This window comes from Pseudomonas sp. FSL W7-0098 (genome assembly GCF_005930585.1).
Taxonomy (GTDB): Bacteria; Pseudomonadota; Gammaproteobacteria; order Pseudomonadales; family Pseudomonadaceae; genus Aquipseudomonas; species Aquipseudomonas bubulae.
Genome location: NZ_RXHW01000010.1, coordinates 1 through 57671 on the forward strand (window position 1 = coordinate 1; position 57671 = coordinate 57671).

Here is a 57671-nt window from a genome sequence, read left to right on the forward strand (position 1 = left end):
ACGGGCCATCCATGGCCCATCGCGGCTGGCGCGGCGTCCTGCCGCGCCACCCCCATAACAGCACCTGCGTTCGGCCTTCTGTGAGGGGCATTCGCGTCGCTTGATTAATCGCGTGGCAACAGCAACAGCAACAGCAACAGCAAAGGTTAAGGCTTGAAACTGCACCAAGCCCTTGTGGACGCTGGCTTACCTGCGATGCAGACGGCATGGTCTGGCAGGCTAAGCGCGCCGATGCCATCGCGAGCAAGCCCGCTCCCACAGAGGGGATGTGCGGGGCTCGCAGACCTCGCCGCCAAACAGGCCGGCCGGTCGGCCGCCTCGCGGTGCAGTGCTTTTGATCTGCCAGCCCTCCCGGGAGGCCGAGAGGAGGTTCTGTGGAGTGGGTCTCCCGGCATGGATGCCGGGAGAGCCGCGATGGGCCATGGATGGCCCGTGGCGGCGTGCCCACGGAGCAGAGCCGGAGCGAGGGAACCTGAGCGAAGCGAAGGCCGTACGATGGGGCGAGGACTTTTTGGTTCCTTTTTGGTCCTTCAAAAAGGGACTCGCCGTAAGGGCGAAACCACTATTTAAGTTAGACACAAATGCCGGATATGTACTCAACGTATCAGTTAAACAAACACGATCAAGCGGGCCGCAAGCGCCAGCCCAGCACATCGAGCAGGTCACAACCATCGCGCAGCAATTGCGCTGAAACCGTAGCCAGATGTTTGAGATCAACCGAATCGGCCTGCTGCACTTCGCGGCTGGAGAACGATTCCATCAGTTGAGTTACAGCCAGAACGCGGGCGACTGCGTTGGCATGGAGCACATCGAGGGGGACGTTGCGATCGATCAGCAAGGCGGGGATGGTGCAGTCAATGGCTGTTAACGGGATATACGGTGAATTCGTCATAAGAAAGTCTCTTAAAGTTGGATTTAGCCATCCATTTTTGTCGCCAAACAAAAAAGGTGGCCGCTGTACGTGGGTTGGCGAACCGGTAACTTTAAGAAAACCCGGCAGACCCGAAGATCTCCCACGTACAACTGCCATAAAACATTTCGAGCAAATTACACGCTCAACCGTAAATAGCAATTATGTACTTATTTAAAGTTACTGCGGATCGCCAAACCCGGTCGCCTTATCGGCGAGCACCCACTATAGGCCCCGCATCAGACCTCCAGCAATTGCCAAACCTGTGCGATAAATCCCGAAAAAGCGTGAGCTTGCAGCTTCGCGAGCAGGCTCGCTCCCACAACTGGATTGCAACCGTGACAGTTGCGAGTGATTCCGGGCTTGTATAGGCTGGCGCGCCGCCCGCCCATCGATCTGGAAGCTCCATTAATGCGATCCGTGTTCTCCTCGCTTTTACCTTTGGCACTCCTCAGTGCCACCCCCGCCTACGGCAGTGCCCTGGAACTGGGTGAGGTGCAGGTACGCAGCGAAGAAAGCAGCGAACTGGAAGCCGCCCAGAACGCACTCAATGAAGTGCCCGGCGCCAGCAACCTGATCGATATGGCCCGCGTCGAAAACGGTCGCACCGCCAGCAATGCCGATGTACTGGCCTACCAGCCAGGGGTCTACGCGCAATCGGCGGGCAATGACGGGACCAAGGTCTCGGTGCGTGGCTCGGGTATCAACCGCGCCCCCAGCGCCCACGGCTCGGGGCTGTATGTCATGTTCGACGGCCTGCCCCTGACCGGCCCCGGCGGTACGCCCTACGAACTGTTCGAGCCGCTATGGTTGAGCCGCGCCGAAGTGCTGCGCGGCGCCAATGGCTTCGACACCGGCTCGCTGGCCCTGGGCGGCTCGATCAACTACGTCACCCACACCGGCTACGACGCCGCGCCATTGCAGGTGCGTTACGAAACGGGCAGCTATGGCTATCAGAAACGCCAGATCAGCTCCGGGCAGGTGCTGGGAGATCTGGACTACTATGTCGCCCTGACCGACTCAGACACCGACGGCTATCAACACCATACCGCTGGCAGCAGCAAAGGCATCGCAGCCAATGTCGGTTATCGCTTCAGTCCACAACTGGAAACCCGCTTCTACCTGCGCTATCGCGAAACCGATAACGAACTGGCCGGGCGCGTGACCAAAGACAATATCAAGCATCACCCCCGCGCAGCCAACCCGGCCTATGTGGCAGGGGACTACAGCCGCCCGCAACCCGGCAGTACCTGGCTGGGCAACAAGACCACGATGTACCTGGATGACGATTCGCAGCTGGAAGTGGGCCTGGTCTATCACGACTACCCGATGGATCTGCGAGAAGGCCCTAACCGTTTGAAAGTTGCCTACACCGATGTCAGCGGCACGCTCAACTACAAGCGCCGCGACACTCTGTTCGGCCTTGAAAGCAACACCACCGTGGGCCTGCGCAACACCAAGCATTTGCCTAACAGCGGTGCATCGGAATATGTGCGTATCCCTGTGGGCAACACTGCAGGCTATGCCCCGGGCACCAAGATTCGCGACTTCAGTTACCAGGGTTCCGACACCGTGCTGCACGCCAGCAATGATCTGGAACTGATCCCCGACCTGTGGCTGACCACCGGCATGGCGCTGATCTACACCCGCCGCGAGAGCGACGTGAGCTACCCCGACAGCGGTGGCAAGGTCAGCCAGCATGACTGGGACTACGCGCCCCGTGTTGGCCTGCGTTACGAGTTCAATCCGCACTTGCAGGTATACGGCAACCTGAGCCGTTCGGTTGAGCCGCCGCACCCGTGGTCGATGATCTGGGGCTCGCCGTTTACCTTCCCGGTCAACAGTGGCCCGGCTACCGGTCGCCAGAGCACCCCCGTGTCGCTGGACAATCAAACTGCTACTACTCTGGAACTGGGCACCCGTGGCGATTCGTGGCTCGGGCAGTGGGATCTGGCCTGGTATTACTCGGCCGTGCGCCATGAACTGCTGAGCGTCGAAACCCAGGCCGCCACTCTCACCCAAAGCCCGATTGTCGGCGAGTCCAACGCCAGCCCCACCGTGCACCAAGGCATCGAAGCAGGACTCAACAGCCTGCTGTGGGAAAGACAAGCAGTGGGCAAGGTATCCCTGCGCCAGGCCTACACCTTCAGCGACTTCCATTACCGTGACGACGAGCGCTTTGGCGACAACAAGTTGCCGGGGATCCCGCAACACTACTACCAGGCCGAAGTACGCTATGACCATCCGCAGGGCTTCTATGCCGGGGTGAACACCCAGGTTGCCTCACGCATGGCGGTGGATTACGCCAACTCGTATTACACCTCGTCCTATATGCTTTGGGGCGCAACCCTGGGCTACAACGCCCCCAAGCAGGACTGGCAAGCCTGGCTCGACCTGCGCAACCTGAGTGGCGAGCGCTATGCCGCTACGGTTACGCCAGGGTATGACGACAAGGGACTGGACGCCGCGCGCTCCACCCCCGGTGAAGGCAGGGGCGCCTACGTGGGGGTTTCCTACAGCTTCCGTTAATCGCCGGACGGGATATCGGCTGGCAACCGCACCTTGCGCCGGGTGCCACTGAACAGGCCCCAGCTGGACAGGAACAGGGCGGCAATCAATGGCCCGATCACAAAGCCATTGAGGCCGAAGATCGCCATGCCGCCCAGGGTCGAGATCAAAATCAGGAAGTCCGGCATTTTCGTGTCCTTGCCCACCAGGATGGGGCGCAGCACGTTGTCCACCATGCCGATCACAAAGACCCCATACAGCGCCAGCACCACACCCTGCCAGACCGAGCCGGTCACTACGAAGTAAACCGCGACCGGTGCCCAGACGATGCCGGCACCCACGGCGGGCAACAGCGACAGGAACATCATCAGCACCGCCCAGAACAGCGCGCTGTGGATGCCCAACACCCAGAAAATCACCCCGCCCAATGCCCCCTGGGTAATGGCCACCGCCAGGTTGCCCTTGACCGAGGCCCGGACCACACGGCGCAATTTGAGCTGCAACAGGCGTTTTTGCTGTTCTGCAAGCGGTACCGCGTTGCGGATGGTGCGCACCATTTGCTGGCCATCACGAATAAAGAAGTACAGCAGGTACAGCATGATGAAAAAGCTCACCACCAGATCAAAGGTGCTCTGACCAAAGCTGAACACCTGGGTGGCAAAAAACTGGCTGCCTTCGAGTGCACCCTTGGATACTTTCTCGCTCAGCCCGTCGATATTGCCCATGCCGAAACGGTCAAGCCAGTCCTGGGCGGTGGCCGGCAGGATATCCTTGAACTGCATGACATAGCTGGCGACGTTGATTCTGCCGCTTTCAACATCCTTGTAGAGCGTTGCCACTTCCTGCACCAGCAAGGTCGTGGTGATGATGACCGGAATGATCGCGATCACCGTACAGGCCCCCAGCGTGGTAAAAGTTGCCAGGTTGCGTCGGCCTTTTAGCTTGAGTAGCAGCTTGCGTTGCAGGGGTGCAAACAGAATCCCCAGGGCAACAGCCCAAAAAATCGCGCCATAAAACGGCAATAAAATCCAGATGAATGCAATTGTGACCAAGGCCAGCAACAGGAGCAGGGTTTTACGTTGCAGACTTGTTTCGTTCATGAGCCATCCATGTCAGTGATGCGAGTAGGAATCTGGTGCACGCAGTGTAGCCGCTGACATTGACAACTCCCTAGACACTCTGTAAATAATCTGCCTGGTTGTACGACGACAGATAACAAAAATAATAATACTCAGGAGCTCTACGGATGATCACACCTACCTGTGCCCCCTCCCTGTTCACTTGCTCAAGAACCTCCCGTGGTACCCGCTCGCTGGTGTTGCTGGGCCTTGGCAGCATGGGTCTGGCGCTGCCCGTCAGCGGTATGGCCGAAGGCTTTATCGATGACACCAAGGCTACATTGAACCTGCGCAACGCCTACATCAACCGCAACTATACCAACCCTGACTACCCGCAAAGCAAGGCCGAAGAGTGGACGCAAAACTTCATTCTCGACGTCAAGTCCGGCTTTACCCAGGGCACTGTCGGTTTCGGAGTGGATGTACTGGGGCTTTACTCGCAAAAACTCGACGGCGGCAAGGGCACGGTCGGTACTCAACTGTTACCGACCCACAGCGATGGTGAGCCCGCCGATAACTTTGGTCGTTTGGGTGTTGCGGCCAAGGCCAAAATCTCCAATACGGAACTGAAAATCGGCGAGTGGATGCCGGTACTGCCGATCCTGCGCTCGGACGATGGCCGCTCCTTGCCGCAAACCTTCCGTGGCGGCCAGATCACTTCAAAAGAAATCGCCGGGCTGAACCTCTACGGTGGCCAGTTCCGCGCCAACAGCCCGCGTAACGACGCAAGCATGGAAGACATGTCGCTCAACGGCAAAGGTGCCTTTACCTCCGATCGCTTCAACTTTGCCGGCGGTGATTACAGCTTCAATGAAAAGCGTACCCAGGTCGGCCTGTGGTATGCCCAGCTGGAAGACATCTACCAGCAGCAATTTTTAAACGTGTTGCACAGCCAACCTGTTGGCGATGTGACGCTGGGCGCAAACCTCGGTTATTTCTGGGGCAAGGAAGACGGTAACAAACTGGCGGGGGACCTGGACAATAGAACCGCCTACGCCCTGCTGTCGGCCAAATACAAGGGCAACACTCTGTATGTGGGCCTGCAGAAAATCAGTGGCGACGATGGCTGGTTCAGGGTCAATGGCACCAGCGGCGGAACCCTGGCCAACGACAGCTACAACTCCAGCTATGACCTGGCCAAGGAGCGCTCCTGGCAAGTGCGTCATGACCTGGATTTCGCGGTGCTCGGCGTCCCCGGCCTGACCATGATGAACCGCTATATCAGTGGCGATAACATCCACACCGGCAGCATCACCGATGGCAAGGAATGGGGCCGCGAATCGGAACTGGCTTACACCGTACAGGCCGGTACGTTCAAGGACCTTAACCTGCGCTGGCGCAATGCGAGTATCCGACGCGACTACAGCACCCACGAATTCGACGAAAACCGCATCTTTATCAGCTATCCGTTGTCGTTGCTGTAAGTCATGTCTGTGCCATCGGGGGGCGCTTGCGACCCTCACCCCTGCCCTCTCCCAAAGGGAGAGGGGGCTGATGTGTGGTGTTACGCAGAACTGCTTTTGCCTTCAGTCCCCTCTCCCTTTGGGAGAGGGTGCTTTTGGTGAATAATCCAGATCACTTGTGCATTGACAACCACCGCAATGACTGTGAATAATCCAACCCAAGTCATACGACAACTGACAATAACAAGTACGACAGGGCCCTTTGATGACAACCACACACACTGTCCAAACCCCCTTCAATCGCCTTCTCCTCACCGGTGCTGCTGGCGGTCTGGGGAAGGTGCTACGCGAAACCCTCAAGCCCTACGCCAGGGTGCTGCGACTTTCAGATATCGCCGCAATGGCTCCTGCTGCCGACAGCCGCGAGGAAGTGTTCATCTGCGACCTTGCCGACAAACAGGCCGTCCACCAGCTGGTTGAAGGGGTAGACGCCATCCTGCACTTTGGCGGTGTCTCGGTGGAGCGCCCGTTCGAAGAGATCCTCGGCCCCAATATCAGCGGCATTTTCCATATCTACGAAGCGGCACGCCGACATGGCGTCAAACGGGTGATTTTCGCCAGTTCCAATCATGTCATCGGGTTCTACAAACAGGACCAGACCCTGGATGCCCACTCCCCGCGCCGGCCTGACAGTTACTACGGGCTGTCCAAGTCTTATGGCGAAGACATGGCCACCTTCTACTTCGATCGCTATGGCATCGAAACCGTCAGCATCCGCATCGGTTCCTCGTTCCCCGAGCCGCAAAACCGCCGGATGATGAGCACCTGGCTGAGCTTTGCTGACCTTACACAGCTGCTCGAGCGCTCGCTGTACACGCCGGATGTCGGCCACACCGTGGTCTATGGCGCCTCCAACAACCTCAATGTGTGGTGGGACAACCGCTATGCCGCCCACCTGGGTTTTGAGCCCAGAGACACCTCTGAAGTGTTTCGCGACAAGATCGAAGCTCAGCCGATGCCTGCGGCCAATGACCCGAGCATGGTTTACCAGGGCGGTGCCTTCGTGGCTGCCGGCCCGTTTGGCGACGAATAAATACGCCCCTGCCACCAAAACAAGATCACAGAGGTCGAGGCATCATGACAGCTGAACTGATTCTCGATGCACGTAATGCCACCGGCGAAAGCCCGGTCTGGAGCATCGCGGAGCAGGCACTTTACTGGGTGGATATCCCGGCAAAACGCTTGCATCGCTGGAGCCCCGCCGATGGTAAAGAGCACAGTTGGCAAGCCTCGCAAATGCTCGCCTGCATTGCTCAGACAGGTCATGGCAGTTGGATCGCCGCGATGGAAAACGGTCTGTTCGCTATCACCCCTCACGCCGATGGCAGCCTCGACAGTCGTTTGCTGGCCAGCGTGACCCATGCCCTGCCAGGCATGCGCTTCAATGATGGCCGCTGCGACCGCCAGGGCCGCTTCTGGGCGGGCACCATGGTGATGGACATGGCCGCCGGCGCCCCGGTGGGCGCCATGTACTGCTACAACGCAGGCCAGACCGAGCCGCTCACGGCGCAACTGCAGGGCTTGATCGTGCCCAACGGCCTGGCGTTCAGCCCCGATGGCAAAACCCTGTACCTGTCGGACTCACACCCGGACGTGCAAAAAATCTGGGCTTTTGACTACGACACCGACACGGGTACCCCTCACAACCGTCGCCTGTTTGTGGACATGGGCGAGCACCCGGGTCGCCCCGATGGCGCCGCCGTGGATGCCGAGGGCTGCTACTGGATTTGCGGCAACGATGCCGGGCTGATCCATCGCTTTACCCCGCAAGGCAAGCTCGACCGCTCCCTGACCGTACCCGTGAAAAAACCGGCGATGTGCGCTTTTGGCGGCGCTGATCTGGACACCCTGTTTGTGACCTCGATCCGCCCTGCAGGCGATCTCGCCGACCAGCCGTTGGCAGGAGGCGTGTTTGCCCTCCGCCCCGGGGTCAAGGGCTTGCCGGAGCCACTACTGAATAACTGACAACCGATCCAACACCTTGAAATAACAAAAACAATATTTGGAGTGACCCATGGATTTCAAACGCACCCTGCTGATTGCTGCTCTCCCCCTGGCCTTCTGCCTCTCAGGCGTGGCCCAGGCCGAAATCAAGATCAAGTTCGCCGAGGTTCATCCCACTGGCTATCCGCCAGTGCTGGCCGAACAGGAAATGGGCAAAAAGCTTCAGGAACAGAGCAACGGCGATATTTCCTTCAAGATGTTTGCCGGTGGCGTACTGGGTTCAGAGAAAGAAGTGGTCGAACAATTGCAGTCCGGCGCGGTGCAGATGACCCGGGTCAGCCTCGGCATCCTTGGTCCGGTAGTACCGGAAACCAATGCCTTCAACCTGCCGTTCGTGTTCCGCGACCAAGCCCATATGCGCAAGATCATCGACGGCGAAATCGGCCAGGAGATGCTGGATAAAATCACCAACTCCGACTTCAATATGGTCGCGCTGGCCTGGATGGACGGCGGCACACGCAACCTGTACACAAAAAAACCGGTACGTGAGATTGCCGACCTCAAAGGCATGAAAATCCGCGTACAAGGCAACCCGGTGTTTATCGACACCATCAACGACATGGGCGGTAATGGCATCGCCATGGCCACCGGCGAGATTTTCAGCGCCCTGCAGACCGGCGTGATCGATGGCGCAGAGAACAACCCGCCGACCTTCCTTGAGCACAACCACTACCAGAACGCCAAGTACTTCACCTGGACCGACCACCTGATCCTCCCCGAGCCGATCGTGATCGCCAAGACCACCTGGGCCAAACTCAGCCCCGAGCAACAAGCCCTGGTGCAAAAACTGGCCCGTGAAGCGCAAATGGAAGAACGAGTGATCTGGGACAAAAAATCCGCAGAGAGCGAAACCAAACTCAAAACTGCCGGCGTGGAATTCATCACCCTCACCCCGGAGCAGAAAAAAGCCTTCTACGACGCCACCCAGCCCGTTCGCGACAAGTACGGTGCCAACTACAAAGATCTGATCTCGCGCATCGAAGCCGTCCAATAAGCCAGTCCGATAACGCCGCCGCAACGGGCGCAAGCCCGTTTGCCGCGTAGTGGTGAGCCCCATGAAAAATACCGTACTGCGCTTTAATGACTTGCTGTACAGGGCCTGCATCGGGATCGCCGGTTTGTCGGTGCTGACCATGACCTTGATCATCCCCTGGGGCATTTTTGCCCGCTACGTGCTGGGCAGCGGCTCCAGCTGGCCCGAGCCCACCGCCATTCTGCTGATGGTGGTGTTTACCTTCTTTGGCGCTGCCGCCAGCTACCGTGCCGGTGCCCATATGGCAGTGGCGATGGCGGTCGAGCGCATGCCGGCCCATGTCCGCAAACTGGCCGCGGTGCTGGTGCAAATCCTGATGGTCATCGTCTGCCTGTTCATGACGGTCAAGGGCTTCAAACTGTGCGCGACCACCTGGAACCAGTTTCTTGGCGAAATGCCGGGTTTGCGCGTAGGCATCTCCTATCTGCCTATCCCGCTGGGCGGCATCGTGACCCTGATCTTCGTCCTGGAAAAACTCTTCCTGGGTGACCAAAGCCACCGCCGTGCCGTGCGGTTCGACATTGTAGAAGCCAGCGAAGAGGCCGTATAAATGGACGCTTTCGTACTGTTGGGCAGTTTTATCGCCCTGATCCTTATCGGCATGCCGGTCGCCTACGCGCTGGGTCTGTCGGCACTGGTCGGCGCCTGGTGGATCGATATCCCGTTCGATGCCCTGATGATTCAAGTCGCTGGCGGGGTTAACAAGTTCTCGCTGCTGGCCATCCCGTTTTTTGTCCTGGCCGGGGCGATCATGGCCGAAGGCGGCATGTCACGTCGGCTGGTGGCCTTTGCCGGGGTACTGGTAGGGTTTGTGCGCGGCGGTCTGTCGCTGGTCAATATCGTCGCCTCGACCTTCTTTGGCGCGATTTCCGGCTCTTCCGTCGCCGACACCGCTTCCGTGGGCTCGGTACTGATTCCGGAAATGGAGCGCGCCGGTTACCCCCGTGAGTTCTCCACGGCGGTAACGGTCAGCGGCTCGGTACAGGCTTTGCTCACCCCGCCCAGCCACAACTCGGTGCTGTACTCGCTGGCAGCGGGCGGCACGGTATCGATCGCTTCGCTGTTTATGGCCGGGATCATGCCGGGGTTGTTGCTCAGCGCAGTGATGATGGGCCTGTGCATGATCTTTGCGCGCAGACGCAACTACCCCAAGGGTGAAGTGATCCCGCTGCGCACCGCGCTGAAAATCGCCGGTGAAGCGATGTGGGGCCTGATGGCCATGGTCATCATCCTTGGCGGCATCCTCACTGGCGTCTTCACTGCCACCGAGTCGGCGGCGGTCGCGGTGGTGTGGTCGTTCTTCGTCACCATGTTCATTTACCGCGACTACAAGTGGCGTGATCTGCCCAAGCTGATGCATCGGGCGGTGCGTACCATTTCCATCGTGATGATCCTGATCGGCTTTGCTGCCAGCTTCGGTTACATCCTGACGCTGATGGAAATCCCGATGAAGATCACCACCGCGTTCCTGACCCTGTCGGATAACCGCTACGTGATCCTGATGTGCATCAACGTCATGTTGTTGTTGCTGGGCACGGTGATGGACATGGCGCCGCTGATCCTGATCCTCACCCCGATCCTGCTGCCGGTGATTATCGGTATCGGTGTCGACCCGGTACATTTTGGCATGATCATGCTGGTCAACCTGGGCATCGGCCTGATCACACCGCCGGTGGGCGCGGTGCTGTTCGTGGGTGCAGCCGTGGGCAAGGTCACCATCGAAAACACCGTTAAAGCGCTGCTGCCATTCTACCTGGCACTGTTTATGGTGCTGATGCTGGTGACCTACGTTCCGGCCATCTCGCTGTGGTTGCCAAACCTGGTGCTGTAACCCCGCCTTACCCCTGTGGGAGCTCGCTCCCACAGGGATATTGAAGCGGCTCTATTTCCAGCCAAGGAGGCTGGTTGCTTATGTCTGCTCCTGCGTTGTTCCCGCGCCATATCGCAGTATTGATTCTGGTACTGCTGGCCTGCGCTTTTGCGGGCAATCATATCGCCGCCCGGATTGCCTTCGACCACGACACCGGTTTGCTGCTGGCGATTCTATGTCGTGCTGGCGTGACCTTGCTGGTATTGACCGGCCTGGTGCTATGGCAACGCGAGCGCCCTCGGCTAACCCCCGCCAACTGGCGTTGGCAATTGCTGTTGGGATTGCTGATCGCAGCACAAAGCTTCTGCATTTATTCAGCCGTGGCCCGTATCCCCGTGGCCCTGGCATTGTTGATCGGCAATATGGCGCCGATCCTGCTGGTACTGCTGACCTGGGCCCTGGGCGGTGCGGCACCCACCCTGCGGGCGGCACTGCTGATGGGGCTGATCATGTGCGGCCTGGTGTTTGCCCTCGACGTGCCCGAACGTTTGTCCAGCCAGCACAGTACCGAGGCACAGTGGCTCGAAGGCATCCTCTTCGGCTTTGCTGCCGCTTGCGTGTTTGCCTGTGCGCTATGGATCACCGATCACAAACTCTCGAGCCTGCGCGGTACGGTGCGTAGCATGCTGACCATGCTTATCGTATTTTGTGCGGCAGCCCTGGCCGGAGTCAGCGGGGTGCTGCCGGGCGGGGTGTCGCTGCCCTCCTCGTCTACCGGCTGGACAGCCCTGGCCTTTCTGGTTGCGCTTTACGGGCTGGGCTTCTGCCTGTTGTTTATCTGCATGACGCGGCTGAACATGGCCCGCAACGCACCGGTAATGAACGTCGAACCGGTGGCGAGCCTGCTGTTTGGCTGGCTGATTCTTGACCAGTTGCTCAGCAGCGGCCAGATCATCGGCGGCCTGATTGTGGTCGCGGGCATTGTGATGCTGACCTGGCCGCGCAAAGCATAGATCCAGATCAATAGCCGGGAGCAAGGGCTCGACTACCATCGCGCCTTTTTTGCGAACGAACTGACTATGCGCCTTGCTCCGCCCGAACTCCTCGCCCCTGCCGGCACCCTGAAAAATATGCGCTATGCCTTCGCGTATGGCGCCGACGCGGTGTATGCGGGCCAACCACGCTACAGCTTGCGCGTGCGCAACAACGAATTCGACCACACTAACCTGGCCATTGGCATCGCCGAAGCCCAGGCCCAGGGCAAACGTTTTTACGTGGTGGTCAATATCGCCCCGCACAACGCCAAGCTGCGTACCTTTCTCAAGGATCTGGAACCGGTGATTGCCATGGCACCGGATGCGCTGATCATGTCCGACCCGGGCCTGATCATGCTGGTGCGCAAAAACTTCCCCCATGTGCCGATTCACTTGTCGGTTCAGGCCAATACCGTGAACTGGGCCAGTGTTGAATTCTGGCGCCAGCAAGGCCTGAGCCGCATCATCCTGTCCCGGGAGTTGTCGCTGGAAGAGATCGAAGAAATCCGCCAGCAAGTACCCGATATGGAGCTGGAGATTTTCGTACATGGCGCGCTATGCATGGCCTACTCCGGGCGCTGCCTGTTATCTGGCTACATGAACAAGCGTGATGCCAACCAGGGCAGCTGCACCAATGCCTGCCGCTGGAAATACGACGCCAAACCGGCCACGGAAAACGAACTGGGCAATATCGTCAATGTGGTCGAGCCAACCCTGGGCGTGGGTGCGCCGACTGACGAAGTGTTTGTGCTGAACGAAGCCAACCGTGCCGATGAACCGATGACCGCGTTCGAGGACGAACACGGTACTTACATCATGAACTCCAAGGATCTGCGTGCTGTACAGCATGTGGCGCGGCTGGCGGAAATGGGCGTGCATTCGCTGAAGATCGAGGGCCGCACCAAGTCGCACTTTTACTGCGCGCGCGCCACTCAGGTATATCGCAAGGCGATTGATGATGCAGTGGCGGGTCGTGAATTTGATCGCAGCCTGATGACCGATCTGGAGTCACTGGCCCAGCGTGGTTATACCGAAGGGTTCTTGCGCCGCCATGTACACGATGAATACCAGAACTACCTGCATGGCAGCTCACTGTCCCATCGTCAGCAGTTTGTCGGGGAATTGACCGGCGAACGACGCAATGGCCTGGCCGAAGTCAAAGTGAAAAACCGATTTGCTTTGGGCGATCATCTGGAGCTGATGACACCCCATGGCAACTATCACTTTGATCTGGAGCGGCTGCTTAACAGTGCAGGCTTGCCGACCCAGGTGGCGCCGGGTGATGGCCACACCGTGTACCTGCCGATCCCCGAGCAGGTGGACTTGAACTACGGGTTGTTGATGCGGGATTTGACGGTGAGCGAGGTGATGGAACGTTCGGCGTGACCACTGTGGGAGCGGGCTTGCTCGCGATAGCATCGCCCGGTGTTGTCTGACAGACCGAGCCGTCAGCATCGCGAGCAAGCCCGCTCCCACAGACTGTCTGTGATTGCGATTAATCGCGAAACACTTCATCCAGCAAGTTATGCATGGCGGTGAACGCCCGACCCGCAGTTTTGGCGTCGTACATCATCTTGCCCGGCACATTGGCGTGGGGGTCAGTGAACGAATGCACTGCGCCGCCATAGCTGGTCAGTTGCCAGTCCACACCCGCCGCGTTCATCTCCGCCTCAAACGCTGGTAGCTGCTCGCTTGGCACCAATGGGTCCAGCGCGCCGTGCAACACCAGCACCGAGCCCTTGATGCTCTGGGCATCGATCGGGTTAGGTGTGTCCAGCGTGCCGTGGAATGACACCGCAGCTTGCAACGGTGCACCACTGCGTGCCAGTTCCAGTGAACAGCACCCGCCAAAACAGAAACCAAAGGTTGCCAGCTTGTTGCTGTCGACCTGGGCCAGGCCCTGATTTTTCAGCATGTCATACGCTGCCCACATACGCTTGCGCAGCAAGGCACGGTCATTCTTGAGCGGCATCATCGCCGCACCGGCCTCGTCGGCGTTGCCGGGCCGGGTGCCCTGGCCATACAAATCGGCGATCAGTACCACATAACCCTGTTCTGCCACCGACTTGGCAATCTCTTCGGCGCCTGCGCTGATGCCCATCCAGTTGGGCGCCATCAGCAAACCCGGCAACGGGTCTTCACGGCTCGGATCAAAGGCCAAACGGCCTTCGTAAGGTTGGCCGTCGATTTGATAAGCCACAGAGCTGACCGAAATGGATTTCATCAAAAACTCCTGAATTTGAAACAAAAAAAACCCGCCGAAGCGGGTTTTTATAGCGCGGTTAGACCGACAACTCTACTAACAATTTGTTTAGCCGACGGACATAGGCCGCAGGGTCTTTCAAACTGTCACCGGCTGCCAGGGCTGCCTGATCGAAGAGGATGTGCGACAGGTCGCCAAAACGCTCTTCACTCTGCTCTGCATCGAGTTTCTCGATCAGCGGGTGAGCCGGGTTGAACTCGAAGATAGGCTTGGACTCAGGCACTTTTTGACCGCTGGCTTCGAGGATCTGACGCATTTGCATGCCCAGATCCTGCTCACCAATGGCAAGAATCGCCGGGGAATCAGTCAGACGATGCGACACGCGCACTTCGCTGACGCTCTCGCCCAAGGCAGCCTTGATGCGCTCAACCAGACCTTCTTTGGCCTTGGCCACTTCTTCTGCCGCTTTCTTGTCCTCTTCCGAGTCCAGATTGCCCAGGTCGAGGTCACCACGGGCCACGTCGACAAAGCTCTTGCCGTCGAAGTCGCTGAGGTAGCTCATCAGCCACTCGTCGATGCGGTCGGTCAGCAGCAGGACTTCGATGCCTTTTTTGCGGAAGACTTCGAGGTGCGGGCTGTTTTTAACCTGCGCGTAGGTTTCGCCGGTCAGGTAGTAAATCTTGTCCTGACCTTCCTTGGCGCGGGCCAGGTAGTCGGTCAAGGAAACATTCTGTTCGCCGTCGTCGCCGTGGGTCGAAGCAAAACGCAGCAGACCGGCGATTTTTTCCTTGTTGGCGAAATCTTCGGCCGGACCTTCTTTCATCACCTGCCCGAAGTTTTTCCAGAAGCCCTGATATTTCTCAGGCTCGTTCTTCGCCAGTTTTTCCAGCATGTCGAGTACACGCTTGGTCAGCGCCGTCTTCATCGAGTCGATGATCGGGTCTTTTTGCAGGATTTCCCGCGACACGTTCAGCGACAGGTCGTTGGAGTCGATCACGCCCTTGATAAAGCGCAGGTACAGCGGCAGGAACGACTCGGCCTGATCCATCACGAAGACACGCTGCACATACAGCTTCAGGCCTTTAGGCGCTTCACGCTGGTACAGATCAAACGGTGCACGGGCCGGAACGTAGAGCAGCGAGCTGTATTCAAGCTTGCCCTCAACCTTGTTGTGGCTCCAGGCCAGCGGGTTCTCGTAGTCATGGGCAATGTGCTTGTAGAACTCCTGATATTCCTCGTCCTTTACTTCAGTACGAGGACGGGTCCACAGAGCACTTGCCCGGTTGACGGTTTCCCATTCCAGTGCAGGCGCTTCTTCGCCTTCGGCAACGGTCTGCTCTTTAGGCAGTTCGATAGGCAGGGCGATATGGTCGGAGTACTTCTTGATGATGTTGCGCAGGCGCCAGCCGTCAGCGAATTCGGATTCGCCAGGCTTGAGGTGCAGCACGATTTTGGTGCCGCGGTCGGCCTTCTCGACGGTGGCCACTTCAAACTCGCCTTCGCCCTTCGAAGACCAGTGCACGCCCTCGCTTGCCGGGGTACCGGCACGGCGGCTGTACACGTCAACCTTGTCGGCAACGATAAAGGCCGAGTAGAAACCCACGCCGAACTGACCGATCAGGTGCGAATCTTTTTTCTGGTCGCCGGTGAGGTTTTTCATGAAGTCGGCAGTGCCGGACTTGGCGATCGTACCCAGGTGGGTGATCACGTCATCGCGGTTCATGCCGATACCGTTGTCTTCGAGGGTGACGGTGTTGGCGTCTTTGTCGAAGCTCACACGGATTTTAAGCTCGGCACCGCCCTCCAGCAGATCTGGCTTGGACAGTGCTTCAAAACGTAATTTGTCGACAGCATCAGAGGCGTTCGAGATCAGTTCGCGAAGGAAGATTTCCTTGTTGGAGTACAGCGAATGGATCATGAGGTGCAGCAGTTGCTTGACCTCGGTCTGGAAGCCCAGGGTTTCTTTTTGAGTTTCCACGCTCATTGTTATCAAACTCCGATTGGATGGCAGTGGCCACGCCCGTAAGGGTTAGCGGCGGGATGTGATGAAAGTTGGGGCCAATGATGCAAATTTCAAGGGCCGAACCAGTGGCTCAAGTTTTTTACCAATAGTTTCCGCCCGCGCTGCTTTACTTATATATGTGTTCGAGCATGGAACTTAAGCCATCAGCCCATGCTCAAACGCCCCGTAGATCTACTCATAAGGAGAAACACCCCATGCGTAATACTTTTGCTGTTGCCTTGATGCTGGCTGCTTCGCTTGGCCTGGCTGCCTGCGACAAAAAATCCGAAGACAAAGCCCAGGACGCTGCCCAGCACTCTGAGCAAGCGCAAGAAAAAATGTCTGAAGCACAAGACAAAGTAAACGACGCGGCCAAAGAAAACGCCGAAGCTGCAAAAGCACAAGCCGAGTCCAATAAAGCCGCTGCTGAAGAAGCCGGCCAGACTGCTCCGGTTGCACCTGCGGCAACTCCAGAAAGCAAGTAACACGACTTTCTGCGATATAAAACCAAGCCCGCCAAGTGCGGGCTTTGTTGTATCTGAACGTTAATGGCTAGTGTTTGCATGCTTGAACACACGCCCATTAAAAAAGCCCTGCATCCATTAAGATGCAGGGCTTTTTTATTGACTCGGCAACGCTTTTGGCGAACCGGGTAATTACGCCATTGCTTCAACTCGTTTGCCCAGCAGACGGTCGCAGATTACTGCGCCCAGCAGGGTCACAAGACTAGGCACCAGCCACGCCAGGCCCTGCTCGCTAAATGGCATATTGGCCAATTGGGCCGGAATCCACTCACCGAGGCCAGCACCTTTAAGCGCGTCGATCGAGCCAAAGAAGAACGACACCAGCATGACCGGACCAACGATCCGGCTCTGGGCATTCCACAGGCCTTTGCAGAAACTCAGCGCCACCAGCACGATGCAAGGCGGGTAGATCGCCGTCAGCAACGGGATGGAAAACGCAATCAACTGGGTCAAGCCAAGGTTCGACACGGCCAGCGAAAACAGTGCAAGGATGATCACCAGCGTCTTGTAAGACAGTGGCAGCACAGTACTGAAGTATTCAGCGCAGGCACAGGTCAGGCCAACGGCCGTTACCAGGCAAGCCAGTGCAATCAGTACGGCAAGGAAACCGCTGCCCAGCGAACCGAAGGTGTGTTGTACATAGGCGTGCAGTACCGCCGCCCCATTGGTTGCACCCGCCGCCACTTCATGGCTGCCCGCACCCAGGCGGAACAGGCTGATGTAGACCAGCGCCAGGCCGACACCGGCGATCAGGCCGGCAATGATGGCGTAGCGGGTAATCAGCTTGGGTGATTCAACACCACGGGAACGGATGGCATTCACGATCACGATACCGAACACCAGCGCACCCAGGGTATCCATGGTCAAGTAGCCATTGATAAAACCCTGGGAGAACGGTGCGGCCACGTACTCGGGGGTCGCGACGCCAACATCACCTGCAGGCAAGGCAACGGCAGCAATGCCGAGAATGGCCAGGGCGATGATCTTCAACGGAGCAAGGAAGCGCCCTACCGTGTCCAGCAGGCGACCCGGGTACAACGACACGAAAAACACGATCAGGAAGTACACCGAGCTGTACAGAAACAGCGCCAGTGGGCTTTCACCGGTCAAAGGTGCCAGGCCGACTTCAAAGGATACGGTGGCGGTACGCGGGGTCGCGAACAACGGGCCAACAGCCAGATAGGCCACGGCTGCCAACAAGCCCCCGGCGATCTTGCCGATCGGGCTGCTCAGTGCGTCCATGCCGCCACCGACCTTGGCCAGGGCAATAACGGTGACTACCGGCAGACCGACTGCGGTGATCAGGAAGCCCAATGCAGCCATCCAGACGTTAGGTCCGGCCTGCAGGCCAACGATTGGCGGGAAAATGATGTTGCCTGCCCCAACGAACAGGGCAAAAGTCATAAACCCAAGTGCCAGGATGTCCTGGCCTTTCAATACTTTCATTACGGAAATACCACACTACTGAATCGGAATTTAGAGGGGAATTTCCCGTGCGGATGTGGGAAATGCTGTCGATCCGTATAAGACCAACCCTTCTAGCGCGTGGCTTCCTTTTGGGATGCACACGCAGAACTGCGGAATGCTGGCAAGATTACCGAGTTTTTTCCTACAGCGCACTGTTAGAGGGCGGACTGTCCGATGAACGAACGCAGTTGTCGCCTGGACGACATCGAAAAATGCTTTGGTGTGGTTTTGCCTGCCCTGGATAGCTCAAAACCGCACGTTGTGGGAGCGGGCTTGCCCGCGATGGTAACGACGCGATTTATCTGAATGACCGCGGCGCCTGCATCGCGAGCAAGCCCGCTCCCACAAGGGTTTTGCTTGACCCCAAACGCACAAAGGCCACCCGAAGGTGGCCTTTGCCTGGTAGAGCAGTCAGTTAAGCGCGAGGCTTACTTCATTGCCCAGCCAGTCAGCTCGGACAGAGCCTTGCCGATGTCTGCCAGCGAACGCACGGTTTTTACGCCTGCGTCTTCCAGGGCAGCAAACTTCTCGTCTGCAGTACCCTTGCCGCCAGAGATGATTGCGCCTGCGTGGCCCATGCGCTTGCCTGGAGGGGCAGTCACACCAGCGATGTAGGAAACAACCGGCTTGGTCACGTTTGCCTTGATGTAGGCAGCCGCTTCTTCTTCAGCCGAACCGCCGATCTCACCGATCATAACGATCGCTTCGGTCTTCGGGTCTTCCTGGAACAGCTTCAGGATGTCGATGAAGTTGGAACCAGGGATCGGGTCACCACCGATGCCTACGCAAGTCGACTGGCCGAAACCGGCGTCAGTGGTTTGCTTTACAGCTTCGTAAGTCAGGGTGCCGGAACGCGACACGATGCCTACTTTGCCTGGCAAGTGAATGTGACCTGGCATGATGCCGATCTTGCATTCGCCTGGCGTGATAACGCCCGGGCAGTTAGGGCCGATCAGGGTAACACCCAGTTCGTCGCACTTAACTTTGCAGTCCAGCATGTCCAGGGTAGGAATGCCTTCAGTGATGCACACGATCAGCTTGATGCCGCCGAACGCTGCTTCAAGGATGGAGTCCTTGCAGAAAGGAGCCGGTACGTAGATAACGCTGGCGGTTGCGCCAGTTGCTTCTACGGCTTCTTTCACGGTGTTGAAAACAGGCAGGTCCAGGTGAGTGGTGCCGCCTTTGCCCGGAGTAACGCCACCAACCATCTTGGTGCCGTATTCGATGGCTTGCTGGGTGTGGAAGCTGCCCTGCGAACCGGTGATGCCCTGGCAGATAACTTTGGTGTCTTTATTGATCAGGACGCTCATTACTTGCCCTCCGCAGCTTTAACAACTTGTTGAGCAGCGTCGGTCAAGCTGGTAGCAGCGATGATGTTCAAACCGCTTTCTGCCAGTACTTTAGCGCCCAGATCAGCGTTGTTGCCTTCAAGGCGCACAACTACCGGGATTTTCACGCCGACTTCTTTCACTGCACCGATGATGCCTTCGGCAATCATGTCGCAACGAACGATGCCGCCGAAGATGTTAACCAGCACTGCTGCGACATTGCTGTCGGACAGGATGATTTTGAACGCTTCGGTAACGCGTTCTTTGGTAGCACCACCGCCAACGTCGAGGAAGTTGGCTGGCTTGCCGCCATGCAGGTTAACGATGTCCATGGTGCCCATGGCCAGACCAGCGCCGTTAACCATGCAGCCGATGTTGCCTTCCAGCGCTACGTAGTTCAGTTCGAACTTGGCAGCGTGCGCTTCGCGCGGATCGTCTTGCGACGGATCGTGGAAAGTTTTCAGCTTAGGCTGACGGTACATGGCGTTTGCGTCGATGTTGATTTTGGCATCGAGGCAGTGCAGATCGCCGTCAGTCTTGATAACCAGCGGGTTCACTTCCAGCAGGGCCAGATCGTGATCCTTGAACAGTTTGGCCAGACCTACGAAGATCTTGGCGAACTGAGCAACTTGCTTGCCTTCCAGACCCAGCTGGAAAGCCAACTCGCGACCCTGGAATGGCTGTGCGCCAACCAGTGGATCGATAGTTGCTTTCAGAATTTTTTCTGGAGTGTCGTGAGCGATTTTCTCGATGTCCACGCCACCTTCGGTGGAAGCCATGAACACGATACGACGGCTCGAACGGTCAACGACAGCGCCCAGGTACAGCTCTTTAGCGATATCAGTGCACGACTCAACCAGGATCTTGGTGACCGGCTGACCATTGGCGTCAGTCTGGTAAGTCACCAGACGCTTGCCCAACCACTGTTGTGCGAATGCTTTAGCGTCTTCTTTGCTGCGAACCAGCTTAACGCCGCCCGCTTTACCGCGACCACCTGCGTGAACCTGGGCTTTTACAACCCATTCGGTCCCACCGATTTTGTCGCAAGCTTCTGCGGCTGCTTCCGGGGTGTCTACTGCATAACCCTTGGATACTGGCAGGCCGTATTCAGCGAACAGCTGCTTACCCTGATACTCGTGAAGATTCATGCTTTTTACCGTCTTCGTTAGGTACTGCGCATTCGGCGCTGCACTACTATTAGTGCCGCACCACCTGTGACTGCTGCTTGTGCTGTTTCAACAAACCCGACATCCGCTTGAGCGGAGCCGGGCCCGGTTAAAACAAGACAAGACTGCGTCCGGCGGAAGTTCCGCGGTGAGGCTTGCTAGCAAGGCTCACGACGGGCAAACCGCCGTGGTTTCTTATTGTCTGGTCTTAACGTTTCTTACGGTTGGCAATGTGGATGGCGCCGCCATTCACAGCCAGTGCTGCTTCGTGCAAGGCTTCGGACAGGGTCGGATGGGAGAAAACCATCATGCCCAGATCTTCAGCGCTGGTGCCGAATTCCATACCGATCGCGCCCTGCTGTACCAGCTCTGCAGCGCTCGGGCCAATCACGTGGACGCCCAGTACGCGGTCAGTTTTGGCATCAGCAATGACTTTGACAAAGCCACCGGTGTCGTTTGCTGCCATGGCACGGCCACTGGCGGCGAACGGGAAGGTGCCGACGTTAACCTCAACGCCTTCAGCTTTCAAGGCCTGCTCGGTTTTACCAACCCACGCGATCTCCGGGTGAGTGTAAATAACCGATGGAATCAGGTCGTAGTTCATCTCGGTCTTGTGACCTTTGATGCGCTCGACAACCATGATGCCTTCTTCGGAAGCCTTGTGTGCCAGCATCATGCCGCGAACCACGTCACCAATGGCGAATACGCCCGGTACGCTGGTTGCGCAATGATCGTCAACAAACACGAAACCGCGCTCGTCGATGGTCACGCCGCTGTCAGCTGCCAGCAACTCGGTAGTCACCGGACGGCGACCCACGGCTACGATCAGCTTGTCGAAGGTGATGGTCTGTTCGCCGTTGGCGTCGGTGTAGGTCACAACGACTTCTTCGCCGTTGACCTTGGAACCGGTGACGCGAGCGCCCAGCTTGATGTCCAGACCTTGTTTGGTCAGGGTTTTGTAGGCTTCTTTCGAAACGGCAGCGTCAGCAGCCATCAAGAAGGTGTCCAGGGCTTCCAGAACAGTCACTTCAGCGCCCAGACGGGACCATACCGAACCCAGTTCCAGACCGATCACGCCAGCGCCGATAACGCCCAGACGTTTTGGCACGGACTGGAATTCCAGGGCGCCGGTCGAATCAACGATCACGTTGTTGTCGACTGGAGCAGGTGGAATGTCGATCGGACGCGAGCCCGAAGCCAGAATCACGTTCTCGGCTTCGATGATTTCAACGCTGCCGTCTGGCTTGGTCAGCTCAACACGCTTGCCGGCCAGCAGTTTGCCGTGGCCTTGCAGGGAAGTAACGCCGTTGGCCTTGAACAGGGTCGCAACGCCGGAAGTCAGACCTTTAACGATGTTGGCTTTACGGCCAACCATCGCAGCAACGTCCATCTTCACTTCACCGGTGGTGATGCCGTGGATGGCGAATGCATCCTTGGCTTCGTGGTACTTCCAGGAGCTGTCCAGCAGCGCCTTGGATGGAATGCAGCCAACGTTCAGGCAAGTACCGCCCAGCGCCAGTTTGCCTTCCTTGTCGGTGTATTTTTCGATGCAAGCAGTCGAAAGGCCCAGTTGCGCGGCCTTGATGGCTGCAACATAGCCGCCAGGGCCCGCACCAATCACTACAACGTCAAATTTCTGAGACATGAAAATAGATCCTCTATTAGCTACAAGCTGTCAGCAGCAAGCTGCAAGCCAAAGCCAGACTGCTTTTTCCCGCAGCCTGGCACCTGAAACTTGCAGCAGCTTCTATTAGATATCCAGCAGCAGACGAGCCGGGTCTTCCAGCAGGTTTTTGATTGCTACCAGGAAACTTACAGCTTCTTTGCCATCGATCAAGCGGTGATCGTAAGACAGAGCCAAATACATCATCGGACGGATAACTACCTGACCGTTGACTGCCATTGGACGCTGAAGGATGTTGTGCATGCCCAGGATCGCGGCTTGCGGCGGGTTAACGATCGGGGTCGACATCATCGAACCGAAAGTACCACCGTTGGTGATAGTGAAAGTACCACCGGTCATTTCGTCGATCGACAGTTTGCCGTCACGGGCTTTTTTACCGTAAGCAGCGATGCCGCCTTCGATTTCAGCCAGGCTCATCAGTTCGGCGTTACGCAGAACCGGAACCACCAGACCACGGTCGCTGGAAACAGCTACACCGATGTCGGCGAAGCCGTGGTAAACGATGTCGGAACCGTCGATCGAGGCGTTAACGGCCGGGAAGCGTTTCAGTGCTTCGGTAGCTGCTTTCACGAAGAACGACATGAAGCCCAGGCGTACGCCGTTGTGGGACTTCTCGAACAGATCCTTGTACTTCGAACGCAGTGCCATGATTTCAGTCATGTCCACTTCGTTGAAAGTGGTCAGCATCGCCATGTTCGACTGAGCTTCAACCAGACGCTTGGCCACGGTGGCACGAACGCGGGTCATCGGAACGCGTTTTTCTACGCGGTCGCCAGCAGCGAATACCGGAGCGGCAGCGGCAGGTGCAGCGGCCTTGGCCGGCGCAGCAGCAGGAGCGGCTTTTTTGGCAGCTACCGCAGCAACTACGTCTTCCTTGGTCACACGACCGCCTTTGCCAGTACCGGCAACGGAAGCGATGTTGATACCGTTTTCTTCAGCGATCTTGCGTGCAGCCGGAGCAGCAACAGGATCGTCTTCGCCATCGGCAGCCGGAGCAGCAGCCTGGGCGGCCGGTGCAGCGGCAGCAGCAGGAGCGGCAGCAGCAGCGCCGCCTTCAACGATGGAGCCCAGCACTTCGTCGGACAGAACGGTGTCGCCTTCGTTCTTGACGATAGCGCCCAGCACGCCGTCAGCAGTGGCCAGTACTTCCAGCACTACCTTGTCGGTTTCGATGTCGACAATCAGGTCGTCGCGCTTTACAGCGTCGCCCGGTTGCTTGTGCCAGGTGGCAACGGTGCCATCGGCAACCGATTCCGGAAATGTTGGGGCTTTGATCTCGATAGCCATGTTCTTTGGTTCCTTAAATTCGGTTTCAGTGCGCGAAGGCGTTAAACAGTGAACGCGTCTTGCAACAGTTTTGCCTGTTGCTCAGCGTGCATCGATGCGTAACCACAAGCAGGTGCAGCAGAAGCGTCACGGCCCGCGTACTCGAGTACGAGCGACTTGTCGTGACCGCTGATGATGCGGCGCATGTGATGCTGGCTGCAGTACCAGGCACCCTGGTTCATCGGCTCTTCCTGACACCAGACAATATGCTTGGCGTTTTTGTACGGAGCCAGGACTTCAATCAAGTCGTCCTCAGGGAACGGGTACAGCTGCTCAAGACGCACGATAGCGATGTCATCACGACCTTCGGCACGGCGTTTTTCCAACAGGTCGTAGTAGACCTTGCCGCTACACAGCACGATACGACCGACGTTCGCCGGATCCTGCGCATCGATTTCCGGAATAACGGTCTGGAACGAACCTTCGGCCAGATCTTCCAGGGTCGAGATTGCCAGTTTGTGACGCAGCAACGACTTCGGTGTCAGGACGATCAGCGGCTTGCGCAGCGGACGGATAACCTGACGGCGCAACAGATGGTAGATCTGTGCCGGAGTGGTCGGTACGCACACCTGAATGTTGTGCTCGGCACACAATTGCAGGTAACGCTCAAGACGTGCAGAGGAGTGCTCCGGGCCCTGACCTTCATAACCGTGTGGCAGCAGCATGGTCAGACCGCACAGACGGCCCCACTTGTGCTCACCGCTGGTGATGAACTGGTCGATTACAACCTGGGCGCCGTTGGCGAAGTCGCCGAACTGGGCTTCCCAGATCACCAGCGCGTTAGGCGTGGTGGTGGAATAGCCGTATTCGAACGCCAGGACCGCTTCCTCGGACAGCAGCGAGTCGTACAGGTCAAAGCGAGGCTGACCTTCGAACAGGTGCTTCAGGGGAATATAGGTGCCAGCATCTTTCTGGTTGTGCAACACGGCGTGACGGTGCGAGAACGTACCGCGACCAATGTCCTGACCGGTCATGCGAATCGGGTGACCTTCGAACTGCAGGGTTGCATATGCCATGGTTTCGGCATAACCCCAGTTGATCGGCAGGCCGCCGGCTTGCATTTTTTGACGATCTTCGTAGATCTTCGCAACCTGGCGCTGAACCACAAAGCCTTCTGGAATTTCCAGCAGCTTGGCAGACAGTTCTTGCAGGGTTTTCAGATCGAAACGGGTGTCGTGACGCGCAGTCCAGGCGTGGCCCAGATACGGACGCCAGTCCACGAACAGCTCTTTGTTCGGTTCCTTGACCAGACTTTTCACAACATGCAGGCCGTTGTCCAGCGCGTTGCGGTATTCGTCGATCTTGGCCTGAACGCGTTCTGCGTCCACCACTTTCTCTTGTGTCAGGCGCTCGGCATACAGCTCACGGGTGGTGCGCTGCTTGGCGATCTGCTGATACATCAGCGGCTGGGTACCGTTTGGTTCATCGGCCTCGTTGTGACCGCGACGGCGGTAGCAGAACAGGTCGATCACGACGTCACGCTTGAACTGCATGCGGTAGTCGATAGCCAGCTGAGTCACGAACAATACGGCTTCCGGATCATCACCATTGACATGGAGGATCGGCGCCTGAATCATTTTCGCGACGTCAGTGCAGTACTCGGTAGAACGGGAGTCTTCCGGATTGCTGATGGTGAAACCGACCTGGTTGTTGATCACCAGGTGAACCGTACCGCCAGTCTTGAAGCCGCGAGTCTGCGACATCTGGAAGGTTTCCATGACCACGCCCTGACCTGCGAAGGCAGCATCACCGTGGATGGAAATTGGCAGTACCTTTTCGCCGGTGCTGTCGTTACGACGGTCCTGGCGAGCGCGTACAGACCCTTCAACCACTGGAGAAACGATTTCCAGGTGGGAGGGGTTAAACGCCATTGCCAGGTGAACTTCACCACCGGCAGTCATGACGTTGGAGGAGAAGCCCTGGTGGTATTTAACGTCACCGGAACCCAACTCGATCTTTTTCTTGCCTTCGAACTCGTCGAACAGCTCGCGCGGGTTCTTGCCGAAGGTGTTCACCAATACGTTCAGGCGACCACGGTGGGCCATGCCGATAACGATTTCCTTGGTGCCGTAGTTGCCCGAACGCTGGATCAGCTCGTCCAGCAAAGGAATCAGGCTTTCGCCGCCTTCCAGGCCGAAACGCTTGGTGCCCGGGTATTTGGTCCCCAGGTACTTTTCCAGACCTTCAGCAGCAGTCACGCGCTCAAGCAGATGGCTTTTGACTTCAGCCGAGTAAGTCGGGCGGCCGCGTACGCTTTCGAGGCGCTGTTCAAACCAGTGGCGCTGCTCGGAATCGACGATGTGCGTGAACTCTGCGCCAATGGTGCGGCAATATGTCTGCTGCAACGCTTCGAGAATTTCGCGTAGGCTCGCTTCCTCTTTGCCGATATACAGGTCGCCGGCACGGAAGGTCGTATCAAGATCGGCATTGGTCAAGCCGTAATGATTGATCGACAGGTCTGCAGGTGCAGGACGCTGCCACAGCCCCAGCGGATCAAGCTGGGCTGCCTGGTGGCCGCGCATCCGATAGGCCTGGATCAATCGCAGCACTTCAACCTGCTTCTTCTCGTGCTCACTGCTCACGCTCCCGGCAGAAACCGGTTGAGCGCGGCGCTGGTTCTTTGCCAGCAGCACGAAATGGTCGCGGATTGTGGAGTGCGAAACATCGTTGGCAGAGTTGCCTTCAACAGGCAACGTCTGAAATTTGGTGCGCCATTCTTCTGGCACAGCGTTAGGGTCGTGCAGGTAGAGCTCATAGAGCTCTTCCACATAGGCAGCGTTACCACCTGAAAGATAGCCGCTGTTCCACATGCGCTGCATCACGCTTTCTTGCATGCTTGGTCACCCTCGGTTAGGGGACACCATCGACGAGAACACCAGAGCATGCTTGAGAAAGTCCGAATACAGCGACTAAAACAAGCCACTTAGGATCACGCTGATAGTCCGGGTACCAGCCCGGATGCCCCTGCTGGTCTCATTTCTTCAAAATAAGAGCCGCAGCTTTATGAGCTGTTGCTCAGGTTAAAACTACGGCGCCGGTTGAAGCCTGCGCCGTAGCATCTACGGTTACAGCGGTGCTGCGGTACTGCTTTGGATCACACGCCGCTTTGCAGCAGCATGCTACGCACGTGACCGATGGCCTTAGTCGGGTTCAGGCCCTTCGGACACACGTTTACGCAGTTCATGATCCCGCGGCAGCGGAATACGCTGAACGGGTCATCCAGCGAAGCCAGGCGCTCACTGGTCTTGGTGTCACGGCTGTCAGCCAGGAAACGATAGGCTTGCAGCAGTGCAGCAGGGCCCAGGAACTTGTCCGGGTTCCACCAGAAGGACGGGCACGAGGTCGAGCAGCAAGCGCACAGGATGCACTCGTACAGACCGTCGAGCTTTTCACGCTCTTCTGGTGATTGCAGACGTTCGATGGCCGGAGCCGGCGTGTCGTTCTGCAGGAACGGCTTAACTTTCTCGTATTGCTTGTAGAAGATGCTCATATCGACGACCAGGTCACGGATAACCGGCAAACCTGGCAGTGGACGAACGATCAGCTTGTTGCCTTTAACTACAGCGGACAGCGGCGTTACACACGCCAGGCCGTTCTTGCCGTTGATGTTCATGCCGTCGGAGCCGCAAACGCCCTCACGGCAAGAGCGACGATAGGAGAAACCCTCGTCCTGCTCTTTGATCAGGGCCAGTACGTCCAGCACCATCAGGTCTTTACCGTTGGTATTGACCTCGAATTCCTGCATGAACGGAGCGGCGTCCTGATCAGGGTTGTAACGATAAACACTGACTTTCAACATATCGGCCACCCTTAGTAAGTACGAACCATTGGCTCGAAGGTCGGAACGGTTTTCGGCGAGAAGTTCACCGCACGCTTGGCTACGCGCTTGTCACCCGGGAAGTACAGGGTGTGGCACAGCCAGTTAACGTCGTCACGATCTTCGAAGTCTTCACGGGCGTGAGCACCGCGCGATTCCTTACGAACTTCAGCAGCGATTGCAGTCGCTTCAGCCACTTCGAGCAGGTTTTGCAGCTCAAGGGCTTCGATACGGGCCGTGTTGAACGCCTGGCTCTTATCGTTGATTTTCACGTTGGCGATGCGCTTGCGCAGATCAGCCAGCTGGGCAATACCCTTCTGCATGTATTCGCCGGTACGGAATACACCGAAGTAGTTCTGCATGCAGCTTTGCAGCTCTTTACGCAGGGTTGCCACGTCTTCGCCGTCGGTACGCGAGTTCAGGCCGTCCAGACGTGCCAGGGCAGCGTCGATGTCGGACTGGCGTGGACGAGCGTAATCAACGCCTTCTTTAAGGGTCTGCTCAAGGAACAGGCCGGCAGCACGACCGAATACCACCAGGTCGAGCAGCGAGTTGCCGCCCAGACGGTTGGCACCGTGTACGGATACGCAAGCCACTTCACCTACTGCAAACAGGCCAGGGATGATCTGGTCGTTGCCGTCGGCGTCCTGAGTGATCGCCTGACCATGAATGTTGGTGGCAACGCCGCCCATCATATAGTGGCAAGTCGGAACCACTGGAACCGGAGCCAATACCGGGTCAACGTGTGCGAACGTTTTCGACAGTTCGCAGATACCTGGCAGACGGCTGTGCAGCACTTCTTCACCGAGGTGATCGAGCTTCAGCATTACGTGGTCGCCATCAGGACCGCAACCGTTGCCCGCGATGATTTCCTTAACCATCGAGCGAGCAACAACGTCACGACCAGCAAGGTCTTTGGCGTTCGGAGCATAACGCTCCATGAAACGCTCGCCATGCTTGTTGATCAGGTAGCCACCTTCACCACGGCAACCTTCGGTAACCAGTACACCGGCGCCGGCAATACCGGTCGGGTGGAACTGCCACATTTCGATGTCCTGTACCGGCACGCCAGCACGCAGCGCCATGCCAATACCGTCGCCGGTGTTGATCAGGGCGTTGGTGGTGGACGAGTAGATACGGCCTGCACCGCCAGTCGCCAGTACGGTCGCGTTAGCGCGAACGTAAGAGGTTTCACCGGTTTCGATGCAGATAACGATCATGCCGACGAAATCGCCAGCCTCGTTCTTAACCAGATCGACACCGTAGTATTCGTTCAGGAATACAGTGCCGGCCTTGAGGTTGGCCTGGTACAGGGTGTGCAACAGCGCGTGACCGGTACGGTCGGCTGCAGCGCAAGTACGGGCAGCCTGGCCGCCTTTGCCGAAGTCCTTGGACTGACCGCCGAAAGGACGCTGGTAGATACGACCCTGTTCGGTACGGGAGAACGGCAGACCCATGTGCTCGAGCTCGAACACGGCTTCCGGACCTACGGAACACATGTATTCGATAGCGTCCTGGTCACCGATATAGTCGGAACCCTTGACGGTATCGTACATGTGCCAGCGCCAGTCATCGTTTGGATCTGCAGACGCGATCGCGCAGGTGATGCCACCCTGGGCCGATACGGTGTGCGAACGAGTCGGGAAAACCTTGGTGATTACAGCAGTCTTGTGACCGCCTTGAGCCAGCTGCAGAGCAGCGCGCATGCCGGCACCGCCGCCGCCAATGATGATGGCGTCGAACGAAAGTGTATTAACTGTGTTAGCCATGAATCAGATACCCCAAAGAATCTGCACACCCCAGACGAAGTAAGCGAACATTGCAACGCCGCAGACTGCCTGGAAGAGGAAACGTACTGCTGTTGCGGACTTGCCCAGCGCCATTGGCGTCAGGTAGTCGGTCGCGATGGTCCACATGCCGACCCAGGCGTGTGCGCCCAGAGCAACAAGGGCCAGCAGGCTGAAAATACGCATCCAGTTGCTTGCGAACAGCTCATGCCATTGGGCGTAGCCAATGCCAGGGTTCGCAACGAGGTACCCGATCAGGAAGATGAAATAAGCCGCTAGAACAACCGCAGACACACGTTGTGCCATCCAGTCATAGAGGCCCGAACGCGACAGGTTCGTAACGCTGGTTACCATATCCAAACTCCCGCCAGAACAATCATCACCACGGAAATGACGATTACGATTTTCGAGCCCAGTCGGCCGCCTTCAAGCGTCTCACCGATGCCCATGTCCATGATCAAGTGGCGCACACCGGCAACCAGGTGATACAGCAAGGCAGAGAGCAGGCCCCACGCAACGAATTTGGCCAGCGGACTGGTCAAGCATGCCTTCACCTCGGCATAACCTTCTTCGGAACCCAGGGATTTGCTCAATGCATAAAGCATGATGCCCAGGCCGAGAAAAAGAATGATGCCCGATACACGGTGCAGAAATGACGTAACGCCGGTGATGGGGAGTTTGATGGTCCTTAGGTCTAGGTTTACAGGTCGTTGGCTATTCACGGCTTTTTTCACACTGAAGAGCCCCTAACAATCAGGGCAAGTTTGTTGGGATGCGCACTGGTCAGGTACCCACCACCCGGGAGTGACGACCCCCATCTAAACAGGCCCAAAAGCCTCTGGCGGTCGGCTGCCGAGTATAGACAGTTAGGTTACTAATGACAACGCAAACACCCACCCCCTAATAGCGCATTGCGCTCTTGGCATAAAAGGCGTAAACGGCTGGGATATTCGCGAAAAAACGCTTCTCAAAGCCTTGTACAGCAAGACTTTAGGCAAATTGACATTCGAATTTATCTCACTATAGTGGTGCGGGCCCTGCGTGGGGGGTCTGTCTGATGATTTCAAGCATAAATAGGAGGCCACATGGCTGACAAAAAAGCGCAGTTGATCATCGAGGGCGCAGCCCCCGTCGAGCTGCCCATTTTAACTGGCACCGTGGGTCCCGATGTAATCGATGTGCGAGGCCTGACGGCCACGGGCCGATTCACATTTGACCCTGGCTTCATGTCGACCGCATCTTGCGAGTCGAAGATCACCTATATTGATGGTGACAACGGTATCCTGCTGCACCGTGGCTACCCGATCGAACAGCTGGCTGAACACTCTGACTACCTTGAGACCGCTTACCTGCTGCTGAACGGCGAACTGCCGACCGCAGAGCAGAAGGCTCAATTTGTCAGCACCGTGAAGAACCACACCATGGTTCACGAGCAGTTGAAGACTTTCTTCAACGGCTTCCGTCGTGACGCCCACCCGATGGCGGTCATGTGCGGTGTAGTCGGCGCCCTCTCGGCCTTCTACCACGACTCCCTGGACATCAATAACCCGCAGCATCGCGAAATTTCCGCGATCCGCCTGGTTGCCAAGATGCCGACGCTTGCAGCGATGGTTTACAAGTACTCCATGGGTCAACCCATGATGTACCCGCGTAACGACCTGACCTACGCCGAAAACTTCCTGCACATGATGTTCAACACGCCGTGCGAGATCAAACCGATCAGCCCGGTACTGGCCAAGGCAATGGACAAGATCTTTATCCTGCATGCCGACCACGAACAGAATGCGTCGACCTCTACCGTGCGCCTGGCGGGTTCTTCGGGTGCCAACCCGTTCGCCTGTATTGCTGCCGGTATCGCTGCACTGTGGGGCCCTGCCCACGGCGGCGCCAACGAAGCCGTGCTGACCATGCTCGACGAAATTGGCGATGTGTCCAACATCGACAAGTTCATCGCCAAGGCCAAGGACAAAAACGATCCGTTCAAGCTGATGGGCTTCGGTCACCGGGTTTACAAAAACCGTGACCCACGCGCCACTGTCATGAAAAAGACCTGCGACGAAGTTCTCAAGGAACTGGGCATCACCAACGATCCGCAACTCGAACTGGCCATGCGCCTGGAAGAGATCGCCCTGACCGACCCGTACTTCATCGAACGTTCGCTGTACCCGAACGTCGACTTCTACTCGGGGATCATCCTCAAGGCGATCGGCATTCCGACCAGCATGTTCACCGTGATCTTCGCCCTGTCCCGTACAGTGGGCTGGATCTCGCACTGGAAAGAAATGCTCTCCAGCCCGTACAAGATTGGCCGTCCGCGCCAGCTGTACACCGGCTACGAGCAGCGTGACATCACCAAGCTGGAAGACCGCAAGTAAGGCATATCCCACGATAGTGCCCTGACTGCAGACAATACGGCCTCTATTTATAGAGGCCGTATTTTTTTGTGTGTGCGTCTTGTAGCAGCTGCTACGGAACTTCGCACTTGCACAGCGAGAATAGGCACAAAAAAATCCCCCCTGCCTTGCGACAGGGGGATTCGATTAAACATACTGTCTATTACGGATTAATGATCCACCGCACCGCTCGCCCCCAACCCCGTCTGCGAACGCACAAACTGCGGGAAGAACAACGCACGCTCCTTCTCTGCCGATTTGGACTTGTCCGTAATGGAGAAGAACCAGATACCCGCAAACGCGATGATCATGGAGAACAGCGCCGGGTACTCGTAAGGGAAGATGGCCTTTTCATGATGCAGGATCTGCACCCAGATGGTCGGGCCCAGGATCATCAGGCCAACCGCGCTTACCAGCCCCATCCAGCCGCCTATCATGGCGCCACGGGTGGTCAGGTTTTTCCAGTACATGGATAGCAGCAAGACCGGGAAGTTGCAGCTCGCAGCAATGGAGAACGCCAGGCCCACCATAAACGCGATGTTCTGGCTTTCAAACAAGATACCCAAGCCAATTGCCAGTACCGCCAATGCAATAGTGGTGATCTTCGAGACCCGAATCTCTTCCTTGTCGTTGGCCTTGCCCTTTTTGATCACGCTGGCATACAGGTCATGGGACACCGCAGAAGCGCCCGCCAGGGTCAGCCCCGCAACAACCGCCAGAATGGTGGCGAAAGCCACTGCCGAAATAAAGCCCAGGAACATGCTGCCGCCAACCGCGTCCGCAAGGTGCACAGCCGCCATGTTGTTACCACCCAGCAAGGCGCCAGCCGCGTCCTTGAAGTCCGGGTTGGTACTGACCAGGATGATTGCGCCAAAACCGATGATAAAGGTCAGGATATAGAAGTAGCCAATAAAGCCCGTTGCGTAGAACACGCTCTTGCGCGCTTCCTTGGCATCGCTCACGGTAAAGAAGCGCATCAGGATATGTGGCAGGCCAGCAGTACCGAACATCAGGGCCAAACCGAGGGAGAATGCAGAGATAGGATCTTTGACCAACCCGCCCGGGCTCATGATTGCTTCACCTTTAGGGTGAATCTTCACTGCTTCGGCGAACAGTGCGTTGAAGTCAAAGTTCACATGCTTCATGACCATCACGGCCATGAACGTGGCACCCGACAGCAACATGACCGCCTTGATGATCTGCACCCAGGTAGTTGCCAGCATGCCGCCGAACAACACATACATGCACATCAGGATACCTACCAGGATCACCGCAACGTGGTAATCCAGACCAAACAACAACTGGATCAGCTTGCCGGCACCGACCATTTGCGCAATCAGGTAGAACGCTACCACCACCAGCGAACCACAGGCTGACAACGAGCGAATCTGGGTTTGCCCCAAACGGTACGAGGCCACGTCGGCAAAGGTGTATTTGCCCAGGTTGCGCAGACGCTCTGCAATCAGGAACAGAATGATGGGCCAGCCCACCAGAAAGCCGATCGAATAGATCAGGCCGTCATAGCCGGACGTGTACACCAGCGCGGAAATACCCAGAAAGGAGGCTGCCGACATATAGTCGCCCGCAATCGCCAGACCGTTCTGGAAACCGGTAATCTTGCCGCCAGCTGCATAGTAGTCGGCTGCCGACTTGTTGCGTTTCGATGCCCAGTAAGTAATGCACAGGGTCGCACCCACAAAGACGACGAACATGATGATCGCCGAAATATTGAGCGGTTGTTTTTGCACTTCTCCAGTCAGGGCCTCCCCCGCCCAAACTGCCGGTGCAAGGGCTGTAGCGCCCAGCGTTGCCAATAAGCGCCCGATCATTGCCCAGCCTCCTTGAGAATTGCATTGTTCAGCTCATCAAACTCGCCATTGGCCCTGCGTACATAGATACCGGTCAGGATAAAGGCCGAAACAATCAGCCCCACACCAATCGGAATACCCCAGGTAATGGACGAATCGGGACTCAGTTTGGTCCCCATGATGTGTGACCCATAAGCAATTAACAGGATAAAAGCGGCATATAACCCGAGCATGATTGCCGAAAGAAGCCAGGCAAAACGCTCTCTCTTTTTTACCAGCTCCTTGAAGCGCGGGCTGTTTTGAATCGAGATATAAATGCTGTCGTTCATTATTTTTGTCCTCGCAGCACAGATGAGATGGAACGTTTTCACTATTAGGGCGGCGCAAATTCTATTCCAGACGACTTTAGTAGTAGAGCCTCTGATTTGCTGCAGCCCCCGGTTTACCTAGTCTGCAAGGACGATGACAACCATTGCCCCGCCCGAAAATGCAAAAACCGCCTGGCGAAAACACCAGGCGGTCTTGTGTACTGCGAGCTAGACGCTTCGCGATTATTTATCGGTCCACTGGGCAACACGCTCCGGGTGTTTGGCAACCCACTCTTTGGCCGCCACTTCAGGCTTGGCACCTTCTTGAATGGCCAGCATCACCTCACCAATTTCGTCTTTTGAATTCCAGGAAAACTTCTCCAGAAATGCCGCAACTTCCGGCGCTTTTTTATTCAGCTCCTTGCTGCCGATGCTGTTAACGGTTTCTGCGGCACCATAAACGCCTTTGGGATCTTCAAGAAAACGCAGTTTCCACTTGGCAAACATCCAGTGCGGCACCCAGCCGGTGACGGCAATCGGTTCGTTCTTGGCATAGGCACGCCCAAGCTCCGAGGTCATGGCCGCCCCGGAACTTGCCTGCAACTTGTAACCCTTGAGGTCGTAATCCTTGATGGCCTCATCGGTTTTAAGCATCACACCCGACCCGGCATCGATACCGACAATTTTGTTTTTAAACTCATCGCTGCCCTTCAAGTCAGCAATCGACTGTGCCTTTACATATTCAGGCACGATCAGGCCAATTTTTGCATCTTTGAAGTTGGGCCCGTAATCGACCACCTTGTCCTTGTTCTTGGTCCAATATTCGCCGTGGGTCACCGGCAACCAGGCGGACAACATGGCATCGAGTTTGCCCGTGGCCACCCCCTGCCACATGATGCCGGTGGCTACCGGCATCAATTTCACGTCATAACCCAACTTCTGTTTAATCACCTCTGCTGCGACATGGGTGGTGGCCACGCTGTCGGACCAGCCATCCACATAACCTATATTCAGGGTCGGTTTGTTCTGCGCGCTCGCCAAACCCGCACTCATCGCCAGCACCAAGACTGCTCCTGCGCTCAAAATTCGTCGCATCTTCATCTTTGATTCCCCACAGTGCCGGGCCCGACGAGTGCCGGGCCACTTCAAGATTCCTGCAAGGCTTTACAGCCTCGTATCACTTGCTCCGGATAATCAACCGCGCCTGTTTAGCGTCCTGCTCTGACGACGACCCCCATACAACCAGCAGCGACATGGCGATCACAGCCAAATTGATGCGTGCGGACGCTGGACGGCCTGACTGACAAACATTAGATGTCAAAATCATACACAGGCGCTGCGCCTGCTCAATTGCAGGTAAGATGCGCGGCTTTGCTCCCATACGGCCCGACCATGTCTGCGACTGTCCGCTTCCCCGTGCTGCCTTATCTCCTTGCCTGCCTGCTGGGCGCATTTGCCATTGCCGGCTTCTGGTACGGCCTGGGCCAACCGGTGATATTGCCCGATGCAGCAACACCGACCCATAAACTGCAATGTGCATCCTATACGCCGTTCGATAAGGACCAGTCGCCGTTCGACCAGCCTTTTGTGCCACGGGCAGAGCGTCTGGATGCCGATCTGGCGTTGCTGGCCACGCGCTTTCAATGCATCCGCACCTATTCCCAGGCGGGCCTTGAAACTCTGCCCGAGCTGGCACGCAAACACGGGCTCAAGCTGATGGCAGGCGCCTGGGTCAGCCGCGACCCCGTGGCCACGGAGCAGGAAGTGCAAGCCCTGATCGCTTCAGCCAATGCCAACCCGGATGTGGTCAGCGCAGTGATAGTCGGTAACGAAGCCTTGCTGCGCAAGGAGGTCACTGCCCCGCAGCTGGTCCGGCTGATCGACAAGGTGAAAAGCCAGGTCAAGCAACCGGTGACGTATGCAGACGTTTGGGAGTTCTGGCTGCAACACCCGGAAATTGCCCCGGCCGTGGACTTTCTGACCATCCACCTGCTGCCTTACTGGGAAGATGACCCTGCCGGCATTGACCAGGCGGTACAACATGTAGCGCAGGTTCGCCAGGTATTCGGCAACAAGTTCGCCCCCAAAGATATCCTGATCGGCGAGACCGGCTGGCCGAGCGAAGGTCGCCAGCGGGAAACTGCCCAGCCAAGCCGGGTGAACGAAGCAAAATTCATTCGTGGATTTGTCACTATGGCCGAACAAAACGGCTGGAAGTACAACCTGATCGAAGCCTTCGACCAACCCTGGAAGCGTGGCAGCGAGGGGGCGGTAGGCGGTTACTGGGGTTTGTTTGATGCCGATCGCCAGGACAAGGGTATCCTCGCCGGCCCGGTATCCAACCTGCCGCACTGGCCGGTCTGGCTGGGCTTTGGCGCCGTCCTGTTTGCGGGCACACTGCTGACTGGCGGCCGGGTCCGTACAAAACGCGCCGCTCTGACACTGCCAGCACTGGGTGCGATGGCGGGATGCAGCATCGTGGCATGGGCCGAGCTGGCGTCAGTCACCAGCCGCTTTGCTGGCGAGTGGCTATGGGCTGGCTTGCTGGTTGGCCTGAACCTGATCGTACTGACCCATGGTGCATTGGCCCTGGGCCAGAAAGACGGCTGGCGAGAACGCCTGTTCAACGCACTGGAGCGCCGTGCGGGCTGGTGGCTGGCAGCCGCCGGGTTTGCCGCAGCGGTGATGATGCTTGGGCTGGTGTTTGAACCGCGCTATCGAAGTTTCCCGAGTGCCGCCCTGCTCCTGCCTGCACTGGTTTATCTGCTACGCCCGGTGGGCGGCCCGCGCCGTGAGTTCGGCCTGCTGGCCTTGATCATCGGGGCAGGCATACCGGTGCAGCTGTACCGCGAAGGCCTGCACAATGAACAGGCCTGGATGTGGGCATTGGTCAGCGTACTGATGGTGATGGCGCTGTGGCGCAGTGTGCGCAAGCGCGCATGACACCTTTCTAGTGCAATCCCCCTGTGGGAGCGAGCCTGCTCGCGAAGGCCTCAAAGACCTTTCGCGAGCAGGCTCGCTCCCACAAATGTTTCAAACTCTTACTTCGCGGCCCGCACCAGGCGCAACCCGGCGATCACCACGGCAAACACTGCGAGGCTGGCGTTATACAACGCCAGTGCGGGCAGGCCGAACAGCAGGGCCAGCACCGCCAGTGCGCAGCCGACACGACCACGCACGCAAAAAGCAATAATCGACAGCACCAGCGCGACCCAGCCCAATACCCGGAAATGAATCAACAAGCCCAGGTTTGCCCGCAACTGGCATTCCCAGCGCGCAGCCTCTGCCACACAGGTCCCCACCCACTGCGAGTCCTCCATCAAGCCGTATCGCAGCCCATAACTGGCGAGCAACCATACAGGCAGAGCGATAAGCAGCAAGATCCACGGCAAACGAGGTCGCATAACAAACTCCGATAGGCAAAAACGGCGCCCAGCTTAATCCCCATCTACAGCTATACAAGCCTTGCAATCAGATATCTGTTAACTAAAGTCATTCAGCGTGTATCTTGAGTGACTTTTTGCCTGTTCGGGACTGTTTGGGGAATTATTTAGTGCCATTGAATGGCACTTCAGTACGAGCCCTGTGGTCATAGCCTGCGAAACTTTTGCGCATCTTATTTAGGGATAGCCTCCATGCTCCGTTCTCTGCCCTTCGCTGCCTTACTGGGCGGCCTTATCTTGAGTGCGTCCGCGCAGGCGGTCGATGTCGACCCCGCAACGTATGGCTACCCGATAACCAATCCGTTTGAAGCTACGATCGCCACCACTCCGCCGCAAATGCGCCCGCTGCTGCCCGACGAAGATGATATCAACCAGTCGGACTACACCCTCAACCTGCGCCCTGAACGTGAGCACATACTGCCGGCCAATTTCTGGGCGGTGAAAAAGCTCACTTACCGCATGGCCAAACAGGATCACCCGGCGCCCTTGATGTTCCTGATTGCCGGCACCGGTGCTGCGTACGACAGCAGCCTCAACGAATACCTTAAAAAGCTCTTCTATCAGGAAGGCTATCACGTCGTTCAGCTGTCCTCGCCCACCAGCTATGACTTCATGAGTTCGGCCTCGCGCCTGGCCACGCCCGGCATCAGCCAGTACGACGCCGAGGATTTGTATCATGTGATGCAGGCTGTACGCGCCCAACAGGCCAAATTGCCCGTTACCGACTACTACCTCGCGGGTTATAGTCTGGGTGCGCTGGATGCTGCCTTTGTCAGCCACCTGGATGAAACACGCAAAAGCTTCAACTTCAAAAAAGTGTTGATGCTCAACCCGCCGGTCAATCTCTTTACCTCCATCAGCAACCTCGACAAGCTGGTGCAGACCGAGGTCAAAGGCATCAACAACTCCACCACGTTCTACGAACTGGTGCTGGGCAAGCTGACCCGCTACTTCCAGGATAAAGGCCGGGTCGACCTCAATGCGGCACTGGTGTATGACCTGCAAAACTCCAAGGAGCGCCTGACCAACGAGCAAATGGCCATGCTGATCGGCACGGTGTTTCGTTTCTCGTCAGCCGATATCGTGTTCACCTCGGACCTGATCAACCGCCGTGGCCTGATCACCCCGCCGAACTACCCGATCACCGAAGGCACCAGCCTGACACCTTTCCTCAAGCGTTCGCTGCAGTGTGACTTTGACTGCTACCTGACCGAGCAAGTGATCCCCATGTGGCGCGCCAAGACCGATGGCGGCAGCCTGCTGCAGTTGATCGATCAGGTCAGCCTGTACGCCCTGCAGGATTACCTGAAAAACAGCCCGAAGATTGCCGTCATGCATAACGCCGACGACATCATCCTGGGCCCTGGCGACCTCGGATTCCTGCGTAAAACCTTCGGTAATCGCCTGACGGTTTACCCCTATGGCGGCCATTGCGGCAACATCAATTACCGAGTCAACGCTGACGATATGCTGGAGTTCTTCCGTGGCTAAACAATTATTGCTTCTCGCCGCCCTGCTCGGCGCCGGCTTCGCCCAAGCCGACAACAGCAAAGCTCACACGGAACTGACCCCCGATGTCGACGGGTTTACCCAGCCGTTGAAACTGTTGAAGTTCAATCCGGGCCTGGATCAGCGTGAGTTCGAGCGCGCCACCATGAACGCTCTGAGCATCTATGACCCGCTGGAGCCGATCAACCGCAGGATCTACCATTTCAACTACCGCTTCGACCAGTGGGTGTTCCTCCCGGTGGTCAATGGCTATCGCTATGTCACGCCCAGTTTTTTGCGCACGGGTGTGAGCAACTTCTTCAACAACCTGGGGGATGTACCCAACCTGTTCAACAGCCTGCTGCAGCTCAAGGGCCATCGCTCGATGGAAACCACAGGGCGCTTGTTGCTGAATACGACCATCGGCATCGGCGGGCTGTGGGATCCGGCCACAGCCATGGGCCTGCCCCGTCAAAGTGAAGACTTCGGCCAGACCCTGGGCTTTTATGGCGTACCCGGCGGTGCATACCTGATGCTGCCGATCCTTGGCCCGTCGAACCTGCGCGACACCACGGGCCTGGTGGTCGACTATGGCGTCAACCAGGAGATCAACTTCCTGAACGTGCCGCACGAGAGCACTCGCCATCCCGAGATCTGGGTGCTGGGCGCTGTCGACAAACGCTATACCACCAGCTTCCGTTATGGTCAGTTCGACTCGCCATTCGAATACGACAAGCTGCGTTACATCTACACTGAAGCGCGCAAATTGCAGATTGCCGAGTAAACCTGTAGCCGCTGCAACAGATTGCGATGGGTTGCGCAGCGACCCCGAGGAAGGGCCGGCGGCCCTTATCGCAGCCTGCGGCAGCGGCTACAAAAGCGAGTAGTTCAAACCCGCAAAAACTGGCACAGCGCATCGCGCTTGGCCATCGCATCGCGTCGCCCCAACTCGATCAACTCCCGACAATAACCCGCCTCGAACAGCAGGTAGCTGAGCACCCCTGCACCACTGGTTTTGGTCGCACCGGGGCCACGCAGGAACATGCGCAGCGCGGCCGGCAGCTCATGCCGATGGCGGGCCGCGATTTCGTCTATAGGCTGGCTCGGCGCAATCACCAGCACCTCCACGGGGGACAAACCGAGGTTGTCGGATTGCCTGGGCAGCAGGCGACTGAAGTGATTGAGCCGCTCAAGCAGCTCGATATCGCTTTCCAGGCTGTCGATAAACGTACTGTTGAGCATATGCCCGCCAATTTGCGCCAGCGTCGGTTGTTGAGCGTTGTAGTAGTGCGACTGGTCGGCCTGAAGGTCCGGCCCGCGCGGGTTGCCGCTCACCCCCACCACCAGCACCCGGTTGGCTCCCAGATGCAGCGCCGGACTGATTGGCGCCGACTGCCGCACTGCGCCATCGCCAAAATACTCTTCGCCGATTTTGACCGGGGCAAACAGAAGAGGGATGGCCGAACTGGCCAGCAGATGTTCAACCGTCAAAGCGGTGGGCATGCCGATGCGCCGATGGCGCAACCAGCCATTGATGGTGCCCTTGCCTTGATAAAAGGTCACCGCCTGACTGGAAGAATAGCCAAATGCAGTAACCGCGACAGCCCGTAGGTGATGCCCGGCAATCGCCTGTTCAACACCGGGGAAGTTGATCCGGTCCTGGAGCAGATCGCGCAAGGGCGAACTGTCGAGCAGCGCCACCGGCACATGCGAGCCTAGCCCGAGCAGACTGTGAGCAAAAAAACGCGTGGCCTGGTGCAAAACCCCCGACCAGTCGCTGCGTAGCACGCGCCTGCTTTCAAAGCCCTGCCAGAACAGGGTCAGGTGCTCGACCGCGCGGGTGAAATCCATCGCCCCGCTAGCCAGGCTGACCGCATTGATCGCGCCCGCTGACGTCCCGACAATCACCGGGAACGGGTTGATGGCACCGGCAGGCAGCAACTCGGCAATCGCCGCCAGCACGCCGACTTGATAGGCCGCCCGCGCACCACCACCAGACAGTATCAGGCCCGTCACCGGCGCAACCGCAGTCACGCCAGTGCGGCCGCCTCAGCCGCGTTTGTCGTACAGTTTCGGCTCGCCGGGCGGGCGGGTCTTGAAGCGGCGATGGGCCCACAGATACTGCTCGGGGCATTCACGCACCGCCCGCTCAACCCATTGATTGATTCGCAGGCAATCAGCCTCATCGCTTTCTCCGGGGAAATCCCTCAGTGGCGGATGAATGACCAGCTTGTAACCACTGCCGTCGGCCAGTCTTTGTTGAGTAAAGGGCACAACCTGCGCTTTGCCCAGTTTGGCGAACTTGCTGGTGGCGGTAACGGTGGCCGCCTGGATGCCGAACAAAGGCACAAAGATGCTCTGCTTGGCGCCGTAGTCCTGGTCGGGCGCATACCAGATCGCCCGCCCTGAGCGCAGCAGCTTGAGCATGCCGCGCACGTCATCACGTTCGACAGCCAGCGAATCTACATTGTGCCGCTCACGGCCACGACGCTGGATAAAGTCGAACAGCGGGTTTTTATGTTCGCGGTACATGCCGTCGATGGTGTGTTGCTGACCCAGCAAGGCAGCGCCGATTTCCAGGGTGGTAAAGTGAAATGCCATCAGGATTACCCCCTTGCCTTCAAGCTGAGCCTGCTTCAAGTGCTCCAGCCCCTCGACATGGGCCAGCTTGGCCAGACGCGGTTTTGACCACCACCAGCTCATGGCCATTTCAAAGAAGGCGATACCGGTCGAGGCGAAGTTGTCCTTGAGCAACTGCTTGCGCTCGGCGCGGGTCTTTTCAGGGAAACACAATTCAAGGTTGCGCGTGGCAATACGTCGGCGATCACCGGCCACCCGATACATCAGGGCGCCGAGACCACGGCCGATACACAGTTGTACTTTATAAGGCAGTTGCACGACCAGCCACAGCACGCCGAGACCCAGCCATAGCAGCCAGAAACGCGGATGAAAAAAAGCGGCACGAAAACGCGGGCGATCCATTAATGATTCCGGACAGACACAAGGGTCGGCCATTCTACATCGTTAGACCCGGCTTGCGGCCTGCCGGCGTTCTCGTTATAAGTCTCAGCACTTTAAGTGACAAGTCGCGTTAAGCAACCATGAGCCAAACCGAATCGCTAGACCAAGCCCCCGTGTTCCAGCTTAAGGGCAGTATGCTCGCCATCACGGTGCTGGAACTTGCGCACAACAACCTTGAAGCCCTGGACCGCCAACTGGCCGCCAAAGTGGCCCAGGCCCCGAATTTTTTCAGCAATACCCCGCTGGTACTGGCGCTGGACAAGCTGCCCGCCAGTGAAGGCGCCATCGATTTGCCGGGGCTGATGCGCGTCTGCCGCCAACATGGCCTGCGCACCCTGGCCATTCGCGCCAACCGCATCGAGGACATCGCTGCCGCCATTGCCATCGACCTGCCTGTACTGCCACCCTCCGGCGCCCGTGAGCGGCCGATTGATCCGGTTGAAGTGGTGGTCGAGGCAAAAAAACCGGAAAAACCGCCAGAGCCGGCGATCAAGCCGACCAGGATCATCACCAGCCCGGTACGCGGCGGCCAGACGGTGTATGCCGAAGGCTGTGACCTGGTGGTGATCGCTTCAGTCAGCCCCGGTGCGGAACTTATGGCCGATGGCAACATCCATGTGTACGGGCCTATGCGGGGCCGCGCACTGGCCGGGCACAAGGGCAACACCAAGGCACGGATTTTTTGCCAGCAGCTGAGCGCCGAGCTAGTGTCAATTGCGGGCAAGTACAAGGTATCCGAAGACCTGCGTCGGGATCCTCTGTGGGGAACAGGTGTTCAGATCAGTCTGTCAAGTGACATGTTGAACATCACCCGGCTTTAACGGATACTCTCGCCATTTTCCAAGCATCTCAAAATCGTAGTGAAAACAGACTTTTCCTTGTAGGGACAAGCAATCAGGCAGCGTTTACACAGCGTAAACGCGACTTGAACAATGACCCGCCAAGGCTGTTCACCTGCAGTCGTTCATAGAGATGTTATTCAGGGGCTAAAAAGTCCTTTTTCCTTAGGGGTGAAACACCTTGGCCAAGATTCTAGTGGTTACATCCGGCAAGGGTGGTGTGGGTAAGACCACCACCAGCGCCGCTATCGGTACCGGCCTCGCTCTGCGCGGCCACAAAACAGTGATCGTCGACTTTGACGTCGGTTTGCGTAACCTCGACCTGATCATGGGTTGCGAGCGCCGCGTGGTGTATGACTTCGTCAACGTGGTCAACGGTGAAGCCAACCTGCAGCAGGCGCTGATCAAAGACAAGCGCCTGGAAAACCTCTACGTGCTGGCCGCCAGCCAGACCCGTGACAAGGACGCGCTGACCAAGGAAGGCGTCGAAAAAGTTCTTATGGAGCTTAAGGAAACCTTCGAATACGTGGTCTGCGACTCCCCGGCCGGTATCGAAACCGGTGCCCACCTGGCCATGTACTTCGCTGACGAAGCGGTAGTCGTGACCAACCCGGAAGTGTCCTCGGTACGTGACTCGGACCGCATGCTGGGCCTGCTGGCCAGCAAGTCGCGCCGCGCCGAACTGGGCCAGGATCCGATCAAGGAACACCTGCTGCTGACCCGCTACAACCCTGATCGCGTTTCCAAAGGCGAAATGCTCGGCGTTGAAGACGTCAAAGAGATTCTGGCCGTGGCCCTGCTGGGCGTGATCCCGGAGTCCCAGGCTGTTCTCAAGGCATCCAACCAGGGCGTGCCAGTGATCCTTGACGATCAAAGCGACGCCGGTCAGGCCTACAGCGATGCCGTTGATCGCCTGCTGGGCAAAACCGTGGAGCACCGGTTCCTTGATGTACAGAAGAAGGGATTCTTCGAGCGCCTGTTTGGAGGCAACTAAACAATGAACATTTTTGACTTCTTTCGTACCCGCAAAACGCCAACAACCGCGTCGGTGGCGAAAGAGCGTCTACAGATCATCGTGGCGCACGAGCGTGGCCAACGCAGCACCCCGGACTACCTGCCTGCCCTGCAAAAAGAGCTGGTCGAGGTGATCCGCAAATACGTCAACATCGGCGACGATTCGGTACAGATCGCCCTTGAAAACGAAGGTAGCTGCTCGATTCTGGAACTCAACATCACACTGCCAGATCGTTAATCGATCCGGCGGGCACCACGGCGACCTCGGTGCCTTCCCTGCAGGGGAGGCTCCTTTGTCGCCGTTGGCGTTTTTCAAGAGGCTGTTTTAATGCCGTTGTCCAATATTCACATTATCCATGAGGACGCTGGCGTTCTGGTGGTCAACAAGCCGACCTTGCTGCTTTCGGTGCCGGGCCGGGCCGATGACAACAAGGACTGTTTGATTACCCGCCTGCAAGAAAACGGCTACCCCGAGGCGCGCATTGTCCACCGTCTGGATTGGGAAACGTCCGGTATTATTTTGCTGGCGCGGGACGCTGACACTCACCGTGAGCTTTCCCGCCAGTTTCACGACCGCGAAACCGAAAAGGCCTACACCGCACTAGCCTGGGGCCAGCCCGAGCTGGACAGCGGCAGCATCGATCTGCCCCTGCGCTACGACCCGCCGACCAAACCCCGGCACGTGGTTGACCATGAATTCGGTAAAAACGCACTGACCTTCTGGAAGATCCTGGAGCGGTGTGGCGATTACTGCCGCGTTGAGCTGACACCGATTACCGGCCGTTCGCACCAGTTGCGCGTGCACATGCTGTCAATCGGCCACCCGCTGCTCGGTGATGGCCTGTATGCGCACCCGCAAGCCCTGGCCGCATGGCCGCGTTTGTGCCTGCACGCGAGCATGCTGAGCTTCACCCACCCGCAAACCGGTGAACGCCTGCGCTTTGAGTGCCCGGCACCGTTCTAAATACCTACCACCCCTTGTGGGAGCGGGCTTGCTCGCGATACAGGCGACGCGGTTTTGCAGGAACATCGCACTGATGCCATCGCGAGCAAGCCCGCTCCCACAAGAGCTGCATTAGAGAGCCAAATCTTGCGATCAATGCGCTAAACTCGCGGCCTTGCTGTCTGGAGTAACTTATGCGCGAAGAGTTGAACCAAGGCCTGATCGACTTCCTCAAGGCCTCCCCTACCCCCTTTCATGCCACTGCCAGTCTTGTTCAGCGCCTTGAGGCCGCCGGCTACCAGCGCCTCGACGAGCGCGAAACCTGGTTCACCGAAGCCAATGGCCGCTATTACGTCACCCGTAATGACTCTTCCATCGTCGCCTTCAAGCTGGGTCGCCATTCGCCCCTGCACGGCGGTATCCGCATGGTTGGCGCCCACACAGACAGCCCCTGCCTGCGGGTTAAGCCACAACCCGAACTGCAACGCCAGGGCTTCTGGCAATTGGGCGTCGAGGTCTACGGCGGTGCATTGCTCGCGCCCTGGTTCGACCGTGACTTGTCCCTGGCCGGGCGCGTCACTTTCCGCCGCGATGGCCAGGTCGAAAGCCAGCTGATCGATTTCAAGGCGCCGATTGCGACGATCCCCAACCTGGCGATCCACCTCAACCGTACTGCCAACGAAGGTTGGGCGATCAACCCGCAGACCGAACTGCCGCCGATCCTGGCCCAGGTGGCCGGTGATGAGCGCGTTGACTTCCGCGCGTTGCTCACCGACCAGTTGGCCCGCGAGCACGGCCTCAATGCCGACGTGGTGCTGGACTACGAGCTGAGTTTCTACGACACCCAAAGCGCTGCGGTGATCGGCCTCAACGGCGACTTTATCGCCGGTGCGCGCCTGGATAACCTGCTGTCCTGCTACGCAGGCCTGCAAGCCCTGCTCACCACCGAGACCGAAGAAACCTGTCTGTTCGTGGCCAACGACCACGAAGAAGTCGGCTCGTGCTCGGCCTGCGGCGCCGATGGCCCGATGCTGGAGCAAATCCTGCAGCGCCTGTTGCCTGAGGGCGACGAGTACGTACGCACGATCCAGAAATCTCTGCTGGTCTCGGCAGACAACGCCCACGGCGTTCACCCCAACTATGCTGACAAGCACGATGCCAATCACGGGCCCAAGCTCAATGCCGGGCCGGTGATCAAGGTCAATAGCAACCAGCGCTACGCCACCAACAGCGAAACCGCCGGATTCTTCCGCCACCTGTGCATGGCCGTGGAAGTCCCGGTGCAAAGTTTTGTGGTGCGCAGCGACATGGGTTGCGGTTCGACCATTGGCCCGATCACTGCCAGCCACCTGGGCGTGCGCACCGTGGATATCGGCCTGCCGACCTTCGCCATGCACTCGATCCGCGAACTGGCCGGCAGCCATGACCTGGCTCACCTGGTCAAAGTGCTGAGCGCGTTCTACGCCAGCAACCAGTTGCCGTAAGGCATATTCCTTGAAGCCGCTGCCGCAGGCTGCGATAAGGGCCGCAGGACCTTCGATAAAGCAGGGTCGCTGCGCAACCCGTCGCAGACTGCGGCAGCGGCTTCAAGGTTCTGCGTCTGGCTGATTCATTTTTGATACACATCACCACACATCTGCGCAAACCGACCTAGACTTGGGGCACTCACTTGCACAGGTCCCTCTCACCATGTTTGAAACCACTGCCTTCCACTCCATGATGATTCCAATTATCTGCGGCATGCTGCTGCTGACCATTGGCTTCAACTTTCGCGAACGCAGTAGTGGCATCGGCGTGCTGATGATCTGGGCTGGCATGCTGCTGATATTCGGCACCATCATCTTCAAAATCCTCGCCAAACTGAATGAATAGCCCCGACATTTTCCCGCCCCGGGCCCGCGATCATTTATTTATGTGACAAGAAATGAATGATCACGGGGCCTAGCGTACACTCGGCCAATTCGCTCCCCCTCGAGGTTGATCGCCCAGTGTTTTCCCGTCTTGTCGCCCTGCCCTGTTTCCTGCTGGTTTGCCTGCTGACGCTCTTGCCCATGACCTCTGCGCAGGCCGTCGGTTTGCCGGGCATGCTGGGCAGTTCGGACAAAACCCAGGCACAACCTACCGAGCCACTGGGCCAATCGCTGGACGAGGTGATCAAGAACCTCGAAAACGATCAGCAGCGCAGCAAGCTGTTGGCCGACCTGAAAAAACTTCGCGATGCCACCAAAAAAGCCCAGCCCGAAGCCGAGATAGGCGTTCTGGGGTTGATCGGCAGCACCCTGGCTGATCTCGAAAAGCAGTTTTCCGGCGATGACAGTCCAACCTATCGCTGGACCAAGGAAATCTCCCAAGCCAAGGAAGAACTTTCTGCATTGATGCTGCCAGCCAATGAATGGCTGCCGATCATTTTTGGCTTTGCCCTGGTCATCATGATCTGGAGCCTGCTGGCCGCCCTGCTGATCTGGGTCAGCCACCGGGTGCGATTGCGATTTGGCCTGAGCGAGGAATTGCCGCAACACCCCAAGGCCGTCGACATGCTGCGCTTTGCCTTGCGCAAGCTGGGGCCGTGGATGGTCGCGCTGATGATCACGGTGTACATGAGTTACTCCCTGCCGTCTTCGCTGGGCAAGGACCTGGCAATGGTGCTGGCGTACGCGCTGGTTATCGGCACCTGTTTCTCTGCCATCTGCGTGATCCTTTTCTCGCTCCTCGATGGCCCCCACCGGCACCGCGCCTTGCATATCCTGCGGCACCAGGCATTTCGCCCGCTGTGGTGGATCGGCAGCTTCGCAGCCTTTGGCGAAGCCCTGAGCGATCCGCGACTGGTGGCCACCCTGGGCGTGCACTTGGCGCATACCGCGGCGACCTTTGCCAATGTGATGGCGGCGCTGTCCACCGGCCTGTTTATCATCCGTTTCCGCCGCCCTATCGCCCACTTGATCCGCAATCAACCCCTGTCGCGCCGCCTGACCCGTCGCGCCCTGAGCGACAGCATCGAGATCCTCGGCACTTACTGGTATGTCGCGGCGCTGATTCTGGTGGGCATCTCGCTGGCGGCCACGTTTATCTCGGCAGGCGACACCAGCACCGCGCTGCGCCAGTCGCTGATCTGTACCGTGCTGGTGGTGTTGTGCATGGTGATCAACGGGCTGGTGCGCCGACATGCGCAAAAGCCGCAACGTGGCCACAAGCGCCATGCGCTGTATTCCGAGCGCCTGAAAAGTTTCGTCTACACCCTGGCCCACCTGATTGTGTGGCTGGTGTTTATCGAGCTGGGGCTGCGGGTGTGGGGTATGTCGCTGATCGGCTTTACCGAGGGTGAGGGTCACGAGATCAGCGTCAAGCTGTTCGGCCTTGGCGGTACGCTGCTGTTTGCCTGGCTGATCTGGATTCTCGCCGACACCGCCATCCACCATGCCCTGACCCGCTCGCGCAAGGGGCTGGCCAATGCCCGCGCGCAAACCATGATGCCGCTGATTCGCAACATCCTGTTTGCCGCGATCTTCATCATTGCGCTGATCGTCGCCCTGGCCAATATGGGCATGAACGTCACCCCCCTGCTTGCGGGTGCCGGCGTAATCGGTCTGGCCATCGGTTTTGGTGCTCAGTCACTGGTTGCCGACCTGATCACGGGCCTGTTTATCATCATCGAAGATTCCCTGGCCATCGACGACTACGTCGATGTCGGCGGGCATCTGGGCACGGTTGAAGGGCTGACCATTCGTACCGTGCGCCTGCGCGATATCGACGGCATCGTGCATACCATCCCGTTCAGTGAAATCAAAAGCATCAAGAACTACTCCCGGGAATTTGGCTACGCCATCTTCCGCGTCGCCATCCCCTACAACATGGAAATCGACGACGCCATCAAGCTGATGCGTGAAGTCGGGCAAAAGATGCGTACCGACCCGCTGCAGCGGCGCAATATCTGGTCGCCGCTGGAGATTCAGGGGGTCGAGAGTTTCGAGTCCGGCAGCGCCATTTTGCGTGCCCGTTTCAAGACAGCACCGATCAAGCAATGGGAAGTGTCGCGGGCGTTCAATCTGTCGCTCAAACGTCATCTGGACGAAGCCGGGCTTGACCTCGCCACCCCGCGCTTGAGCGTGCAAGTGGTGACGGCGGGCAGCGGTATCCTGCAAAAGGATTGAGCCAATAACTTGTGGGAGCGAGCCTGCTCGCGATGATATCGGCCAGGTTCTCCTGACAGACCGCGCAGTATGCATCGCGAGCAGGCTCGCTCCCACAAAAGCAGGTTTGTTCAACGCTCCTGCACATCCACCCCGACATGAATCGCATCATGTCGCCAATACTCCAGATCACAGTCGATCAGCCGTTCGTGCTGGTCGTAATTGACCCGCGCAATGCGCAAACCCGGGCTGCCGGTTGATACCTTGAGCGTCGCTGCAGCCTCTACCGGCAGCGCCGTAGGCACAATCTCAAAACGCACCCGGCCGTAATGCAAATCGTAATGCCGGGCGTACAGTTCGGTAATCGACTGCGTCAGATCAAGGTCAAGGATCTGCGGGAAGTACTGCGGGTTCAGGTAGTGCTCCACATACAGCACCAGCCGCCCGTCAATCCGCCGGCCCCGGCAGATCTGGATCACGCTGGATAACGCCGGCAACTGCAAGCGCTCACACACCGCAGCCGTGGCCGGCAGCAGGCGCGCCGATATCACCTCGGTGGTTGGCACTCGCCCCTGGGCCGTGACCATGGCATGAAAGTGGCTGCGCTGCATCAGGTTGTACGCCAGACGCGGCGGCGAAATAAACCAGCCGCGCCGCTCCTCCCGATACACCAGCCCCAGGGATTCAAGCTGTAACAACGCTTCGCGCACGGTGACGCGGGTGGTGGCGAATAACTCGCTGAGTTTGCGCTCGGCCGGCAGCTGACTGCCTCCCGCCAGTAGACCGTGCTCAATCTGCTCTTGCAGCGTGCGACTTATCGCTGTTACCGCCTTGGGTGCACCTTCTCGCATCAACGTTACCTGGCTGGACTAGTCCAGCACCAAAAGTGGGCAAACATGGCCGTCAAACGGTCACTCCCTGAACCTGTCAGCCTAGGCAGAACATATGACTGTTCGATGACAAGAGGGCGTTCATATACCCGTCAAAATGCGCCAAACCCCTTGCCAGCCGGGGCCTTCCCGATGGTCTACGCTTAGCCGGAACACACACGCTGGCTGGCGATATGCCTTGCACAACCAATGCCGACATTAAAGTGTCATCTGCCGGGCTTAAATTGGCTCAGGTATTGCTGACCTAGACCAACCCACCGCAAAAGAGCAATAAAACCCAGCGTTGAAAACGCCCAAGGAGCTTCGGATGAAACAGTTTTTCCTCGCATCACTGTTAGGTTCAAGCATTGCCCTGTGCACATCGGCCATGGCCGCCGATGTCGATTTAAAAGCCCTGGAAGCCGCAGCAAAGGCTGAAGGCACGGTCAACAGCGTCGGCATGCCCGATGACTGGGCCAACTGGAAAGGCACTTGGGCCGATCTGAACAAGCTCTACGGCCTCAAGCACATCGACACTGATATGAGTTCGGCCCAGGAAGTGGCCAAGTTTGCCGCGGAAAAAGACAACGCCAGTGCCGACATCGGTGACGTGGGCGCCGCCTTTGGCCCCATTGCCGTGGCCAAAGGCGTAACCCAGCCGTACAAGCCAACCACCTGGGAACAGATCCCGGACTGGGCCAAGGATAAAGACGGCAACTGGGCCCTGGCCTACACCGGCACCATTGCGTTTATCGTCAACAAGAAACTGCTGCACGGCTCTGAAGTGCCGACCAAATGGGCTGACCTGAAGTCGGGTAAATACAAGGTCTCGATCGGTGATGTCAGCACCGCGGCCCAGGCCACCAATGGCGTGCTGGCTGCAGCCATTGCCAATGGCGGCGATGAAAAGAACGTGCAACCGGCCCTGTTGATGTTTGCCGACATCGCCAAGCAAGGTCGCCTGTCACTGGCCAACCCGACCATCGCCACGATGGAGAAAGGTGAAGTGGAAGTCGGCGTGGTCTGGGATTTCAACGGCTTGAGCTACAAAGCCAAAATGGCCAACCCGGATGACTATGTGGTGCTGATCCCGTCCGACGGTTCGGTGATCTCGGGCTACACCACCATCATCAACAAATACGCCAAACACCCGAACGCCGCCAAGCTGACTCGCGAATTCATCTTCAGCGATGCCGGGCAAACCAACCTGGCGCGGGGCAATGCACGGCCGATTCGTGCCGAGCACCTGAAGCTGCCGGCTGACGTGCAGGCCAAGCTGCTGTCCAACGACCAGTACAAAAATGTCACCCCGATCAAAGACGCCGACGCCTGGGAAAAGACCTCCAAGGCCTTGCCGCAGCTGTGGCAGGAAGAAGTCATCATCAATATGCAGTAACCCTGCGCCTTGATCTGCGTGGGAGCGGGCTTGCTCGCGATGCCATCGACTCGATCCATCTGATGTGCCGGGTTGTACCCATCGCGAGCAAGCCCGCTCCAACAACAGCTTTTGCGCTGCGCCAGCGGAGTCTTACATGAAACACAACGTCATTCTGGTAGTGCTCGACGGCTTGAACTTTGAGGTCGCCCGCCTTGCCATGGGCCATTTGCAGGCCTATGTCAGTGCAGAACGGGCCGCACTGTACAAACTCACCTGCGAGTTGCCAGCCCTGTCGCGCCCGCTCTACGAGTGCATCCTCACCGGCGTGCCGCCGATTGAAAGCGGCATTGTCCACAATAATGTCTCGCGCCTGTCCAACCAGCGCAGCGTGTTCCATTACGCTCGTGATGCCGGATTGATCACAGCGGCAGCGGCCTATCACTGGGTCAGTGAGCTCTATAACCGCTCGCCATTCGTGATTGCCCGGGATCGCCATACCCTGGCTGGGGACTTGCCAATCCAATACGGGCATTTCTACTGGAGTGATCATTACCCTGACTCCCACCTGTTCGCCGACGCAGAAAGCCTGCGGTTGGCGCACAAGCCGAATTTTTTACTGGTCCACCCCATGAATATCGACGATGCCGGACACAAACACGGCCTCGATACCGCGCAATACCGCAACAGTGCGCGTTCGGCCGACATTATCCTGGCCGACTATCTGCAAGGCTGGCTGCAGGCCGGCTACCAAGTACTGGTCACTGCTGACCACGGCATGAACAACGATCGCTCCCATAACGGCTTGCTGCCCGAAGAGCGTGAAGTGCCACTGTTTGTGCTGGGCGATGCGTTCAGCCTGAACCCGGATGTCATGCCAAAACAGCTCGAGTTGTGCGGCACGATCTGCGAGTTGCTTGGCGTAGCTCACGACAAACCGCTGTGCCGCGAGCTGCTGAGGCCCGCGCCATGACCCGGGGCAAATGGCTTGCAGTTCTGTGCCTGGTGCCCTTCGCGGTATTTTTTATCGTGTTTCAGATCGCCCCGCTGGTGTGGGTGCTGATCCACAGTGTGCAATCGGAAGAAAGTGGCTGGGGCCTGGCCAACTTCATCAAGATCTTCAACTCCAAATTCTATCTGCAGGCCATCCAACACAGCCTGGAGATCAGTTTCTGGTCCAGCCTGTTCGGCATCATCATTGCCATACTGGGCAGCTATTCGCTGCGCAAGGTGGATTCGCGGCTGCGCAATTTCGTCAACGCATTCGCCAACATGACCAGCAACTTCTCCGGTGTGCCGCTGGCCTTCGCATTCATCATTTTGCTGGGCTTTAACGGCAGTATCACGATCATGCTCAAACAGGCAGGGATCATCGAGGATTTCAACCTCTACTCGAAAACCGGCCTGATCATCCTGTACACCTACTTCCAGATCCCCCTCGGCGTGCTGCTGCTTTACCCTGCCTTCGATGCCCTGCGCGAGGACTGGCGCGAATCGGCCTCCCTGCTGGGCGCCAACAGCTGGCAGTTCTGGCGGTTTATCGGCCTGCCGGTACTGACCCCGGCACTGCTCGGCACCTTCGTTATCCTGCTGGCCAACGCCCTGGGGGCCTATGCCACGGTGTATGCCTTGACCACCGGCAACTTCAACGTGCTGCCCATTCGCATTGCCGCGATGGTGTCAGGAGATATCAGCCTGGATCCGAACATGGCCAGCGCCCTGGCGGTGATCCTGGTGGGGCTGATGACCCTGGTAACCCTGGTGCATCAGTGGCTGTTAAAGAGGAGCTACCATGTCGCGCGCTGAAACCACTTCCGCCAGCCTGTACCACCGCAGTGTGGTCTGGCTGCTGTTTCTGATTTTGTTGCTACCGCTGCTGGGCACGTTTATCTACTCCATCGCCAGCAGTTGGTCAGCCACGGTGTTGCCCAGCGGCTTTACCTTCAAGTGGTATGACCAGCTGTGGAGCGACCCGCGCTTCCTCAAGGCCTTCGGCCAGTCGCTGCTGGTCTGCGTCGCGGCGCTGGTGCTGTCCGTAGTGCTGATCCTGCCGCTGCTGTTTGTGGTGCATTACCACTTCCCCAAGCTGGATGCGCTGATGAACATCCTGATCCTGCTGCCCTTCGCCGTGCCGCCGGTGGTGTCATCGGTAGGCTTGCTGCAACTTTATGGTTCCGGCCCGCTGCAAATGGTCGGTACGCCGTGGATCCTGATCGGCTGTTATTTCACCGTCGCACTGCCGTTCATGTACCGCGCGATCACCAACAACTTGCAGGCGATCAACCTGCGCGACTTGATGGACGCGGCCCAACTGCTGGGTGCCAGCACCTGGCAGGCGGCATTTTTGGTGGTGCTGCCCAATTTGCGTAAAGGCCTGATGGTAGCCCTGCTGCTGTCATTCTCGTTCCTGTTTGGCGAGTTTGTGTTCGCCAATATCCTGGTCGGCACCCGCTACGAGACCTTGCAGGTATTCCTGAACAATATGCGCAACAGCAGCGGCCACTTCACCAGCGCGCTGGTCATATCCTATTTCCTCTTTGTACTGGTGCTGACCTGGGTTGCCACCTTCCTGAACAAGGACAAAAGCCAATGAGCTTCGTCAGCGTTGAACACCTGCAAAAATCCTATTCCGGCACCCCGGTATTCAGTGATATCAACTGCAGCATCGCCAAGGGTGAATTCGTCACCCTGCTCGGCCCGTCCGGTTGCGGCAAGTCCACGCTGCTGCGTTGTATCGCCGGGTTGACGCCGGTAGATGGCGGCAAGATCCTGCTCGATGGCCAGGACATCGTGCCAGTGAGCCCGCAAAAGCGTGGCATCGGTATGGTGTTTCAGAGTTATGCGCTGTTCCCCAACATGACTGTCGAACAGAACGTGGCCTTCGGCCTGCGCATGCAGAAGGTCAAGGCCGATGACAGCCACAAACGCGTGGCCGAAGCCTTGCAACTGGTGGAGTTGAATGACTTCGCCAAGCGCTATCCGCACCAGTTGTCCGGTGGTCAGTGCCAACGTGTGGCCCTGGCCCGCTCACTGGTGACGCGTCCGCGCCTGCTGCTGCTGGATGAGCCGCTGTCGGCGCTGGATGCGCGAATTCGCAAGCACTTGCGCGAGCAGATCCGCACCATCCAGCGCGAGCTGGGCCTGACCACTATCTTCGTGACCCACGATCAGGAAGAAGCACTGGTGATGAGCGACCGCATTTTCCTGATGAACAAGGGTCATATCGTGCAGAGCGGCAATGCTCAGACCCTCTATGCAGCCCCGGCAGATGCCTTCGCCGCAGGTTTTATCGGCAACTACAACCTGCTGGACGCGCAAACTGCCAGCCGCCTGTTGCAGCGCCCGGTCAGCAGCCGCATCGCCATTCGCCCGGAAACCCTGGGGTTGAGTGTGCAGGGTAAACCCGACGGGGTCATTCTGAGTCATAGCCTGCTGGGAAACGTGATCCGCTATCGCGTCGAGGTGCGTGGCGTGCAATTGATCGTCGACGTACTCAACCGTGCGCCGGGCGATTTGTACCCGGACGGCCAAGCCGTTGCGCTATCCATCGATTCGAGCACCCTTTGTGAGGTAGCCTGATGTTCCTGAATTCACTGAAGAGAGAGTTGCGCTGATGGCCCTGGCAATTTTTGATCTGGACGAAACCCTGATTCATGGCGACTGCGCCACCCTCTGGAGCGAGCAGATGGGCCGCCTGGGCTGGGTCGACCCGGTGTCGTTCATGCAGCGCAACAACGAACTGATGGCCGCCTACAGCCGGGGCGAGCTGGCCATGGAAGACTATATGGCTTTCAGCCTGGAGCCGCTGATCGGCCGCAGCCCCGAAGAAGTCGCGCACCTGGTCGAGCCCTGGGTTGAGGACTATATCGAACCGATCATCTTCAGTGACGCAACCAGAACCATTGCCGCGCACCGCAAGGCGGGCGACCGGATCCTGGTCATTTCGGCCTCGGGCACCCACCTGGTCAAACCCATTGCCGAGCGCCTGGGTATCGATGAAGTGCTGGGCATTGAGCTGGAAGTGGCTCACGGCTTTTATACCGGGCACACGGTGGGCACTTTGACTTACCGCGAAGGCAAGATTACGCGCCTGCTGGAGTGGCTGGATGAGCAGGAAGAAAACCTGGAAGGCGCGAGCTTTTACTCCGATTCGCGCAACGACTTGCCGCTGCTGCTCAAGGTCGATCACCCCCATGTGGTAAACCCGGACCCGGTGCTGCGCGAACAGGCTGAAAAGGCCGGGTGGCCGATTCATCACTGGAAATGACCCCCTGAAACTGTGGGAGCGGGCTTGCTCGCGATGGCATCACCGCGATTTGCCTGCCAGACCCTATCGCCTGTATCGCAGGCAAGCCAGCTCCCACAGAGGATCAGGTTAAGCTGCTGTCGATCACCAGCACCAGCTTGCCCGACACCTGGTTGCTGGCCAGTTCGGCAAACGCTGCCTGCGCGTCCTCAATCGGGAAGGTCTTGGCCAGTTGCGGACTCAGGCGGCCTTCGGTAAACAATGGCCATACCTGCTGCCCCAGATCACTGAGCAAATCCGCCTTGAACTGATCGCTGCGGCTGCGCAGGGTCGAGCCCAGCAACTGAATACGCTTGCCCAGGACCAGCGCCAGATCCAGCTCGGCCTTGCGCCCGCCCATCAGGCCAATCAACACCCAGCGCCCGTCCTGGGCCAGCAGTTTGAGGTTGGATTCGGCATAGTTGGCCCCCACAGGGTCCAGCACCACGTCGAAAGGCCCCAGCGCCTTGAGACTGTCCAGCCCCTCGGTACGCACCACGCCACCCTGGACACCCAGCGCCTGGCAGTAAGCCAGGCGCTCGGCCGAGCCCACGCTCACCCAGCACGGGCTACCAAAGGCTTTGCACAGCTGAATGGCCGCTGAACCAACACCACTTGCCCCCGCGTGCAGCAATACTTTTTCGCCCGGCTTGAGCGCGGCCAGTTGAAACAGGTTCAGCCATGCCGTGCTGTACACCTCGGGCAATGCCGCAGCCTCCAGCAGCGACAAACCTTCAGGCACCGGCAGTGCATGACGGGCATCAACCACCACTTCCTCGGCCATGCCACCCCCGGCCAGCAAGGCACAGACGCGATCACCCACTTGCCAGGACGACCCTGGCCCTACTTCGCTGACCACACCTGAACACTCCAGGCCCAATACCTCACTGGCCCCCGGCGGCGGCGGATACAAGCCGGCGCTTTGCAACAGGTCTGCCCGATTGAGCCCGGCGGCGGCTACACGAATACGGATTTGCCCTACATCACAGGTGGGGCTTGGCTCTTCAACCCACTTCACTTGACCTTCAACGCCTTGCAATGCTTTCACAGTGCCTCCATAGTGAGTCTGGACTGAGCCCGGAGCTGTTGCACCGGGCTTTTTGCATTATGCGACCGGTCCTTGATGGAACCGGCGACTTCAAAGACGGCCTAATATGCGTTATCAATTGCCCCCGCGTCGAATCAGCATGAAGCATTTATTCCCTAGCACCGCACTTGCCCTATTCATTGGCCTAGGCGTTTTGCCGTTTTCGGCCAATACGTTCGCCGCTAACAGTTGGGATAACCTTCAGCCCGATCGTGATGAGGTAATTGCCAGTCTTAACGTTGTTGAGCTGCTCAAGCGCCATCATTACAGCAAGCCGCCACTGGATGATGCCCGCTCGGCAATCATCTATGACAGCTATCTGAAGCTGCTCGACCCTTCGCGCAGTTACTTTCTGGCCAGCGATATTGCCGAATTCGACAAATGGAAATTCCAGTTTGACGACTTCCTCAAAAGCGGCGATCTGAACCCCGGTTTCATTATCTACAAACGCTATCTGGATCGCGTCAAATCGCGCCTGGACTTTGCGCTTGCCGAGTTGAACAAGGGCGTTGACTCGCTGGACTTCAATGCCAAGGAAACCCTGGAGATCGACCGCAAGGACGCTCCATGGCTCAAGACCGAAGCCGAACTCAACAACCTGTGGCGCAAACGCATCAAGGATGAAGTCCTGCGTCTGAAAATCGCCGGCAAAGAGCCTGCGAAAATCCAGGAACTGTTGACCAAGCGCTACAAGAATCAATTGTCGCGCCTTGACCAGACCCGCAGCGAAGACATCTTCCAGGCGTATATCAACACCTTCGCCATGTCTTACGATCCGCACACCAACTATCTGTCGCCAGATAACGCGGAAAACTTCGATATCAATATGAGCCTGTCGCTGGAAGGCATTGGCGCCGTGTTGCAGAGCGATAACGACCAGGTAAAAATTGTCCGTCTGGTGCCGGCAGGCCCGGCCGATAAAACCAAGCAGGTCGCACCGGCCGACAAGATCATCGGCGTTGCCCAGGGCGACAAAGAGATGGTCGACGTGATCGGCTGGCGTCTGGATGAAGTGGTCAAGCTGATTCGTGGCCCTAAAGGCTCCGTGGTGCGCCTGGAAGTGATTCCGGCGAGCAACGCGCCCAATGACCAGACCAGCAAGATCGTGTCCATCACCCGTGAAGCGGTGAAGCTTGAAGAGCAGGCGGCGAAAAAGTCGATCCTCAACCTCAAGCAGGATGGCAAGAACTACAAGCTGGGCGTGATTGAAATTCCGGCGTTCTACCTGGACTTCAAGGCGTTCCGTGCTGGCGACCCGAACTACAAGAGCACCACCCGTGACGTTAAAAAACTGCTGACCGAGTTGCAGAAAGAAAAAGTCGATGGCGTGATTATCGACCTGCGCAACAACGGTGGCGGCTCGTTGCAGGAAGCCACCGAACTGACCAGCCTGTTTATCGACAAGGGCCCGACCGTGCTGGTGCGTAATGCAGACGGCAAGGTCGACGTGCTTGAAGACGAAAACCCCGGGGCGTTCTACAAAGGCC

At 57.9% G+C, this 57671-nt stretch carries 50 protein-coding genes (1 of these 50 running past the window's edge); 28 read left to right on the forward strand and 22 right to left on the reverse strand.

Going from position 1 to position 57671, the window contains the following annotated elements; translation table 11 throughout:
• Nucleotides 1–622: 622 nt before the first annotated feature.
• Nucleotides 623–892: a short-chain dehydrogenase gene (locus FHL07_RS18020; RefSeq protein WP_095019118.1), complete on the reverse strand. Its 270-nt coding sequence runs from the start codon at nt 890–892 to the stop codon at nt 623–625.
• A 429-nt stretch (nt 893–1321) separates the two neighbouring features.
• On the opposite strand from FHL07_RS18020, the gene FHL07_RS18025 reads away from it, so the two are divergent.
• A complete protein-coding gene (locus FHL07_RS18025; RefSeq protein WP_095020256.1) occupies nt 1322–3439 on the forward strand; it encodes a TonB-dependent receptor family protein in 2118 nt (705 codons plus the stop codon).
• Here FHL07_RS18025 and FHL07_RS18030 read toward each other — a convergent pair.
• Nucleotides 3436–4518, reverse strand: a complete 1083-nt coding sequence (locus FHL07_RS18030; protein WP_095002103.1) for an AI-2E family transporter — start codon at nt 4516–4518, stop codon at nt 3436–3438. The genes FHL07_RS18025 and FHL07_RS18030 overlap by 4 nt on opposite strands.
• A gap of 146 nt (nt 4519–4664) precedes the next feature.
• Between FHL07_RS18030 and FHL07_RS18035 the strand changes: the two genes are divergently transcribed.
• The 8 genes from FHL07_RS18035 (at nt 4665) to trhP (ending at nt 13266) form a co-directional block, all read left to right on the forward strand.
• Nucleotides 4665–5960: an OprD family porin gene (locus FHL07_RS18035; RefSeq protein WP_095002104.1), complete on the forward strand. Its 1296-nt coding sequence runs from the start codon at nt 4665–4667 to the stop codon at nt 5958–5960.
• 244 nt (nt 5961–6204) lie between these two features.
• On the forward strand, nt 6205–7032 hold the full coding sequence (locus FHL07_RS18040; RefSeq protein WP_095002105.1) for an NAD-dependent epimerase/dehydratase family protein: 828 nt from the start codon (nt 6205–6207) through the stop codon (nt 7030–7032).
• Between the two features lie 44 nt (nt 7033–7076).
• Entirely contained in the window at nt 7077–7964 is an 888-nt protein-coding gene (locus FHL07_RS18045) for a glucurono-1,5-lactonase (protein ID WP_138738756.1), read from the forward strand.
• A 49-nt stretch (nt 7965–8013) separates the two neighbouring features.
• Nucleotides 8014–8997, forward strand: coding sequence for a TRAP transporter substrate-binding protein (locus tag FHL07_RS18050; protein ID WP_095002107.1), 984 nt, complete (start codon nt 8014–8016; stop codon nt 8995–8997).
• Between the two features lie 61 nt (nt 8998–9058).
• Entirely contained in the window at nt 9059–9586 is a 528-nt protein-coding gene (locus tag FHL07_RS18055) for a TRAP transporter small permease (RefSeq protein ID WP_095002108.1), read from the forward strand.
• Complete coding sequence (locus FHL07_RS18060) at nt 9587–10867, forward strand: TRAP transporter large permease (RefSeq protein WP_095002109.1); 1281 nt, start codon at nt 9587–9589, stop codon at nt 10865–10867.
• A gap of 80 nt (nt 10868–10947) precedes the next feature.
• Nucleotides 10948–11859, forward strand: coding sequence for an EamA family transporter (locus FHL07_RS18065; RefSeq protein ID WP_095019115.1), 912 nt, complete (start codon nt 10948–10950; stop codon nt 11857–11859).
• A 66-nt stretch (nt 11860–11925) separates the two neighbouring features.
• Complete coding sequence (gene trhP, locus FHL07_RS18070) at nt 11926–13266, forward strand: prephenate-dependent tRNA uridine(34) hydroxylase TrhP (protein ID WP_095031726.1); 1341 nt, start codon at nt 11926–11928, stop codon at nt 13264–13266.
• A 109-nt stretch (nt 13267–13375) separates the two neighbouring features.
• Here the strand turns inward: trhP and FHL07_RS18075 are convergent, their stop codons facing one another.
• Both FHL07_RS18075 and htpG read right to left on the reverse strand, forming a co-directional pair.
• Nucleotides 13376–14104 (reverse strand): dienelactone hydrolase family protein, encoded by a 729-nt coding sequence (locus FHL07_RS18075; protein ID WP_095002112.1) that lies wholly within the window; start codon nt 14102–14104, stop codon nt 13376–13378.
• 58 nt (nt 14105–14162) lie between these two features.
• Nucleotides 14163–16067, reverse strand: coding sequence for a molecular chaperone HtpG (htpG, locus tag FHL07_RS18080; protein ID WP_016780177.1), 1905 nt, complete (start codon nt 16065–16067; stop codon nt 14163–14165).
• A 233-nt stretch (nt 16068–16300) separates the two neighbouring features.
• Here htpG and FHL07_RS18085 point away from each other — a divergent pair, with 233 nt between their 5' ends.
• Nucleotides 16301–16570 carry a hypothetical protein gene (locus tag FHL07_RS18085; RefSeq protein WP_016780176.1) on the forward strand — a complete coding sequence of 90 codons (270 nt, stop codon included), beginning with the start codon at nt 16301–16303 and terminating at the stop codon, nt 16568–16570.
• A gap of 171 nt (nt 16571–16741) precedes the next feature.
• Here FHL07_RS18085 and brnQ read toward each other — a convergent pair whose 3' ends face one another.
• The 10 genes from brnQ to sdhC all read right to left on the reverse strand — a co-directional run bounded on the left by brnQ (nt 16742) and on the right by sdhC (nt 29918).
• Nucleotides 16742–18055: a branched-chain amino acid transport system II carrier protein gene (gene brnQ / locus FHL07_RS18090; RefSeq protein WP_095002113.1), complete on the reverse strand. Its 1314-nt coding sequence runs from the start codon at nt 18053–18055 to the stop codon at nt 16742–16744.
• 449 nt (nt 18056–18504) lie between these two features.
• Nucleotides 18505–19386 carry a succinate--CoA ligase subunit alpha gene (gene sucD, locus FHL07_RS18100; protein ID WP_095002114.1) on the reverse strand — a complete coding sequence of 294 codons (882 nt, stop codon included), beginning with the start codon at nt 19384–19386 and terminating at the stop codon, nt 18505–18507.
• On the reverse strand, nt 19386–20552 hold the full coding sequence (gene sucC, locus FHL07_RS18105; RefSeq protein ID WP_016780173.1) for an ADP-forming succinate--CoA ligase subunit beta: 1167 nt from the start codon (nt 20550–20552) through the stop codon (nt 19386–19388). Before sucC ends, sucD begins: the two co-directional genes overlap by 1 nt.
• Before the next feature lie 226 nt (nt 20553–20778).
• Nucleotides 20779–22215, reverse strand: a complete 1437-nt coding sequence (gene lpdA, locus FHL07_RS18110; protein ID WP_016780172.1) for a dihydrolipoyl dehydrogenase — start codon at nt 22213–22215, stop codon at nt 20779–20781.
• Nucleotides 22216–22320: 105 nt separating this feature from the next.
• Complete coding sequence (gene odhB, locus FHL07_RS18115; RefSeq protein ID WP_083369842.1) at nt 22321–23541, reverse strand: 2-oxoglutarate dehydrogenase complex dihydrolipoyllysine-residue succinyltransferase; 1221 nt, start codon at nt 23539–23541, stop codon at nt 22321–22323.
• A 41-nt stretch (nt 23542–23582) separates the two neighbouring features.
• Nucleotides 23583–26414, reverse strand: coding sequence for a 2-oxoglutarate dehydrogenase E1 component (locus FHL07_RS18120; RefSeq protein WP_020467780.1), 2832 nt, complete (start codon nt 26412–26414; stop codon nt 23583–23585).
• A 260-nt stretch (nt 26415–26674) separates the two neighbouring features.
• Nucleotides 26675–27379, reverse strand: coding sequence for a succinate dehydrogenase iron-sulfur subunit (locus tag FHL07_RS18125; protein WP_016780169.1), 705 nt, complete (start codon nt 27377–27379; stop codon nt 26675–26677).
• 11 nt (nt 27380–27390) lie between these two features.
• Nucleotides 27391–29166, reverse strand: coding sequence for a succinate dehydrogenase flavoprotein subunit (gene sdhA, locus FHL07_RS18130; RefSeq protein WP_016780168.1), 1776 nt, complete (start codon nt 29164–29166; stop codon nt 27391–27393).
• Nucleotides 29167–29169: 3 nt separating this feature from the next.
• Nucleotides 29170–29538, reverse strand: coding sequence for a succinate dehydrogenase, hydrophobic membrane anchor protein (gene sdhD / locus FHL07_RS18135; protein ID WP_003446906.1), 369 nt, complete (start codon nt 29536–29538; stop codon nt 29170–29172).
• On the reverse strand, nt 29532–29918 hold the full coding sequence (gene sdhC / locus FHL07_RS18140; protein ID WP_019828563.1) for a succinate dehydrogenase, cytochrome b556 subunit: 387 nt from the start codon (nt 29916–29918) through the stop codon (nt 29532–29534). Before sdhC ends, sdhD begins: the two co-directional genes overlap by 7 nt.
• Nucleotides 29919–30269: 351 nt before the next feature.
• Between sdhC and gltA the strand changes: the two genes are divergently transcribed.
• Nucleotides 30270–31559: a citrate synthase gene (gene gltA / locus FHL07_RS18145; RefSeq protein WP_095002115.1), complete on the forward strand. Its 1290-nt coding sequence runs from the start codon at nt 30270–30272 to the stop codon at nt 31557–31559.
• Nucleotides 31560–31747: 188 nt separating this feature from the next.
• Here the strand turns inward: gltA and FHL07_RS18150 are convergent, their stop codons facing one another.
• The 3 genes from FHL07_RS18150 to FHL07_RS18160 all read right to left on the reverse strand — a co-directional run bounded on the left by FHL07_RS18150 (nt 31748) and on the right by FHL07_RS18160 (nt 34794).
• Entirely contained in the window at nt 31748–33406 is a 1659-nt protein-coding gene (locus FHL07_RS18150) for a cation acetate symporter (protein ID WP_095002116.1), read from the reverse strand.
• Nucleotides 33403–33714 (reverse strand): DUF485 domain-containing protein, encoded by a 312-nt coding sequence (locus FHL07_RS18155; protein WP_095002117.1) that lies wholly within the window; start codon nt 33712–33714, stop codon nt 33403–33405. Before FHL07_RS18155 ends, FHL07_RS18150 begins: the two co-directional genes overlap by 4 nt.
• A gap of 222 nt (nt 33715–33936) precedes the next feature.
• Nucleotides 33937–34794: a glycine betaine ABC transporter substrate-binding protein gene (locus FHL07_RS18160; RefSeq protein ID WP_095019110.1), complete on the reverse strand. Its 858-nt coding sequence runs from the start codon at nt 34792–34794 to the stop codon at nt 33937–33939.
• A gap of 291 nt (nt 34795–35085) precedes the next feature.
• On the opposite strand from FHL07_RS18160, the gene FHL07_RS18165 reads away from it, so the two are divergent.
• Complete coding sequence (locus tag FHL07_RS18165) at nt 35086–36636, forward strand: glycoside hydrolase family 17 protein (protein ID WP_138738757.1); 1551 nt, start codon at nt 35086–35088, stop codon at nt 36634–36636.
• Between the two features lie 98 nt (nt 36637–36734).
• Here the strand turns inward: FHL07_RS18165 and FHL07_RS18170 are convergent, their stop codons facing one another.
• Nucleotides 36735–37097: a hypothetical protein gene (locus FHL07_RS18170; RefSeq protein WP_095002120.1), complete on the reverse strand. Its 363-nt coding sequence runs from the start codon at nt 37095–37097 to the stop codon at nt 36735–36737.
• Between the two features lie 231 nt (nt 37098–37328).
• Here FHL07_RS18170 and FHL07_RS18175 point away from each other — a divergent pair, with 231 nt between their 5' ends.
• Both FHL07_RS18175 and FHL07_RS18180 read left to right on the forward strand, forming a co-directional pair.
• Nucleotides 37329–38627 (forward strand): serine/threonine protein kinase, encoded by a 1299-nt coding sequence (locus FHL07_RS18175; protein WP_095002121.1) that lies wholly within the window; start codon nt 37329–37331, stop codon nt 38625–38627.
• Nucleotides 38620–39408 (forward strand): MlaA family lipoprotein, encoded by a 789-nt coding sequence (locus tag FHL07_RS18180; protein WP_095002122.1) that lies wholly within the window; start codon nt 38620–38622, stop codon nt 39406–39408. The genes FHL07_RS18175 and FHL07_RS18180 overlap by 8 nt, the downstream gene beginning before the upstream one ends.
• A 104-nt stretch (nt 39409–39512) precedes the next feature.
• Here FHL07_RS18180 and FHL07_RS18185 read toward each other — a convergent pair whose 3' ends face one another.
• Both FHL07_RS18185 and FHL07_RS18190 read right to left on the reverse strand, forming a co-directional pair.
• Nucleotides 39513–40658: a patatin-like phospholipase family protein gene (locus FHL07_RS18185; protein WP_138738758.1), complete on the reverse strand. Its 1146-nt coding sequence runs from the start codon at nt 40656–40658 to the stop codon at nt 39513–39515.
• Nucleotides 40659–40673: 15 nt separating this feature from the next.
• Nucleotides 40674–41606, reverse strand: coding sequence for a lipid A biosynthesis lauroyl acyltransferase (locus tag FHL07_RS18190; protein ID WP_095002124.1), 933 nt, complete (start codon nt 41604–41606; stop codon nt 40674–40676).
• Between the two features lie 119 nt (nt 41607–41725).
• On the opposite strand from FHL07_RS18190, the gene minC reads away from it, so the two are divergent.
• The 7 genes from minC to FHL07_RS18225 all read left to right on the forward strand — a co-directional run bounded on the left by minC (nt 41726) and on the right by FHL07_RS18225 (nt 48589).
• On the forward strand, nt 41726–42466 hold the full coding sequence (gene minC, locus FHL07_RS18195) for a septum site-determining protein MinC (RefSeq protein WP_095002125.1): 741 nt from the start codon (nt 41726–41728) through the stop codon (nt 42464–42466).
• A 199-nt stretch (nt 42467–42665) separates the two neighbouring features.
• Complete coding sequence (minD, locus tag FHL07_RS18200) at nt 42666–43478, forward strand: septum site-determining protein MinD (RefSeq protein ID WP_029611321.1); 813 nt, start codon at nt 42666–42668, stop codon at nt 43476–43478.
• A 3-nt stretch (nt 43479–43481) separates the two neighbouring features.
• Nucleotides 43482–43736, forward strand: a complete 255-nt coding sequence (gene minE / locus FHL07_RS18205; RefSeq protein ID WP_016780154.1) for a cell division topological specificity factor MinE — start codon at nt 43482–43484, stop codon at nt 43734–43736.
• 90 nt (nt 43737–43826) lie between these two features.
• Complete coding sequence (locus FHL07_RS18210; protein WP_095002126.1) at nt 43827–44462, forward strand: RluA family pseudouridine synthase; 636 nt, start codon at nt 43827–43829, stop codon at nt 44460–44462.
• A 173-nt stretch (nt 44463–44635) separates the two neighbouring features.
• Nucleotides 44636–45925: a M18 family aminopeptidase gene (locus FHL07_RS18215; RefSeq protein WP_095002127.1), complete on the forward strand. Its 1290-nt coding sequence runs from the start codon at nt 44636–44638 to the stop codon at nt 45923–45925.
• Nucleotides 45926–46130: 205 nt separating this feature from the next.
• The gene (locus tag FHL07_RS18220) at nt 46131–46313 is read left to right on the forward strand and encodes a hypothetical protein (RefSeq protein WP_095002128.1); all 183 of its coding nucleotides are present in this window, start codon (nt 46131–46133) and stop codon (nt 46311–46313) included.
• Between the two features lie 116 nt (nt 46314–46429).
• Nucleotides 46430–48589 carry a mechanosensitive ion channel domain-containing protein gene (locus tag FHL07_RS18225; RefSeq protein ID WP_095002270.1) on the forward strand — a complete coding sequence of 720 codons (2160 nt, stop codon included), beginning with the start codon at nt 46430–46432 and terminating at the stop codon, nt 48587–48589.
• A gap of 110 nt (nt 48590–48699) precedes the next feature.
• On the opposite strand, the gene FHL07_RS18230 is transcribed toward FHL07_RS18225, so the two are convergent.
• On the reverse strand, nt 48700–49419 hold the full coding sequence (locus tag FHL07_RS18230) for a UTRA domain-containing protein (RefSeq protein WP_095002129.1): 720 nt from the start codon (nt 49417–49419) through the stop codon (nt 48700–48702).
• A 346-nt stretch (nt 49420–49765) separates the two neighbouring features.
• Here FHL07_RS18230 and FHL07_RS18235 point away from each other — a divergent pair, with 346 nt between their 5' ends.
• The 6 genes from FHL07_RS18235 to FHL07_RS18260 all read left to right on the forward strand — a co-directional run bounded on the left by FHL07_RS18235 (nt 49766) and on the right by FHL07_RS18260 (nt 55079).
• Entirely contained in the window at nt 49766–50833 is a 1068-nt protein-coding gene (locus FHL07_RS18235) for an ABC transporter substrate-binding protein (protein WP_095002130.1), read from the forward strand.
• Nucleotides 50834–50969: 136 nt separating this feature from the next.
• Nucleotides 50970–51785 (forward strand): alkaline phosphatase family protein, encoded by an 816-nt coding sequence (locus tag FHL07_RS18240; RefSeq protein WP_095020262.1) that lies wholly within the window; start codon nt 50970–50972, stop codon nt 51783–51785.
• Nucleotides 51782–52618: an ABC transporter permease gene (locus tag FHL07_RS18245; protein ID WP_095019107.1), complete on the forward strand. Its 837-nt coding sequence runs from the start codon at nt 51782–51784 to the stop codon at nt 52616–52618. The genes FHL07_RS18240 and FHL07_RS18245 overlap by 4 nt, the downstream gene beginning before the upstream one ends.
• On the forward strand, nt 52605–53405 hold the full coding sequence (locus tag FHL07_RS18250; protein ID WP_095002133.1) for an ABC transporter permease: 801 nt from the start codon (nt 52605–52607) through the stop codon (nt 53403–53405). The genes FHL07_RS18245 and FHL07_RS18250 overlap by 14 nt, the downstream gene beginning before the upstream one ends.
• Complete coding sequence (locus tag FHL07_RS18255; RefSeq protein ID WP_095038534.1) at nt 53402–54391, forward strand: ABC transporter ATP-binding protein; 990 nt, start codon at nt 53402–53404, stop codon at nt 54389–54391. The genes FHL07_RS18250 and FHL07_RS18255 overlap by 4 nt, the downstream gene beginning before the upstream one ends.
• A 34-nt stretch (nt 54392–54425) precedes the next feature.
• Complete coding sequence (locus tag FHL07_RS18260) at nt 54426–55079, forward strand: HAD family hydrolase (protein WP_095002135.1); 654 nt, start codon at nt 54426–54428, stop codon at nt 55077–55079.
• 103 nt (nt 55080–55182) lie between these two features.
• On the opposite strand, the gene FHL07_RS18265 is transcribed toward FHL07_RS18260, so the two are convergent.
• Nucleotides 55183–56145 carry an NAD(P)H-quinone oxidoreductase gene (locus tag FHL07_RS18265; RefSeq protein ID WP_138738759.1) on the reverse strand — a complete coding sequence of 321 codons (963 nt, stop codon included), beginning with the start codon at nt 56143–56145 and terminating at the stop codon, nt 55183–55185.
• 139 nt (nt 56146–56284) lie between these two features.
• Here FHL07_RS18265 and FHL07_RS18270 point away from each other — a divergent pair, with 139 nt between their 5' ends.
• On the forward strand, nt 56285–57671 hold the 5' portion of the coding sequence (locus FHL07_RS18270; RefSeq protein WP_169916690.1) for a carboxy terminal-processing peptidase. Its footprint extends 695 nt past the window's final position; only the first 1387 of its 2082 coding nucleotides appear in the window; its start codon is at nt 56285–56287; its stop codon lies beyond the right edge, outside the window.

Bases quoted from the DNA above. Each gene is read 5' to 3' on its own strand.
- FHL07_RS18020 (WP_095019118.1), bottom strand. From the start codon at position 892: ATGACGAATTCACCGTATATCCCGTTAACAGCCATTGACTGCACCATC.
- FHL07_RS18025 (WP_095020256.1), top strand. From the start codon at position 1,322: ATGCGATCCGTGTTCTCCTCGCTTTTACCTTTGGCACTCCTCAGTGCC.
- FHL07_RS18030 (WP_095002103.1), bottom strand. From the start codon at position 4,518: ATGAACGAAACAAGTCTGCAACGTAAAACCCTGCTCCTGTTGCTGGCC.
- FHL07_RS18035 (WP_095002104.1), top strand. From the start codon at position 4,665: ATGATCACACCTACCTGTGCCCCCTCCCTGTTCACTTGCTCAAGAACC.
- FHL07_RS18040 (WP_095002105.1), top strand. From the start codon at position 6,205: ATGACAACCACACACACTGTCCAAACCCCCTTCAATCGCCTTCTCCTC.
- FHL07_RS18045 (WP_138738756.1), top strand. From the start codon at position 7,077: ATGACAGCTGAACTGATTCTCGATGCACGTAATGCCACCGGCGAAAGC.
- FHL07_RS18050 (WP_095002107.1), top strand. From the start codon at position 8,014: ATGGATTTCAAACGCACCCTGCTGATTGCTGCTCTCCCCCTGGCCTTC.
- FHL07_RS18055 (WP_095002108.1), top strand. From the start codon at position 9,059: ATGAAAAATACCGTACTGCGCTTTAATGACTTGCTGTACAGGGCCTGC.
- FHL07_RS18060 (WP_095002109.1), top strand. From the start codon at position 9,587: ATGGACGCTTTCGTACTGTTGGGCAGTTTTATCGCCCTGATCCTTATC.
- FHL07_RS18065 (WP_095019115.1), top strand. From the start codon at position 10,948: ATGTCTGCTCCTGCGTTGTTCCCGCGCCATATCGCAGTATTGATTCTG.
- trhP (WP_095031726.1), top strand. From the start codon at position 11,926: ATGCGCCTTGCTCCGCCCGAACTCCTCGCCCCTGCCGGCACCCTGAAA.
- FHL07_RS18075 (WP_095002112.1), bottom strand. From the start codon at position 14,104: ATGAAATCCATTTCGGTCAGCTCTGTGGCTTATCAAATCGACGGCCAA.
- htpG (WP_016780177.1), bottom strand. From the start codon at position 16,067: ATGAGCGTGGAAACTCAAAAAGAAACCCTGGGCTTCCAGACCGAGGTC.
- FHL07_RS18085 (WP_016780176.1), top strand. From the start codon at position 16,301: ATGCGTAATACTTTTGCTGTTGCCTTGATGCTGGCTGCTTCGCTTGGC.
- brnQ (WP_095002113.1), bottom strand. From the start codon at position 18,055: ATGAAAGTATTGAAAGGCCAGGACATCCTGGCACTTGGGTTTATGACT.
- sucD (WP_095002114.1), bottom strand. From the start codon at position 19,386: ATGAGCGTCCTGATCAATAAAGACACCAAAGTTATCTGCCAGGGCATC.
- sucC (WP_016780173.1), bottom strand. From the start codon at position 20,552: ATGAATCTTCACGAGTATCAGGGTAAGCAGCTGTTCGCTGAATACGGC.
- lpdA (WP_016780172.1), bottom strand. From the start codon at position 22,215: ATGTCTCAGAAATTTGACGTTGTAGTGATTGGTGCGGGCCCTGGCGGC.
- odhB (WP_083369842.1), bottom strand. From the start codon at position 23,541: ATGGCTATCGAGATCAAAGCCCCAACATTTCCGGAATCGGTTGCCGAT.
- FHL07_RS18120 (WP_020467780.1), bottom strand. From the start codon at position 26,414: ATGCAAGAAAGCGTGATGCAGCGCATGTGGAACAGCGGCTATCTTTCA.
- FHL07_RS18125 (WP_016780169.1), bottom strand. From the start codon at position 27,379: ATGTTGAAAGTCAGTGTTTATCGTTACAACCCTGATCAGGACGCCGCT.
- sdhA (WP_016780168.1), bottom strand. From the start codon at position 29,166: ATGGCTAACACAGTTAATACACTTTCGTTCGACGCCATCATCATTGGC.
- sdhD (WP_003446906.1), bottom strand. From the start codon at position 29,538: ATGGTAACCAGCGTTACGAACCTGTCGCGTTCGGGCCTCTATGACTGG.
- gltA (WP_095002115.1), top strand. From the start codon at position 30,270: ATGGCTGACAAAAAAGCGCAGTTGATCATCGAGGGCGCAGCCCCCGTC.
- FHL07_RS18150 (WP_095002116.1), bottom strand. From the start codon at position 33,406: ATGATCGGGCGCTTATTGGCAACGCTGGGCGCTACAGCCCTTGCACCG.
- FHL07_RS18155 (WP_095002117.1), bottom strand. From the start codon at position 33,714: ATGAACGACAGCATTTATATCTCGATTCAAAACAGCCCGCGCTTCAAG.
- FHL07_RS18160 (WP_095019110.1), bottom strand. From the start codon at position 34,794: ATGAAGATGCGACGAATTTTGAGCGCAGGAGCAGTCTTGGTGCTGGCG.
- FHL07_RS18165 (WP_138738757.1), top strand. From the start codon at position 35,086: ATGTCTGCGACTGTCCGCTTCCCCGTGCTGCCTTATCTCCTTGCCTGC.
- FHL07_RS18170 (WP_095002120.1), bottom strand. From the start codon at position 37,097: ATGCGACCTCGTTTGCCGTGGATCTTGCTGCTTATCGCTCTGCCTGTA.
- FHL07_RS18175 (WP_095002121.1), top strand. From the start codon at position 37,329: ATGCTCCGTTCTCTGCCCTTCGCTGCCTTACTGGGCGGCCTTATCTTG.
- FHL07_RS18190 (WP_095002124.1), bottom strand. From the start codon at position 41,606: ATGGATCGCCCGCGTTTTCGTGCCGCTTTTTTTCATCCGCGTTTCTGG.
- minC (WP_095002125.1), top strand. From the start codon at position 41,726: ATGAGCCAAACCGAATCGCTAGACCAAGCCCCCGTGTTCCAGCTTAAG.
- minE (WP_016780154.1), top strand. From the start codon at position 43,482: ATGAACATTTTTGACTTCTTTCGTACCCGCAAAACGCCAACAACCGCG.
- FHL07_RS18210 (WP_095002126.1), top strand. From the start codon at position 43,827: ATGCCGTTGTCCAATATTCACATTATCCATGAGGACGCTGGCGTTCTG.
- FHL07_RS18215 (WP_095002127.1), top strand. From the start codon at position 44,636: ATGCGCGAAGAGTTGAACCAAGGCCTGATCGACTTCCTCAAGGCCTCC.
- FHL07_RS18220 (WP_095002128.1), top strand. From the start codon at position 46,131: ATGTTTGAAACCACTGCCTTCCACTCCATGATGATTCCAATTATCTGC.
- FHL07_RS18230 (WP_095002129.1), bottom strand. From the start codon at position 49,419: ATGCGAGAAGGTGCACCCAAGGCGGTAACAGCGATAAGTCGCACGCTG.
- FHL07_RS18235 (WP_095002130.1), top strand. From the start codon at position 49,766: ATGAAACAGTTTTTCCTCGCATCACTGTTAGGTTCAAGCATTGCCCTG.
- FHL07_RS18240 (WP_095020262.1), top strand. From the start codon at position 50,970: ATGAAACACAACGTCATTCTGGTAGTGCTCGACGGCTTGAACTTTGAG.
- FHL07_RS18245 (WP_095019107.1), top strand. From the start codon at position 51,782: ATGACCCGGGGCAAATGGCTTGCAGTTCTGTGCCTGGTGCCCTTCGCG.
- FHL07_RS18250 (WP_095002133.1), top strand. From the start codon at position 52,605: ATGTCGCGCGCTGAAACCACTTCCGCCAGCCTGTACCACCGCAGTGTG.
- FHL07_RS18255 (WP_095038534.1), top strand. From the start codon at position 53,402: ATGAGCTTCGTCAGCGTTGAACACCTGCAAAAATCCTATTCCGGCACC.
- FHL07_RS18260 (WP_095002135.1), top strand. From the start codon at position 54,426: ATGGCCCTGGCAATTTTTGATCTGGACGAAACCCTGATTCATGGCGAC.